This window comes from Clostridium sp. D46t1_190503_E9 (assembly GCF_015555225.1).
Classification (GTDB): domain Bacteria; phylum Bacillota; class Clostridia; order Clostridiales; family Clostridiaceae; genus Clostridium.
Genome location: NZ_JADNKB010000011.1, coordinates 1 through 57,671, shown reverse-complemented (window position 1 = coordinate 57,671; position 57,671 = coordinate 1). Strand labels below are relative to the sequence as shown.

Genomic DNA, 57,671 nt, shown 5'->3' with positions numbered 1-57,671 from the left:
CTAAAATATTTAAAGCATTAGGAGATCCTAATAGGCTAAAAATATTAGATATTTTATCTTGTGGAGAAAAATGTGCTTGTGAGTTGTTAGAAAGTTTTAAGTTTACTCAACCTACATTATCACATCATATAAAGGTTTTAACTGAATGTGGATTAGTATTGTCTAGAAAAGAAGGAATATGGAATTATTATAAATTACATATAGCCAATGCTAACAGATTAATATTAAATTTAATGCAGATTATCACTGATACTGAAGAATGCATTTGCAAAGAAAAAGAAACAAATTGTAAAAATAATAAGTAAAAGGAGAACCTGAAAAATGAAAAAGAAAGTAGCATTTATATGTGTTCATAACTCTTGTAGATCACAAATGGCGGAGGCATTAGGGAAATTATATGGAAGTGAAGTTTTTGAAAGTTATTCAGTTGGAACTGAAACTAAACCACAAATAAATCAAGATGCAGTAAGAATAATTAAGGATTTATATAATGTAGATATGAGCAAAACTCAAAAGTCTAAACTACTTACTGATATACCAGATATGGATATTGTAATAAAAATGGGATGTAATGTTGTATGTCCTAATATATCAGCTAGTTATGTTGAGGATTGGGGATTAGATGATCCTACTGGTAAACCTGATGAAGAATTTATTAAAGTAGCAAAAACTATAGAATCAAAGATAAAGAATTTAACTAAGAAAATTGAAAATAATGAGATATAGAGTTAAATATGTGGGAAGAATAATATTGAATAAATTAATAATAGAAAGGAGGTTATATGTTTTATGAAATGGGAATATAAAGTTGTCGAAATGGGCTCATTGAAAGGGTTAGGAAATCAAGAAGAATTACAAAAAGAACTTAATAATTATGGAAATTTAGGTTGGGAGTTAGTAGGAGGGTTAACAAAACCTCATGAAGGAGTAGGTTGGATTCCAAAGCCTGATGATGGATCAGTAATATTTAAAAGAGAAGTTGTTTAATTACATTAGCAATTGATCAATAAACTATAGTTATGTGATAAAGATGAATATGATTTTAAATATAGAAATAGACAGTATAGAATTAATTTTTAATCTTATAAAACACATAAATTAAATTTTATATACTAATCAATTTGATTATATAATATATAAAAATAGGGTGAAGTGTTATCTTTACTCTATTTTTATATTTATAATTAATAAAAGTTCTATATTAATTACTAGATAGTGTTTAGGATAGATACAATTACTTAAGTAATAATTGAACTTAATTCAATTATTGAGTTAAAAATACTTGGCTGTCTTTTAAATTTGAATAAACATATTTTTAGGATAAGGCATTTTTTTTATATAAATAAGTGTATAATAAATTCTATAAACATTATAAGGAGTTACTAGAAGGGATGAAGGTATTTGGATAAATCAAAATTTTACACTAATAGAATAAATATAATTATAATAGCAGTAATTTGTACATTTTTATGGGGAAGTGCTTTTCCTGCTATCAAAGTAGGATATGAAATTTTTAATATAGCAAGCAGTGATGTAGGTGCAAAACTTATATTTGCTGGATATAGATTTTTCTTGGCTGGAATTATTGTATTAATAATAAAGCTATTGATGAAGCAAAGTATCTTTGATTTAACTTTTAAGGATATGAAGGAAATTACAATATTAGGACTTGGACAAACAACTCTTCAATATATATTTTTCTATTTAGGAATGACATATACTACTGGTGTGAGAGGTTCAATTATAAATGGAACAGGTACATTTTTTAGTATAATATTAGCGCATTTTATTTATAAAAATGATAAGTTAAATTTCAATAAGGTTTTAGGCTGCATAGTAGGATTTGTTGGAGTTATAATTGTAAACCTTGGAGGATCTTCAGTTTTAGAAGGAGGTTTTTCTTTTAAAGGTGAAGGATTTATAATGCTTGCAGCTTTTATGCTTTCAATTTCATCAATATACAGTAAAAAGATAAGCCAAAATAAAGATGCCTATACTATAACTGGTTATCAATTAGCTATAGGAGGACTAGCTTTAATAATAATAGGGTATTTATTAGGAGGGCATCTTACAAACTTTAATGTTAAATCTACTTCCTTATTGTTATATATGGCATTACTATCCTCATTAGCATTTGCATTATGGTCACAACTTTTAAAATACAATAAAGTTGGAGTGATTTCTGTTTTCAACTTTTTAATTCCAGTCTTTGGAACTACACTTTCAGCTATAGTCCTTAAAGAAAATATCTTTGATATAAAGATACTTATAGCTTTAATACTAGTTTGCGCTGGAATTTATTTAGTGTATAAAAGGAAGGAAAGTATAAATTAGATATGTAGTTTATAAATAAAATAACTGTAATAAAGTTTATAGCTTTGTTACAGTTATTTTTTGTATATTAATTGGCTTTGGTATTAAAAACAATTTATTTTTAGGATTGTAGCAATGATAGAAAAAGAAATAGATTAAGTATTAGTATGAAGTTCATTTCCATAGGATCATGTAAATATATAGATTTTCTAATGACTTTAAATTACAAAAATGATATAATTTTAACAAAATAAAAAGATTAGAATCCCTGTTGATAATTAAAAGTAATAAAGTGAGAAAAGTATATTATGAAATTTAATGATTATTTTAATGAAATACCTTACTTAGAAACAGACAAGTTGATTTTACGTGCATTTTGACGTGCGGATATAGAAGAATATTTAAGTTTTATAAATCTCCCCCAGGTACAAAGGTTTTTAGGTGGGGGTCTAAGTATTTTTAATGAAGAACCACATATATCAAATTGGTTGAACAACATTAATGGACGTTTGCTCAAGTCAAAGATAGCATTTACGTGGTGTATAGAGAGTAAAATAGATAATAAAGTTATAGGTCGCATTGATTTAGGTGGATTTTCAAAGAAATCAATAGCAGAGCTATCGTATTATTTTTCGCCAGAGTATTGGGGGAGAGGATTTGCAACGGAGGCAGTAAAAGAGGTAACTAGATTTGGATTTATTGATTTAAAATTGCATAGAATACAAGCTAAGGTTATGCCTACAAACACAGCATCATTAGTAGTATTAAAAAAGGTAGGATATCTTGAAGAAGGTCTTTTAAGAAAATGTTTATTCGGCAAAGAATTTCACGATACTATAGTAATGGCATTGGTTAATGAAGATAATATTAAGAAATAGTACAACAGAGATATCACCAAAGGAGAAGTGAAATTTAATACTGTCAATCTTTTCTGGAGTGAAGAAACTATAATAAAAAAGTTTGGAGAGAACTATGAGAAATAACTATAGTATAATTCTAAACCATACTATAGTTATTATTTATAGGCTCTGTTTTAAACTAATGTTGATTTAGAGTATTATAAAAGTGGATAAAATTAAATTGTCCATTTTTTTAGTTCGTATAAGTTTAAACTTGCGAATCAATTATTTTATTATTAATAGTTATTCTTTAATTGTTAATTTTCATCCATACATATTTTTCATTTGTATTTGAAGATGTTTCAATAAATCCATTTTCAATTACTTCATAACTATTTTTTTCAAGTTCCCACTGACAGTTCTGTGTTGGTGTATTAAATGTGGCTTTTAAATCATTAACTGTCAATTCTCCTCCATAAGTAAAGTTTCTGACTTCACCTTCCTGTGTTATTATTTGACTTAATGTATATACCCCGTCTAAAATTTTAGTTGAATTTTTATTATCTGTCGCACCAATAACAAACGATAAAATTACTATACATATCGTTGGAATTATTATTTTTTTTATGTTTATCATATACTTACCTCCTTTTTACTGAATAACAATATAATAAAATTATTCATTATTATATATTCTTATTATACATTATTTATGGATTATAATTCCAATATTTATATGAAATAGGTAAATTTTATATAAATATTTGTTATCTTGTTTTGAATCACTTCATTCTAATATAACTATATGATATATTGCTATGTACTATCAAATTTTTAGTTATAATACTTTCTTTTTCTGAACTAAAAGTTTCATCCATTTCCTTATTTTTCAATTTTCAGTGACGTATTATAAGTTGGCAAATATAAATAGAGTATGCTTATTTCACAGTCTATTTATATTTGTAAGCTTATATTTCATTACTTTTAACTGTTAAATGAAGAATTAGCCTCATTAATACATATCATTATGTCTAATTCAAAATTATATCTATTCACCAACATGAAAATATGTTGTATCATTATCTTAGATAATAAAAAAAGTTTGGAGAGAACTATGAGAAAAAGTAAAGAACTATTATTAATACGATATATATCATTTATTATTTTAATAGCTCAAATTTTTATTGAAGAAAAAAATACAAGTATTTATAGCATAATGTTTATTTTGTTATTTATAATAAACAATAATCTTAGGGTATTTTACTTTAGAAATGATAAATTAACTATTTTTTCAATGATGGTTGAAATAATAATATCACCAATAGCTTATTTAAACTTTGGTGGAAGCATTTTATTTTATTTAATAGGTATAACTATAGATGCTTTTACACTAAAATATGAAAAAATGAAATATATATTTTTATTTATAATATCTTTAATATCATTATCTAGTAAATTTAATAAAAATATAGAAAGTGGTTTTATCAATTTAGTTATTATGTTTATTTTTATAATTCTTTTAAATTATATATCTAGGCTGTATAATACAAAGAAAGAAGCTCAAAGGTTATACGATAAGCTTAGAATATCGGAAGAACAATTAATTGAAACCAAAAATCATCTTGAAGAATGTCTTACTTCAATAGAGGAATTAACAGTTATTAAGGAAAGAAATAGAATATCAAGAGAAATACATGATAGCGTTGGTCATTCTTTATCAACAGCTATGATTCAGCTATCTGCAATGGAAAGTATAGCTGATAAAGAAGGAAGCATGCTAAAAGATATGGCAAGTAACTTAAGAGATTTTATAAATGAGAGTTTTCAAGATGTTAAAAAGGCTGTAAGTGAACTTAAATCTGATGATTATGATAATTACAGAGGATTAATTAGAATTCAAGAGTTATGTAAGAATTTTGAAAAGATGTCAGGTGTAGAAGTAAATATTATTTTATCAAAAGGTGATTGGACTCTTTCTATTAAACAAAGTACTCACTTATATAGAATAACTCAAGAAGTTTTGTCAAATGCTTTAAGACATGGAAAAGCATCTAAAGTTAAAGTAATTATGAATTTTACAGAAAATGATTTTGTAATATCATTTAAAGATGATGGTATAGGAACTGATATTATAAAAGAAAGTGGTTTTGGACTTAAGAATATAAGAGAAAGAGCTGAAGAAATAGATGGAATAATTGACGTTAGCTCAGAAGTTGGAAAGGGATTTTTTATAAAGCTTGTAATTCCGAGAGATAAGGAGAATTAGGATGGGGAAAATTAAAATATTAATTGTGGATGATGAAAAACTAATTAGAGAAGGCTTAAAAATTATGCTTTCAACTTTTGATGATATAGAAGTTGTTGATACTGCTGAAAATGGATATAAAGCTTTAGAAGTATGTAAAAATAAAGATGTTGATGTAGTACTTATGGATATAAGAATGAAAGATTGTGACGGAGTAATGGGTACTAGGCTTATTAAGGAGCAATTTACTAAGATTAAAGTTATTATATTAACTACATTTAAAGATAAAGAATATATTCAAGATGCATTGAAATATGGAGCTTTTGGATATTTGTTAAAGGATAGTTCTCATCAAGTTATTTATGAAGGAATAAAAACAGCTTATATGGGAAATATGGTTGTTCATCCTGATGTTGCAAATGAAATACTTAGTAATAATAGTCATAACTTAAATAATAAAGAATTAAATAAATATAATTTTTCAGATAAGGAATTACAAATTATCAAATGTATAGCTGAAGGATTAACTAATAAAGAAATTTCAGAAAAGCTTTATTTATCAGAAGGAACTATAAAGAATAATATTACAAATGTTTTATCTAAGTTAAATCTTAGAGATAGAACACAAATTGCAATTTTTGCATTTAAAAATGGAATAGTGACTTAAGTCATTCATCTAGTGACTTGGAGTGATAGCAAGCCCCTTAGCTTTGTCTTATTATATAAGTAAGATAAAGCTAGGGGGTATTTTTAATGAGTATCATAGAAGTAAAAAATGTCACAAAAAGATTCAATGACAAGTTAGTTTTAGATAATGTAAGCTATGAAGTTAATAAGGGAGAAATATTTGGATTTATAGGACCTAATGGAGCAGGAAAATCTACTTTAATAAATATAATGACTAGTCTTTTAACCCCAGATAGTGGAACAGTTAAAATTTGTGGTTATGATATTTTAAAAGAGCCAATAAAAGCTAAAGAATGTATAGGATATGTACCACAAGATATTTCTTTAATAGAAGAGTTAAATGCTTATGACAATTTAGAGTTTTTCGGTGCTTTATATGGATTAAAAGGAAAAGAACTTAAAGAAAGAATAAATGAAGCTTTAGAAGTTACAGGCCTTCAAGATAAGAAAAAAGAAAAAGTTAAGAAGTTTTCAGGTGGAATGAAGAGAAGGCTTAATATTGCAGCAGCTATTATGCATCATCCAAAAGTATTAATAATGGATGAGCCTACTGTTGGAGTTGATCCTCAATCAAGAAATCATATATTCACTTTTACAAAAAATATTTGTAAGGAATGGGGGACAACAGTTATATATACTTCTCATTACATGGAAGAAGTTGAAGAACTATGCAAGCGAGTATTCATTATAGATTTAGGCAAAGAAGTATCTTATGGAACAAAAGAAGAAATAAAATCTTCGGTATTTCCTAATAATAAGGTGATAATAGAAGCTAGTGATATTACAGCGGAAGTTCTTTTAAATATAGAAAAATTAACAGGAGTAATAAAAGTTAAGGAACAAGATGATATTATTTCATTAACTATAGACTCAAATTTTAAACTTCATAATGTACTAAGTATAATAGAACAATATGGAGTTAATGTTAAAAAAATAAGTTATGAAGATGCAAGACTTGAAGATGTTTTCTTAGCTTTAACAGGAAAAATGTTAAGAGATTAGAGGTGAGTTAAATGAAATTGATATATTATACAAAGACAACCTTAAAAGGAATGGTTTCTAATGGAGCTGTAACACTTTTATATTATATACTATTTCCAGTTTTGTTAGCAGCTTTCATGGGCTTTTTCCAAAAAACACTTATGGATAGTCCATTAAAATTAACAACTTTAAAAGTTCAAATAAATGATATGGATAATAGCACTATGTCTAAAAATTTAGTATCATTTTTAGAAAGTAATGATATGAAAGAGCTTGTTGAATTAACTGATAAAAAAGCAAATGTAGAAATTTCAATCCCAAAAGGATATGAAAATAATGTTGTATCTTTAAAAAGAGGAGAGATAAATATAAATAAGCTAGAAGAAGGATATAGTAATTCCACAAACACCTTAAAAACTATTTTAGATAAATATCATGAAAGTCTTTATGTTAATTTATCTGGAGGATCTACTGAAGACTTAGCAAAAGTTTCTGGAGAATCTGTTATTGAAAAAATAGATATAGATTCTAAAAAAACGTCTAGTAGTTATGAAAAAATGGCTGCATCAATGATAGCATTTGTAATAAGTATGTTGATTTTTACTCTTATACAATCCAATTATGCAGAGGTAAGTGTAAATCTTGATAAAAGAGTTGCATCAACACCTGTAACTAGAAAGCAATACTTTTACTATGATTCCTTTGCATTATTTGTATATTCAACTGTTATTATTTCAGGATATGTATTTTTCTTTAGAATTTCAGGAATAAGCTTTACTGGAGGCATTTTTCCTTTATTAATATTAATTTTGACTTCATCTATGCTAGTAGTATCATTAAGTAAGTTTGTTTATACTTTTTTTGGAGCGAAGTACGGTAAGGTTGTGGGAGCATTAATATTTACACTTCCTATAATAGGAATGGAAATGTTCACTGGAGAAGGAAATGCATTAAAAGTTTTATCACCAACACATTATATTTCAAAGTTATTTACTTTATATAATTTAAATGGAAGCTTTAGTGCTAATAATAAGGATTTAATATTAATTCTTTCAATTTCAATAATACTATTTATAATTGCAATATTAAAAATAAGTTTATCTAAGGAGGAAAGAAGATGCGCTTAATAAGATTAACCATAATTAATTTAAGAAGAAGTTTAAAAAATCCAGCAATTTTAATGATGACATTTTTCCTTCCAATGGTAGTTTTATTTGGAGTAGTTGGACCTAGTTCAAAAGAATCATCCTTAGGTAAGATAGGAATATTAGATAAATCTTCTGGTAAATATTCAAAGGATTTAATAAGCGATTTATCAGAAAAGTACTCTATAGAAGAGCTAAAGGGTGAAGCAGAAGATAGCTATAATGATTTAAGAGATAAAAAGCTTGGAGCTATATATGTAATAGACGAGAATTTCGAAAAAGAAATAGATAGTGGTGAAATTCCTAAGGTAAAAAGTTATACTAATGAAGCTGGGATGGGATCTGTTGTTGCAGAAAATATTATAGCTAATTACATTAATAATTTGCTTAAAGAAGGAATAAATGATGGCCTTAGTACTAATACAGTAAAAGCTGTAATAACAGACAAATTTGAAGTAAATAAAGCTGATTATGTTCTTACCGTCCTAATGATATGCTATTTTATGATGATAGGTGGATCTATATTAACTGATGATATAATTAAACTTAAAGCTCAAAAAGTTTTAAGAAGAACAATATCAACTGGAAATTCAGATAAAGTTATTTTAGGTTCTCTATATTTATCAGCATTTATACTTCAAAGTGTAATAAGCTCAATAACATTAATTTTAGCAATTAATATATTTAAAATAGAAAATTATAATTTAGGTGAAGGAATACTAGTTATTATTCTAAGTAGCTTAGTTACAACCTCATTAATTATAGCTGCCACAAGATGGCTTAAAAATCAAACAATATCAAGCTTAGCTATTGTAGTTTTTGGCTTACTGTCATTTGGTGTTGCAATGCTAGGAAGCGGACTTCAAGAATTTGATAATGTACCTCAAATAATAAACAGTTTAAGTATAATCTCACCATTTTCATGGATGGTACAAATTATAAATGAAGGCAAAATAGTAGTGCCGATTATAGTAATAATACTAATGTCAGCAGTATTATTTACGGCAGGAAGCTTTAGACTTAGAGATTATGCGAAGGAGTAAATAGACATCAGGTAAATTATTTGCTAAAATATAGTGAATAAAAGCTGATGGAGGAAAATCAAATGATTTCTAAAAAACAACTTAAAGATGAAATAATAACTTATGACATAATAACTTACAAAGATGAAGATGGAAAGCAAGTGGAATATGTTGAAGTTACTCTTACTGATAGAATTATTGATGTATATATGGACATTAGAGAAGTTAATATAGGGCTTATTGCAAATAAAATAATTGAAGATAATTTATACAAATAAAGGTGGTGAAATTTAATATTTCACCACTTTTAAGTTAATACATTTTATCAATCAGAATAATATAACCTAGATAATATGCTAATAGGGATAAGCCATATAGTATTTTTATATAATCATTAATATTATTTTCAAAATCACTTATGAATTTATTTCTTTTTTACACATATAGACAATAATACTATAGAATATTTGTTTAGTATCATATTATACGTAAATATTATTTTAACAACTTATAGTTTTTAGAACAACTTAAAAAAGATATTTTGAACCATAAGAGTAATTTTAGTATATGTCATGATGAAGTTATTAAAGTAAATATAAAGGTTAGTTGCTAATATTTGAAGAATTTTTACTTATAGTATATTATTGTAAATAGAATTATAAAAGGTGGGGGATTTTTTATGTGTGATATGAAAAGAAAAGATTATATTGATGAGCTAAAGAAAAGCATTGAAGAAAAAATGGAAAAGCTTTTTGAAAAAGCACATAAATATACTGAAAACTTAAGTCATGAAGATATAGTAAGATTACATGAAAATCATGTTAAAGATGTTTTTTATGCTTATATTAATAATATTCCTTCTCTACAAAAGGCAGTATTGGAAATTGGAGAGGAAAAAGTATTAAAGGAGATTAGATCCAAGTTTATGGCGAATTTTCATTTTCATGAAAAGATGTTAAAGTGCGAAGAATTTAGAGATGATAGAAAAACTAGATATACAGAGGAAGAAATTTTAGAAAATAATAAGAAAATATCAAAATATATTCATGAAATAGTAACATCAATTATTCAAGAATGTAGAGATTTGAATACTGAAGAAATAAAAGAAATACATATATTTATATTTAAACTTATATTCCAATCTGATATAGAACATATACCTTGTTTTAAAAGTGCATCTGAAACTATGAATATAGATGTTATAAATAGAATTCACGATAAAAAGATAACAGAAACTATAAGCAAGTATATAGGAATTAGTCAAAAAAATTAGAAATTATAAATTATAACATCAAGATATAAGGAGGGGAAGAGTTATGGCAAATAATACAAAACAGAGAAAAATAATTTTAGATTTAGCAACTACTTTAGATGGTTTTATTGAAGGGAAAAATGGAGAAGTTGATTGGTGTATTATGGACACTGATATGGGATTCACTAATTTCTTAAATGAAATTGACACTATTTTATATGGTAGAAAAAGTTACGATTTATGGGGACAATACATTCCTAAGGACGAAGATTCTGATAATGAAAAAGAAATTTGGGCATTGATTCATAGTAAAGAGAAGTATGTGTTTTCTAGAACAAAAATAGGTACTGGTAATCAAGCAACATTTATAAAGGAAAATATTCTTGAAGAAGTAAAAAAACTGAAGAATAAGCCTGGTAAAGATATTTGGTTATATGGAGGGGCTAGTCTTATTACAACTTTTATAAATTTGGGGCTTATTGATGAATTTAGATTATCTGTTCACCCTGTTATTTTAGGAGAAGGAAAAGCGTTGTTTACTGATATAAAACAAAGATTGAATTTAAAAATGGTTAATGCCAGAGCGTTTTCTTCTGGTGTTGTACAACTAATCTATCATTGGAATGGCAATTAATTTTTAACGAAGGAAAAAGCAAATGTCTTAATGTTAGATAGAATTTATATTAAAGGTGATAATTTAAATAATAAAAAATTATAAAAGAAAATTATTAAGTAAAATAAAGCAAATATTTTTATTACGAATATAAAGGTGAATATAAATGTGAGTATAAATGGATATGTTCTATAAGCTATTTATATTCGCCACTTATATTTATCATTTTAAACTAACAAATGAAGTTTTATTTTCATTAATAATATAAATTAACTTTTTATTTTTTTATATAATTTAGGATATAAGTCTAAATTTAAGCTATCTAAAATGAGTAAATTTTATAAAATAGGTCTTTCTATGTTATTTTTTATTGAAAGAAATATATAGTTATAAATTAACTAGTATTAAATAAAAATTAGCTAGTGCACTTATTATACCAAATCCACAAAGAAATCCAGTAATAACTCGTCTTGTATTATTTGAAGGATATATTTTTTTATGTTGAATAAACCAATCTATAAACATAATTATTGCAAAAATTAAACTTAAACTAATGGAGATTTTAAGATTAAAAAATAAAGCTAGTATACCTAAAAGATATCCTATTAACAAACCTGTACATCTTGCACATATAGGAAACTGATAATTATAAAAGAAAAAGCTTCTTTCAGATTTTTGATGACAAGTTTTAGAAAAAAGCTTCATAAAAAATAACCAAATTTTATCCTTTTTATTCATCTATAAATCTCTTTCCACAATCATTACAAATGCAAGTTGTTTTTTCTTTTTCACCGTCAGCACAACATAGTCCACATAATAATCCAATAGGGCCAAGACATATAGTTCCTATAACTCCACTTGTTATATCAAAGTTCTCATTTTTCTTTTCGATTATGATTTTTATATTTTTACTTTTACAAAAGGGGCACTCAACATTTTCTTTTGAATTATTGGCATCCATTTTTAAATCCTCAAAAAAAAATTACTCAATTATATTTTTACTTATATATCAAATTATACCATTATATAGGTATTTTGTATAATCATTTATTGGCCATGAGATAAAATAATAGAAGTATTAAATAAAGATACTATTTTATAAATATCAATTATACTAATTAGTATTATCTAAATTTATTATTATTCTAACTTAGGCTATTAGAATTAATAAAAATATATTTTAGAAAAATTTAAGAAATATATATAAAGTTCGTAAGAGTTCTATGTTATCATATAATTAGTAAAAATTAACAGGTAATTTGTGAGGAAATATATATGAGTTACTTATTTAAATATTACAGTAAGCAATATGATAAGTTTATGAAAATATTTAATTTAGACAAGAATAAAGAAATTATAAAAGTGATTAAAGAGCTTAACAACTTAGAGATTTTAGATATTGGTGGGGGAACTGGGACTCTTGCAGATGCACTAATAAATTTAGGTGCAAATGTAACTATTCTTGACCCAGAAATTAAAATGACCAATATAGCAAAAGAAAAAAACAATAAAATCAAGATAATTAATGGATATGCAACTAATATAGATTTAAATGATAATTTATTTGATTTAATTATAATGAGAGATTCATTTCATCACATACAAGATAAAGAAAAAACTTTAAAAGAATGTAAAAGATTACTTAACAATAATGGAAAAATTTTAATTTATGAATTTGATAGAACTCATATAATAACTAAGCTTATATATTTTTTTGAAAGAATTTGTTTTGAAAAGGTTAAAATGCTATCTAAAAATGAAATTAAGAAATTAGCTTCACAGTATTTTGATAATGGAGAAATAATTAAAATATCAAGTTATGAATATATATATTTAGGAGAAAATTCAAATTAAAGGAGTTATTAATGAGCATTTTAAAAGGGTTATTTAAAATTATAAAATTATTCCTATCTAAAAAGTACACAAATTTAAATGATATAGCAAATTCTTATACAAGAGTAAGTAAAAGTTATAATGATTTATTCTTAAAAGAAATGCAGAAGTACAACAAAGAAATGTTAGATAAACTAATTATAAGATATATTGATAATAAAGTTAATTCATCTCCTAAAGTTCTAGATATTGCTTGCGGGACAGGCTTTAACAGTAAGTATATAAATTCTAAAATAAATAACTCAAGTTTTACTTTAGTAGATATATCAGAAGGAATGTTAAATGAAGCTAAAAAAAATTTAAGTTTTAATGCTGAATTTATAAAGAATGATATGGTATCTTACTTAAAAAGCTTAAAAACTGATAGTTTTGATATTGTAGTATGTTCATGGGCAATAAAATATCAAAATCCTCATGAAATTATTAAAGAAGTTTCTAGAGTCTTAAAAAAAGGTGGATATTTTGCAGTAATAGTTAATTTAAAATATACATTGCCAGAAGTTAGAAAGATTTATCCAAAGCTTATTTTAAAAAATTATAGTAAGGTAAATAAAATAATGAAAGAGCTTCCTAATCCAATTCATCATAAGACCTTTACAAGATGGTTTGAAAAAGAAAGTTTTTCAAAAATAGAAGTAAAAGATGGCTCTCATGTATTTACTTTTGATGATACACAATCTTTAGTTTCTTTTGTAACATCTACAGGTGCTTTAGCAGGGTTTGATGCCATGATAGATATGACAGATGAAGATGTCAAAAATTCAATGATTAAGTTATTTGATGAAAAAGGAATTAAAACAATTACTCATAAATATGTTTGGGGGATTTTTAAAAATGATAAGTAATACAATGCCAATTATAAAAGCAATGTTAAATAAAGATGTAAGAAATAACTTCTTTTATATACATAGTAGATTTAAGAAAAGTAAAGATTATAAACCTATAAATGTTATAAAATGTGGGATGAATGTCATAAAAAATGATAGATTAGCAGTTCATAATGGTAACTTTATAGTTAATTCATTTTTGCCACCTTTAAATAGCATAGCTTATAAAAGTATCGTAGATGCAGTTCCTGGAGAAAATGCTGAATTCTTTTACAATCATACTACTGGCAAAAGACTAGCTCCAATTTCTACATATATAGCTATCACAGGAAGATGTATGTATAACTGTTGGCATTGCAGTGCTAAAAGGTTTATTAAAAATAAGGACGATAAATCAAAAGAAATGACAACGGATGAAATAAAAAAAATAATAAAATCACTTCAAGATTTAGGAGTTGGAATAATTGGATTTACAGGTGGAGAGCCTCTTCTTAGAAGTGATTTAGAAGAAATAATAAGTAGTATAGATAATAGAAGTATTTCATATTTATTTACGAATGGGTATTCACTAAGCCTTGATAAAGCAAAAAAATTAAAAAGAGCTGGCCTTTTTGGAGTAGGAATAAGTATAGATAGCTTATATAAGGAAAATCATGATAAAAAGAGAGGATATAATGGGGCCTATGAAAACTCGATTTTAGCAATAAGAAATTGCAAAGAAGCAGGCCTTTATACTATGGCTCAAACTGTATGTACAAAAGAAATGCTTAAAAGTGGAGAAATATATAAGATAGGCAAATTCCTAAAAACTTTAGGTGTAGATGAAGTTAGAATACTGGAACCTATCCCATGTGGATCACTTTTAGTAAAGTCAAATGAAATATTCTCAAAAGAAGATAAAGAGGAGCTTATAAATCTCCATATAAAATTTAACAGAGATAAAGCATATCCTAAAACATCAGTATTTCCATATGTTGAATCAAAAGACCAATTTGGATGTGGAGCAGGGGTACAACACTCATATATAGACAATGAAGGAAACTTTTTGCCTTGTGATTTTGTTCCTGAATCCTTTGGAAATGTATTAAATGAAGAAATAAAAGATGTATGGGATAAGATGCATAGTAAATTAGGTAAAGCTAAGACATATTGTTATGCAAAAAAATGCGATAAATGCAGCGAAAATGAGCTACCTAAATACTATAAATTACTTAGTGGGAGATAATTGTGAATTGATAACTACACTTAATGATATGTATTAACTTTCCGTTTTTATATAATATCCCCAACTTAATACATATCATTAATGAGGTTAATTCCACAATTAATAATTTTTTAGTGGAGAAAACATAATCTGGCTACGATAAATAGACTGTGGAATAAGCATATCTATTTATCGTAGCCTTTATATTATCAACTAGTTTCCTACACCAAAATCTGTATTGTTATACAGCACTTCGATATTATCGTAGTCATTTAAATATTTATATTCTTCAATGAACCATTTTACTAATTCTTCGTCTCTTTTTATATCTGTTGTATTATTAACAAAAACATTTAATGTTGCATATTTAAAGTTTTTAAGGACTATATCTATATCTTTATTTATCATTTCTTTAGTTTGGCCTTTTACTCCGATTAGTAAGCAAACTGATTCAAAGTGTGCTTTTACGTCATCTGGAGTTTTGAAGTTTGCATTTTTGTTTAATACTAAATTTCTAAAGTTATTATCAAAGGTTTCCACGCCTATTTTAAATATAATTGGAATACCAAAGAAGTCTCTCATTTCTTGTAATCTATTTTTATAGCACCAATGACTTTCTAGAAATAACTTTTCTATGTTTTTTTCTTGTATTATTTTCTTTATATCATTTAGTGTTTCTTTGGGGATTTCAAAGCAGCTACCTGAATTTATAACTTCTAATACTTTGAATTCTCCAGTGATATTTTTTAATACTTCTTTATTTAGCTTTACTATTTCATCTTCATTTAAGCTATTATCATCTATATAATCACAAAAACTACATTTACCCCAAATACAAGGGAATGATTTTAATAATACAATTTCTCGAATATTTTTGTTAGTTATTTTATTATATCTATCCATTTACACACCTATTATTTATAATTTCTTTCATATTATTTGGCAGGGATTTAATTAGCATTAATACAATAAATATAGTGGAAGCTTTATCTAGTAAATCAAATAATATTTGAGTTGAGAAAACACTAGCTACTATATTTACACCAACATTTTTCAAATACATAACTACAAATGAGGTTCCAGATGATGTTATTCCACTAAAAACATATGCAGAAATAAGTGATGCAACTAGTGAACCTGCAATAGTTGAAATTAAAATCCCTAAAACTATGAATTTGCCCTTAAATAATCCTTTTTTATAGCATAAACCAGCAACTAATCCTATTACTATTTGAACTGGGAAAAAGTACAATGAATATGGATCAAAAGTAAAGCCATTTATTAATGATGTAGCCAAACCAGTTATTGCACCACTTATTGGACCAAATAAAAAAGCAATTAAGAAAGTTCCAATTGTATCTATAAATATTGGAAGCTTAAGAGCAATAGCAATGAATCCTCCAAGAATGTTTATAACAATTGCTACAGACATAAGTGTTATTTTAAAAATATTATTTTTTTTCATATATCCTCCAGTGCTTTAACCTATGTAATATCTTTTGTTATTAAGAATTAACTCTATATCTTTTTTATTGTTTGGGAACAATCTATATAAGAACATCTCCATGAATTTTTTAGAATTAACTTTAGTTAAAACTAATCCATTGTGATCTTTTTTATAAAATTCGCCTACATCAACTAAGGTTTGTCCCATAGCTACTCCATCTGTAACAATGTCTAAGTAAGAAGTAAATCCTTCACAAATACTTCTATCTATAAAATATGCTACAGCTAAAGGATCATTAATAACACATCCAAGAGTTCTTTCTTGATTCCAATGGAAATCAACATAAAATCTTGTTATATCTACAATAAATTTTCCTATTTCATTATTAATTTGCTTTATAACTTCTATAAGGTTAGGAGTTAAAACTATTTCACGAGTAACGTCTAAACCTACCATTGAAAAAGGAACTTTGCTTTTATCAAATACCTTTTTTACACTATGAGGATCAACCCAATAGTTAAATTCTGCAACTTGAGAGCAATTACCATGAGATTTAAAAGCGCCACCCATAGATACTATTTCATTAATCATATTAAATGCATCTTCATCTTTTTCTAAAGCTCTAGATAAGTTAGTTAAAGGTCCTAAGGCAATGATGCTAACATCACCTTGTTTAGCACTATCTAATATAAAATCAACACCATTATGATTAATTTTAACATTAGCTTCTTCATAGTTAGTTTCACCAAGTCCATCTTCCCCGTGAGTATCTTGTGCAGTAACTAAATCTCTAACTAAAGGAGTACTTTCCCCAACATAAACTTTAATATCTTCTCTTTTTAGAAGCTTTAAAACCTTTAAAGCATTTTTAGCACCTTGATTAGCACAAACATTTCCAGATACAATAGTAATTCCTATAACATCTAGTTCCGGTGAATTCAAAGCTAGAAGTAGAGCAAGTGAATCATCAATACCTGGATCACAATCAATTATTACTTTTCTTTTCATTTTCATTTCTCCTTTATTAAATAATATGTAAAATTTATATTCAGAAAAATAAAAAGGAACGAACTATAAAGTTCATTCCATCACAAATAAAAAGTGGACATAAATAAGTTTACTTATTTCATCCTTCATTCAAGTAAACACAAACTTACATATGTCCACTTAAAAATAGAAAGACGTAATTTATAAAAAGATATTAACAGAGTAAACCTATAAAACACTAGAATATAAAAAGAGCTATTAATTACTAATAGCCCTTTACAAAAATCTAGCTTATTATTTTATTGAAATTTAAACAACAAAATTAATCTAATTTAAAATACATTAAATTAGGGTCCTAGTTTTTTATAGAGGGATGGTTACGAACCTCTCTCAGAATTATTCTGAGTATATAAATTTTATGGTAATAGTGTATAACAAAAGATTAGATTTTTCAATTACTAATTACTAAAAAATATCTTTTTAAATTTTGTGAAAATTTTGCTTACATCCATCATTTTTTTTGTGATAAAATAATATTAGTGGCTCTAGTGTGTTTTATTTAATAAAAGGAATAGCAACTAATAAATTCAGGAGTTTTGTAAATGTGCATAAGTAAACGTTTACTAAACTTCTTTTTAACAGGAGGTATTTAAATGTTTAAGAAAGGTGATTTAATTCTATATTCAGTTCATGGTATTTGTAAGGTAGATGATATATGTGAAAAGACAATTTCTCATGTAAAAAAGCAATATTATATCTTACATCCTATGAATGATAAGAATTTGAGTATAAGTACTCCAGTGGATAATGATAAGGTGGCAATGTTAGATCTTCTTACAAAGGAAGAAGCAGAAGAACTTCTAGAATCATTTAAAAAGCCAGGTATAGATTGGATAGAAGTAGATAGAGAAAGAGGAGAAGTATATAGCGAGATTATAAAAAGTGGAAATCGAAAAAAAATCGTAGGGATAGCTACCACTTTAATGAGAACTAAAAGTAATTTAGAAAAGAACGGAAAGAAATTTCATGAAAAGGATAAAAAGATTTTAGCAGATATTCAAAGTATTCTTTTTTCAGAACTAGCATTTTCTCTAGATACTACCCCTGAAGAAATAGCTAAAATAGTAAATAGCTATTTAAAGGAAACAAATTATTTAAATTAGAGGTGAAAAATTTTTGAACATTAATGATGAAAAACTTTTAGTAATAGATTCAGTTATGAAACAAATAGATAAACAATTTGGAAAGGGCTCAGTTATTAAACTTGGGTCTAATCCAACAATGGATATAGAAACTATATCAACAGGATGCTTAGCATTAGATATAGCCTTAGGAGTTGGTGGAGTTCCCCGTGGTAGAATAATAGAAGTATATGGACCTGAAAGTTCAGGTAAAACTACTATTGCTCTTCATATAATAGCAGAGGCACAAAAGATAGGTGGCGTGGCGGCATTTATTGATGCTGAACATGCCTTAGATCCATCTTATGCAAAAAACTTAGGAGTAAATATTGATGACTTAATAGTGAGTCAACCAGATACTGGTGAGCAAGCTTTAGAAATAACAGAAGCCCTTGTAAGATCAAATGCTATGGATGTACTTGTAGTTGACTCTGTAGCAGCACTTGTTCCTAGAGCGGAAATAGAGGGAGAAATGGGAGCTTCACATATAGGTCTTCAAGCAAGATTAATGTCACAAGCATTAAGAAAACTTACAGCATCAATAAATAAATCTAAGTGTATTGTAATATTTATAAATCAATTAAGAGAAAAAATTGGAATTATGTTTGGAAATCCTGAAACAACAACAGGTGGACGAGCACTTAAATTCTATGCATCTATAAGATTAGATATAAGAAAAATTGATACTATAAAGGTAGGAGAAAACATTTTAGGAAGCAGGGCTAGAATAAAAGTAATAAAAAACAAAGTTGCACCACCATTTAAACAAGCAGAATTTGATATTATGTATAATGAAGGTATCTCAAAAGAAGGAAACCTTTTAGATATAGCTGTTAATGAAGATATAATAAACAAAAGTGGTACATGGTTTTCCTATAATGATATAAGATTAGGACAAGGTAGAGAAAACTCAAAGGCATATTTAAAAGAAAATAAAGATTTAGCCCTTGAAGTAGAAAATGCAATAAGAGAAAAGCACAACTTACCATTGGTAAAGACTTCCAAAATGAAAGAAGATGAATCTAGAAAAGATAATAAACTTGAACAAGATGATAGAACAAAGAATGATGCTAAAAATGAAGAGAAATTAGAATTAGAAGAAATAATAAAAGTAAAAAACTTATGGTGAATATATAAAATTATTTGTATAATAAGGATAAAAAAGAATTTATTAGAGGTGCTCAATGAAAACTTATAAAACACAAGGTTGTATAATTGGCAGTTTATTAGGTGCTGTAATAGGAGGAATATTTTTATATTTTAATAAAAATATTCTGGCAGGAATAATATTAATAGTAGGACTAGTTGTAGGAAATATTATTGGAAATTTAATAGAGAAAAAAGAAAATGATTAAGTTTTCTTATGATTATTGGAATATTTAGATTTTATGAGAACAGTGATTAAATATACTAGGATTGTAATGGAAGAACCCGACAATTATGAAACACGTGTAATTATAACGCGCTTGCATTAAAGTAAGCGTGTTTTTTATTTGCGAATAAACAAATATTACCAATTTGAAACAATTATTAATCAGTGACCAATTACAAATTTATTAATTAAAAATTTATGATAATCTAAAAATGATAAATAAATTTGAAGGGAGTGAATATATTTATATCTTTTGTAAACGTAATCAACAAAAGTATTAAATTAACTAAATGTAGGCTAGAAATATACTTTTAAGAAACAAATGAAGATTTATTAATTAAAGTCTATTGAAATTTAAAATGTAAATAAGGGAGGATATTAAAATGAGTAGATTTTTAAGAAAATTTAAAAAGTGTATTATTGCTGGCGCATTAGTATTAGCTCAAACAATTTCATTGACATCAATGATGCAGGTATCAGCATTTGCAGCTACTTCTAATAGTGGGTTTCATGTAAATGGTACTAAACTTTATGATGCAAATGGAAATGAATTTATTATGAGAGGAATAAATCATGCCCATGCATGGTACAAAGGACAAGAATCAATAGCTATACCTGCCATAGCAAAAACTGGTGCAAACACTGTAAGAGTTGCTCTTGGTGATGGCGATCAGTGGGGTTATGATAATATAAATACTGTAAAAAATATAATTTCTTTATGTGAACAAAACAAGCTTGTAGCAGTTTTAGAAGTACATGATGCTACAGGTGCTGATGATGTTTCAAAGTTAAACAATGCAGTTAACTATTGGATAGGGATTAAAGATGCATTGATAGGAAAAGAATCTACTGTAATATTAAATATTGCAAATGAGTGGTATGGAACTTGGGATGGTAAGCAATGGGCAGAAGGATATAAACAAGCAATTCCTAAATTAAGAGCTGCTGGAATCAAAAATACTATTATGGTTGATGCTGCAGGTTGGGGACAATATCCTAAATCTATAGCTGATTATGGAAAAGAAGTGTTTAATTCGGATTCTCAAAAAAATACAATGTTTTCAATACACATGTATGAGTATGCTGGTGGAAATGCAAACATAGTTAAATCTAATATAGATAATGTTATAAATCAAAATTTAGCACTAGTTATAGGTGAATTTGGATTAAGACATACAGATGGTGATGTTGACGAAGATACTATTATGAATTATTCCAAGGAAAAATCAGTAGGATATATAGGCTGGTCTTGGTATGGTAATGGTGATCAATGGAAGTACCTTGATATATCTAATGATTGGTCTGGAACATCTTTTAGTGAGTGGGGGAATATATTATTAAATCATAAAAATGGCATAAAAAATACATCAAAGATTTGTTCAGTATATACAGGATCAAATCCTGGAAATGGAGAAGAACCTGGGGGAACTACTAAGTTTACAATAGAAGCAGAAAATGGAATCAAAAATGGTATTTATAATAGCACTGCACGCTCTGGATACTCAGGAAATGGATACGTAACTGGATTTGATAACAGTAATGATTATATTGAAGTAACTGTTAATGTTCCATCATCAGGTGATTATCACATTAATGTACAATATGCTTCTGAATACGGTGATAAATATACTACACTTTATATAAATAATAACAATCGTGGAGATAAGTTATTAAAACAATCATACAGCTTTACTGATGCTTATCTTGACACAGTATACTTAAATGCTGGTCAAAATAAGATTAAGCTTCAACACAGCTGGGGATATTATGATATTGATGTATTTACAGTTACAAAGAAATAGATTTGTAACCAGAAAATCAATTATTTGAGCAAAATATTTATTAAATTAAAGGGGCGTCGCGTTTCGCGACGTCCTTTTAAGTTGTTGATTTTAGTGTATCCTAAACATTTATAATTAATAATATATTTGTCTATTACCATTTATAGTATCATTAATATTTGTAGTTAAACATTCTATAGCTTTTTTAGCATCCTTCTTTTCTATGTAATCACACAAAATAGATGTATTATTTATTAAGGAATTTATACCATATAATATACAAAAACGTTCCCATAACGATAAAATAGGCGCTTTAAATGAGTGGAAAATTAATGGCAAAAGAGTATTTCCAGAAAGAAAAGCCAATTCATGTTGGAATTGAAATGCTAATTTAGATGCAGCTTCAACAGAATCCGTTTCTTTCATTTTATTAACATATCCTTTTAATATCTCAATTTCATCTTCTTTAATTATTGGAATACATAGTTCTACTGCTAATGTATCTAAGGCTATACGAAGTTCAAGAATAGAACGAATTTCTGCATCTCTTAACCTTCCGCCATTATATTTCATAATAGAAATTAGTGTTTCCATAGTTCCATTTCTACGATAATCAGCTACAAAAGCACCGATCCTTGGTTTTATATTTAAAAATCCTTTCCTAGATAACTCTGAAATTCCAGAGTTAACAACAGCTCTACTTACTTGCATAGACTTAGCAAGTTCTCTTTCCGAAGGAAGCTTTTCACCAATTTGAAGTTTTCCAGATAAAATCATATTTTCTAGTTCTTTAATAAATAAATCTTTTAATGTTGGAGAATTTAATTTTGAAAATTCTATCATAAAATGCACCTCTCTAAGCTGAATCTGGTTCAACCAAATACCGATTATAATTCTATTTCAATATTATTCCAAAATCAATAAAAAGTAAATATCTTAAGATTGTTTCAAACATATATTAGCATTAAAGGAATATATTGACTTTGCATTAATAATCATGTTAAAATTTTATCAAGATTATTAATCTGGTCATACCAGATTAATATGATCTAAAAATTTTTATTAAATAAAGAGTATTTCATAGAATTAATATTAGAAATAAAAAAGAATTTAAGAATACAATTAAAAGTTTAAATTAAATATTCTTTATAATGAAGGAGGATAAGCATATGGAGAATTTTAGAATTCTCGAAATTAAACAAAGTGTTTTTGAAGACAATGACCATCAAGCTAATTTATTAAGAGAAGAACTTAGAAAAAAGAAAATATTTTTACTAAATTTAATGTCATCACCAGGTTCAGGTAAAACATCTACTCTTACAAAAACAATTAATACATTAAAAAATGAAGTAAAAATAGGAGTTATGGAAGCAGATATTGATTCAGATGTTGATGCTCATACTATTTCTAAAACTGGAGCAAAAGTTATTCAATTACATACAGGGGGAATGTGTCATCTTGATGCAGATATGACAAAACAAGGCTTAGAAGGTTTAGAAACAGAAGATATTGATTTTGCTATTTTAGAAAATGTAGGTAATCTGGTATGTCCAGCAGAATTTGATACCGGAGCATCAAAAAATGCCATGATTTTAAGTGTTCCCGAAGGAGATGATAAACCACTAAAATATCCTTTAATGTTTTCAATTGCTGATGTGTTACTAATTAACAAAATGGATGTTATTAATTATTTTGATTTCAACTTGGAAGTTTGCATTGAACGTGTAAAAAAGTTAAATCCTAATATTGAAATTATTCCTATATCTGCAAGAACAGGTGAAGGTATTGATAAATTTGCAGAGTGGCTTAGAAAAGAAATTAAAGAATGGAATGAAAATTAATATTATTAGACTAGGAGGATAGAAATGGTAAAAGAAAAGGTGTTGGATCTTGCTAATCATATTAGTGGGAAAAAACGTGGGTCAAAAAATGAAATAAGGCCAGAAGATCCGGAATATTTAATTTTAGAGCCTGTTGTTACAGAGGAAATGGCAGAAGTAGCACTTTGTATGAAGATACGTAAAAAAGCTACGGCAGAAGAACTTGCTCCTTTATGTTGTAAATCTGTAGATGAAACAGCAAAGTTATTATGGGATTTAGCTGTTGCAGGTATCTGTTTTGTAAATACTATTAACGGGATTGATACCTACTGGTATGACACATGGGTTCCAGGAATTATGGAGATGATGGTTAATAACAAGGAAAACGTTAACAAATATCCTCAAATTGCAGAAGCTTTTGAAGCATATGGAAGAGTAAGAGGACCAAAGACTACAGGTGCTTTCCCAGTAGGCGTAGGTTTAATGCGTGTTATACCTATAGAGCAAGCTATAGATGGAGAAACTAGAAAAGCTTCTTATGAGGAAGTTTCTAAATATCTTAATGAAAACGATATTTTCACAGTATCAGATTGCTCATGCCGTACAGCAAGAAAAGTAATGGGAGAAGGATGCGGTCATTTAGCAGAAGATATGTGTATTCAAATGGGACATGCTGCAGAATATTATATTCGTACAGGAAGGGGACGAGAAATTACTCGTGAGGAAGCTTTTGAAATAATTAAAAAAGCTGAAGAAAATGGTTTAATGCATCAAATACCAAACCTTGATGGTTCAGGAAAGACTCATGCAATTTGCAATTGTTGTGGTTGTTCTTGTCTTTCATTAAGAACTGCTGGAATGTTTAAAAATGTTGATATGGTGCGTTCTAATTATGTTTCAAGTGTAAACAAAGAAAAATGTGTTGCTTGCGGAGAATGTGTTGTAAATTGTCCCGTTAACGCACTACAATTAGGTCAAAAATTATGCTCAATAAAGCCACTTCCTGTTAAAAAAATTGAGACTCCACGAGATACAGAATGGGGAGCAGATAAATGGAATACAGATTATAGAATTAATAGAAAAAATGTTGTGGAAAGTGGAACAAGCCCTTGTAAAACAGAGTGTCCTGCTCATATTGCTATTCAAGGATATATAAAACTAGCTTCCCAAGGAAGATATAAAGAAGCTCTTGAATTAATAAAGCATGAAAATCCATTTCCAGCAGTATGTGGACGTATATGCCCAAGGAAATGTGAATCAGCGTGCACAAGGGGAGATATTGATGATCCAATAGCTATAGATGAAATTAAAAAATTTATTGCAGATCAAGACTTAAATAAAGAAAATCGCTATGTACCTAAAATTAAGCATGACTATAATAAGAAAATAGCTGTAGTAGGAGCAGGACCTGCTGGTCTTTCTTGTGCATTTTTCTTAGCTGTTGAGGGTTATAATGTAACGGTATTTGAAAAACAAAAAGTACTTGGTGGAATGTTAACACTTGGTATCCCATCCTTTAGACTAGAAAAAGATGTAGTTAATGCAGAAATTGATATATTAAAAGAATTAGGTGTTGACTTTAAGAATGGAATTGAAGTTGGAAAAGACATAAGTTTAAAAGAATTGAGAAAGCAAGGGTATGAAGCTTTCTATATTGCAGTTGGAGCTCAGTCAGGTAGAAAAATAGGTGTCGAAGGAGAAAATGCTGATGGAGTAATGGCTGGAGTAGATTTCTTACGCAGTGTTAACTTAGGTGAAGATGTAAAACTAAATGGAAATGTAGTTGTTATAGGTGGTGGTAATGTTGCAATAGATGTTGCAAGAACTGCTGAAAGAGTAGGATCAGAAAAAGTTGATATATTTTGTCTTGAAACAAGAGATGAAATGCCAGCTCTTAATGAGGAAATTGAAGAAACCTTATCAGAAGGAATTAATATAAATAATTCTTGGGGTCCTAAAGGAATTATTACAAAGGATGGGAAAGTTGTTGGTGTAGAATTTAAAAAATGTATATCAGTATTTGATAAAAATAAGAGATTTAATCCAATTTATGATGAAAACGATATATTATTTGTAAAAGCAGATACAGTATTGCTTTCTGTAGGGCAATCAATTGATTTAGGAAATTTACTTTCAGATAGCAATATAGAGATTAATCCTAATAATACAATTAAGGCAGATTCTTTTACCTATCAAACAGGAGAGTCAGATGTATTTGTTGGTGGAGATGCATTTACAGGACCAAGATTCGCTATTGATGCCATTGCAGCAGGTAAAGAAGGAGCTATTTCAATACACCGTTATGTTAATCAAGGTCAAAGTTTAATTATAGGAAGAGATAGAAAAGAATATCGCTCATTAGATAAACAAAATATTGAACTTAAGGGATATAATAATTTTCCAAGACAAAAGGCAAGCCATAGCGATGGAAAAGAATCAAAAGAAACATTTAAGGATTTACGAGGAACTTTTACAGAAGATCAAATAAAGAAAGAAACAGAACGTTGTCTTAGCTGTGGTGCTACTGTTGTAGATGAATTTTTATGTGTAGGCTGTGGAGCATGTGTAACAAGATGTAAGTTTGATGCTATATCACTTGTTAGAAAATATGATGGAGAAGGAGTAGCATATGAAAATTTAAAACCTGTAATTGTTAAGCAAGTTCTTAAACGTAAGGGGAAAATAGCTATTAAAAAAGCTATAAATATATTCAAGTCAAACAAATAATATTATATTTTACTATTTATAAATAGAGGAGAGTCTATATGCATGAAATAGGGGTTTTAATTGAAGTTGTTAAGAGCGTAGAAAAATTTGCAAAAGTCAATAATGTTAAAAAAATAGATACATTAGTTTTGCAAATTGGAGAACTCTCTTCAATGATTCCTAAATATATGAAGAGTTTATATCCTGCTTCAATTGTAGGTACTATATTAGAAGGTTCAGAATTAGAAATTGAAATATTACCAGCTAATGCTTTGTGTAAAAGTTGCAATAATGTATTTAATATAATCTTTGATAAAGGAATATGCCCTAATTGCAAAAGTAAAAACTGTGAAATATTAAGCGGGAAAGAGTTTTATATAAAAGAAATTGTTTGTTATTAAAAATGAATAACTATAATAGGGGGAAAGATTATGTTTAGTTTTAACTATGAAGGAGGAGCATCCTTATTTTCAGTATGGGGTGTTTGGATTGCAGTATTTTTAATTTTATTTATATTAAATGAATTTTCAAGGCGTTCTAAATTTGGGGGTTTTTTATGTTTTGTAGTATTACCAATTGGACTATCTATATTATGGTTTACAGTATTAAAAGATACTACTTATACAGATTGGTTTCATTTGGCTAAGGTGTACTCAGCAGTAGCAGGATGTATTGGGTTTTGGTGCATAAGACATTTACATGGTAAAAGTAAAAGCACAGGGAAAGAGTGGAGATTGGCAGATAATAAGCTAGCATTATGCTTTCCACCGCTAATTCTTGCAATTAATATTTTAGAAGCAGTTACACGTGATATTCAAGTTGGACTTCAATATGCTGGAGGTGGAATTCTTGAAGATGGAAGTATGTATGTCTTAGGTGGTCCTTGGAACTTTATGAATGCAATTGCAGGGATTTTAAATATTATTACAATTACAGGATGGCTTGGTATATGTATTCGTAAAAAAACTAATAAAGATAGAAGTCAGGATATGCTATGGCCCGATATGCTTTGGTTTTGGATAATAGCTTATGATTTATGGAATTTTGCTTATACTTATAATGCTTTACCAGGACATTCATGGTATTGTGGGTTTGCACTATTACTTGCACCAACAGTATGTGCTTTTACTATAGGAAAAGGTGCATGGCTTCAACACCGTGCACAAACATTAGCATTATGGTGTATGTTTGCACAGACATTTCCAGCATTTATTGATAAAGGTAAATTTGCTGTTTCATCTACCTATAATGAAAACTATTTATTTATTTTCAGTTTATTAGCACTTCTTTCTAATATTGGTGTTGCTATATATATGATTTATAAAGCTAAAAAAACAAAGCGTAATCCATATAAGGATGAACTTTATATAGACTTAAAGAAATATAAGGAAGTAAACGTACTGGCAGAATAATTCTTAGTTTAATAAGGATATCAAAATAATTGATATCCTTATTAAATCGAAGTTAATTTTATAAAGAGGAGGTTTATTTATGCATATGGCGGATGCACTTGTTAATCCTACTGTGGCTGGATTAATGTATGGATGTTCTGCAATAGCAGCAGGTTATTCAATAAAAAAGATACGAATAGAAAATGAGCCTAAAAAAATCCCTGTAATGGGAGTTATGGGAGCATTTGTATTTGCAACCCAGATGATTAATTTTACAGTTCCAGGAACAGGCTCTTCTGGACATCTTTGTGGAGGTATTTTACTATCTGCCATATTAGGACCATTTGCAGGATTTATTACAATGATTGGGGTTTTAGCTATACAATGCTTAATGTTTGCTGATGGGGGGATACTGGCATTAGGTTGCAATATATGGAATATAGCATTTTATGGATGTTTTATTGGATGTTTATTAATATGGAAGCCTATTATGAAGAACGGAGCTTCCAAAGGTAAAATTATTTTAGCATCAATAATTGGGTCTATACTTACATTACAAATAGGTGCTTTTTCTGTTGCAATTGAAACACTAGGATCAGGAACTAGTGATTTACCATTTTTAACTTTTATTTCAGTTTTGCAACCAATACACTTAGTAATTGGACTTATAGAAGGGCTCATTACTGCAGCTGTTCTATGTTTTATATATGAAGCTAGACCAGAATTACTATGGAGCATAGATAAATCCTTAAACAAAAAAATAGGAAGAATTTCATTTAGAAAAGTGATGGTTATATTCTCATTACTTACAATTTTAATAGCAGGAGGAGTTTCACTTGTAGCTTCTGAGTATCCAGATGGATTAGAATGGTCTATTGAAAAGATTACAAATTCTACTGAAATAGAAGTATCAGGTGAAGTATATGATAGTTTTGAAAAAGTACAAGAAACTACTTCAGTGTTACCTGATTATAATTTTAAAGATTCTGATTTAGCTATAGGTACATCTTTATCAGGAATTATTGGAGGAGTAGTAGTTGCCTTTATCTGTATAGGTGGATGTTATTTATTTAAATTTTTTAGAAAAGAATTCATAAATTGAATAAATTAAATAAAGCACTTTATGAAATCCAAGGTATAGAGGATTTAGCAAATAGAGATTACTTGGTAAATAAGATTCATCCATCAATTAAATTTATTTTAACAGTTACTTATATTTCTTTAGTTGTATCTATTGATAAATATAACCTAGGTGGAGTTATAGGAATGAGTATTTATCCAATATTCCTTTTAATAACTTGTGATATATCGTTAAAAGATAGCTTAAGGAAATTGAAAATAGTATTATCATTTGTATTCCTTATGGGGATACTCAATCCATTTTTTGATAGTAAAATACTAATTAATATAAATGGTATTAGTATTTCTGGAGGAATAATCTCTATGATTACAATGATAATCAAAGGAATCTTAACTATCTTAGCATCTTATCTATTAATTGCTACAACAACTATTGAAAAAATCTGCTATGCAATGGATAAAATTCATATACCAAAGATATTCATAACTGAAATTTTGTTTATTTATCGATATGTGACAGTATTACTTAAGGAAGCAAATAAAATTACAGAATCATATAGCTTACGTGCCCCTAATCAGAAAGGGATAAATTATAAGGTTTGGGGTTCCCTTATAGGACAACTATTACTTAGAAGTATAGATAAAGCAGAAAATATATACGAAAGTATGTGTTTACGTGGATATTCTGGTAAGTTTTATTATTCTTATAAAATTAGATATAATGAAAAAGATTATATTTATTTTATTATATGGATAGTTATACTTGGTACTATGAGGTTTTTCCCTATATTACAGATAGTAGGAAATATATTTATTTAGGAGGAAGATATGAGCCATATTCATATAAATGTAGAAAATCTATGTTTTTCTTATGAAAAAGAACAACCAATACTTAAGAATATTACCTTTACTGCAAAGGAAAATGACTCTATAGGTATTATTGGATCTAATGGAGTTGGAAAATCAACTTTATTGAAGTTATTAGTAGGATTAAATTTAAATTATGAAGGTAGCATTAGAGTAGAAAATATTCCAGTAGAGAAGAATACTTTAAGTATAATTAGAGAAAGAATAGGATATGTATTTCAAGATTCTGATAATCAACTATTTATGTCTAATGTATATGAAGATATAGCCTTTGCACCACGTAATTATGGACTTTCAGAAGAGGAAGTTAAAAAGAGAGTAGAAAATGCCTTGAATATGGTTCATATTAATAATCTTAAGAATAAAAAGATACATAAACTTTCTGGTGGTGAAAAAAAACTTGTATCTATAGCAACAATATTTTCTATGACACCAGATATTATTTTAATGGATGAACCCTCTATTGCTTTAGATCCTAAGAATAGAAGAAATTTAATTAATATACTAAATGAATTTCAGCACTTAAAGATTATTGCTTCTCACGATTTAGACATGATTTTAGATACCTGCAATCGTACTATTCTTATGTCAGATGGGAAAATTATTAAAGATGGAAATACAAAAGATATTCTTACTGATAAAAAACTTTTAGAAGCTAACAATCTAGAACTTCCATTTTGTTTTCAGGAAAATAATATAAAACATTGACATATGTACATGTAAAGAATAGAGAAATTGTAAAAGGTAAAGATATAGTATAAGTTTCATGGTTTGACAGATTACAAGATATTCAGGAGAAGACTGAAAAAATAATCACCAAATATGTTAATTCAGTAGGATATAAAAAATGTGATATCATCTTTTGTGTTCTAGATAAGAGTGAACACTATTAAAATCGTGAACATTTTTAATTATTATAGGAATAAGTAGATATTATAAAAGTCATGTGTAACAAATTTAGTTTGTGATACGTGACTTTTTGTAATTCTCCTTATACTCTTGATGCTCTGCAAGCAGACATTGTTTCAAATATACTAAGTATAAAGGCTGTAGCTTACTTTCTTTTAAACATTTTAAAACAAATGAATAGGGATTTTACGTATATCAAAATATTAAGAATTCGTAAATTAAGCATATCAGTATGTGAATTAAAAAGCTCAATACATATTCATATTTATGGTAAAATTAAGAAAAAAACGCGAGGATTTGAAATATTATTTGTATTACTATATGAGGAGGGAAAAAGAGTGGATAAAAATATTGACGAAATCTATGAAAAATATTTTAATAGAGTATTTTTCTATGTAAAAAGAATTCTTAAAGATGTTGGAAATAATGAAGATGTTGAAGATTGTGTAAGCGATGTATTTTTAGCCTTATGGAAAGATAGTGATAAATATAATATTTCAAGAGGAAGCTATGATACCTTCGTAAATGTCAAAACAAGATCTATAGCACTTAATTATAGAAAAAAGCTTATAACAAAGCAAATTAAAGTTGAAGATATTGATTATAACTCTATTCCAGAGAAGGATATTTTAATAACTGAAAATTATGTGATTGATAAGTTTGAAAAGCAAAAAATAATACAAGAAATAAAAAAGTTTAAAGAACCTAATAGAAGTTATTTTTATTTAAGATATTTTATGAACTATGAAATTAAGGATATAGCAAAAATATTTAATACAACTGCAAGTGCAGTGGAAAATAAGCTTTATAGATGCAGATTAAAATTAAAGAAGATATTAAAAAAGGAAGTGATTTAATATGGATGATAAGGATATTTTTAATATCGTAGATAATATTAATGATGATGACCTAGAAATATTAATGAATGATTTATATATTGAAAATATTAATGAGGATTTTGTTGATAATGAGATTAAAGAAAAAATAAGAAAGAAGTTAAATATAAAAATTGAAAATGAAGGTAGAAATAATAAAGAAATTAATAATATAAGGAAAAATAGATGGATAAAAGGAGTAAGTGGAATAGTTGCAGCCATATTAATTTTTAGCCTTATAATAAACTTTTTTCCAAGTGTAGCATATGCATTAGAAAAAGTACCTATTATTAATAAATTAGTACAAATCGTTAAGATGGATAAAGCATATAAGTATGATAAAGGTTTTGAAAACTTAATAGAAAATGATAAATATCAAGAAATAAATAAAACTGTAAAATACGGCAATACTGAATTCACAGTAAATGCAATTGTTGCTGATGATTCTAAGATGTGGATATCATATGATGTAAAAGAAGATCCTAATATATTGTGGAATATAGAGTTTTACAATACTAATAATAAACCATTAAATTGGATAGACAATGGCAATAGGGATAAAAGGTATGCAGAAATAGATCTAAATGAAAAATTAGAAGATTTTAAAATGGTAATAACACTTTATAAAAATAATGAAATGTTCCATAAAAGAGGAAATGAAATAACAGAGGAAGACTTTCCAAAGTATTTAGAAGAAATGGATAAAGCTAAGATAACAAGTTTAGATTTATTAGTTGAACTAGATAAAAATATTTTTAATGATTCACTAACTAAAGAGTATAAAGTTGAAAAAAATATTAATTCTGATATTGCTAATATAAAAGTAGAAAAAATAGAAGCTTCTCTTTCAAGAACAAAGGTATATTTAAATGTAGAAAATAATAATAACCTTGCAAAAATATCCTTTAAAAATTTAAGACTTATGGATAATGATAATAATATATACTTTGAAGCATCAGATAAGTCAATTTTCGATGAAGTAATATATAATCTAGAAAATGGAAAAAACACCATTGTAGCAGAGTTATATGGTGGTATATCAAATATTGAAAATATAAAACTAATATGTGATAAAATAAGTTATGTGAAAAATGAAGATAGCTATATAACAGTAGATTTAGTAAATAAATTAGTTGAAGACAATAATTTAGGAATCACATTAAAGAATATAGAAGAAAATACAGTAGTATTAAATGTACCAGAAGGTAATGTTGTTCTTAATGATCATAATATATTATCAGATAATGGAGATATGAAATTTACTAAAGTTATAAGTAAGAATCCAGAAAATGAATATCTATATGAATTGGATAATTTAAATTGTGACAAGTTATATTTTGAAGTGATGAAGGTTAAAGATAATAAAGTGGATGGATTTGATGTTAAATTGTTTGAATAAGAAGAGACTGTAGAACAAAAGAAGCCTTTTGGGTGTTAGTTAAATTTAGATATCCTACACATCAAATAGTTTTTTGTAATGATAAGGCATTAAAGACTTTAAAATTCGAAAGGAGCTATTCATTATGATAAATATATTTTTCGAAGATGAAGAGATTAAAGAAGATGATTTATATTTTATGTGTTATATAATTGAAAAAATAGCTAGAACTTTGCATGTGAGAAACAGAGATGTTATTAATTCTATTGGATATGATGAACTTGTAAAGAAGATAAGTCTTGCAAGCGTGTTGCATTGTGAAAATCCTCTTAAGGTTGTAGATGATTGGATTAATGAATATAATCTTAAAAAGGGTGATTTTGATATATTGGATGTAGATAAAGATTTAGTTGATAAGCCACCAACGGAAATTCAAATGGGAAAGGTATATAAAAGATTAATTCTAAATACCCTAGAACCAAATGAAGATTATATTCAGGGTTTAATACGAGTATATAATAATGAAATTTGTGATATTATTGATGATTATAATTGTAGTGCATATTATGAGCCTTCACCTACACTTGCAAGAGCTTATTATAATTCATCATTTAATTAGATAGACTATAAATTAAAAGTTATGTATAATTATAAGGGTTAAAATATACTATTTTCTAAACTAGCATTTTTATTAAATACTACTTCAGAGGAAATAGAGCAAAAGGTAAGAGATATTTAAATTGCTAAAAAAGAAAATCTCCCTAAAAATTTTAGGAAGATTTTCTTTTTTCTAATAGTTTTTAATTTCTCTATTTAATTCTATAGTTTTATGTTTTTCAATTGGTTTAACATTAAAGTTTGATCTATATTCTGTTTCAGCCCAGAAGATATTTTCTGCAACTAAAGCTTCAGGGTTAAGTTCAACACCATCTAAAATGATTTCTTTAAATTTATGATATCCAGCTCTATCTATTAAGTGTCCTCCATGTAAGTATTCTGGTTTATAATCTAATGCCCAAGCAGAGAATTTTTGCCAGTTTGCAAACATTCCTAATACAACATCTTCAGTAACGAAGTTTAAGAAAGTTTTACCCATTCTAGGAGTTTGCTTACCAGTTCTTCCGCCAATAACAACTCTGTAGAATTTTTTAGGACTTCTTGTCCAAGCGCTTGCAGGACAAGCTAATACACATTCACCACATCCAACACAGCAACAAGGATCTTTATCTACAAGACCATTTTTATTTAAGCTTAGAACTCTAGTTGCGTGGTGCTCGCAAGCTTTTACACATGCCCCACATCCAATACATCTTTCAGGGTGATATTCCATTCTTGATTGAGCAATTACACCAAAGTCTTGGAAATGAGCTTTAGCACAATCATTTGGACATCCTGCAACTGATACTTTAATGTGATAATGTGAAGGGAAAATTAATTTTTCTATTTTATTTGCTAATTCTTTAGTGTTAGCATTTCCCTTTATACAATGAGAGTTACCAATACATGCCATAACATTTCTAGCACCTATAGTTGGATATCCATTTTCATCAACAGTCATATCACAATTACATTCATCAATTTCAACTTCTTTTAGGTAATTAGCAATATACTTATTAACAGAAGGAATATTTTCATATTTAATTCCTGGTATGCAAAACATTTGTCTTGTTCCCATGTGGAAAGTACCATTACCATAAGTTTCTGCAATATATTGAACATCACTTAGATATTTAGCATTAATAAGACCACCTGGTACACGTAATTGAAGCATAAATTCTCCAGGAACTTTTGATTGACGATAACAATTTAATCTAACCTTTTTAATATCTATATCATGATTCATAAAAAATATCCTCCTAGTCTAATAATGATTTAGCCTTAGTATAGTTGAATACAGGTCCTTCTAAACAAACATAAGTTTCATCTATTCTACAATGTCCACATTTACCAACTGCACAGGACATTTTTCTTTCGAAGGATACCCAAATCTTTTCTTCAGGAACTCCAAGCTTAAGCATTTCAAGAGCAGTAAAATGCATCATTATTGGTGGTCCAACTATAACAACTTCATAGTTATCATCGAAAGAATTTAAAGGTAGTTTAGATAGATGTTTTGTTACAAGTCCTTGTTCCCAGCCTTCTTTTTCTTCACTATCTAATGTATATATAGTATTAAATTTATCTTTCCATTTATCTAATTCATTTTTAAATAATATTCCATCTGTATTTTTAAATCCAAATACTAGATTTAAGGATTTTACATAATTATCTTCAGAATAAAATTTGTTAATCATACTTCTTACAGGGGCAACTCCTGTACCACCAGCAACTATAATTAAATTTTTATTTTTAAATTTTTCAACTGGCCAACCTTTACCATAAGCTCCTCTTAAAAAGATACTATCTCCAGGTTTTAATTTAAAAATTTCATCTGTTACTTTTCCTACAGCTCTTATTGTAAAATCCATATAGCCTAATCCAAATCCACTAACAGAAATAGGAGCCTCACCAATCTTAGGAAGTGATAGTTGTAAGAATTGTCCATGCTCTGGAACTATATCTGTTGCAACTCTAAAAGTATATTCTAAATTAGTTTCATGAGTAATACTAATAATTTCATATGACTTAGGTGTTAATATATTGTTTCCCATATTATTTTCCCTCCATAATTTCATTTACTGCATTATTTACTTTATTTATTGTAGCTGTAATTGAAATATGTTCTGGACATCTATCAGTACATCTACCGCAACCAACACACATATGTTCATCTCCAAATTGAGCTTTATAATCATGTATTTTGTGAAGAACTTTATATCTCATTTTATCTGCTTTAGTAGTTCTAAATTTATGACCACCAGCCATTTCATCAAAACCATCTACATGACAAGATGCTTGAACTCTTTTTCTTTCACCAATTTTTCCAGCAGGATCATATACAATATCACGAGTAGTGTAGCAAGAGCATGTACTACAAGCCAATGTACAGCTTCCACAACCAATACATCTTTTATTATATTCTTCCCACATTGGGTGATTCTTAAGTTTTATTAATGTCTCCTTATCATTAATTTCAGGAATTGTTAATTTAGCTTCATTTTCTTCAATAAACTTAAGTTCAAATTTTTCTTCAGTTTTACCTTCAAAATATTTAGTGAATTCAGTATCTTTTACATTGAAAAGTAAAGAGGAGCCATTAAATCTTACAGCTAATGAATAATCATCAGTTTTATTACTATTCATTGATACACAGAAACAAGTATCAAAACCTTCAACACATTCAATGCAAACAAATTTAACTCTGTCTCTTATTCTTTTATAGAAAGTATCTTCAAAGTTACCATTATGTAAATAAATCATATCCTGTCTTCTTTGAGCATTAATATCACAAGGTCTGGCAAAAATTAATATTTTCTTGTTATGACCTACAGAACTTTCTCTAAATTCATTTTCAGTGAAATAATACAGAGTTTGAGTGATAGGAGTTATAACCTCCTTAACTGGATAATCAGATTTTTCTATAAACTCAATTTCTTCTACATTAGAAACTTCACTATATTTAATTATATCTGTATCAGAATATCTACCTTGTTTTTCAAATCTCTTTGGTGCATAAATCTTATATTCTTTCTTTAACTCTTCAAATAAAGCATTTACTTCTTGTAGTGATAGATTATATCCCATAAAATACCTCCAAAATATTGTTTTGTTTTTAACAATCTCTATGCTTAAATTATAGTACTAATTTTTATATAAATGAAATACGAGAATTATATATTAATGATAAGTAAAAACCTATATATAAAAATAAAGAGGCCAAAGCTAATATTATAAAAGCTCTAACGCCTTAGTCTTTTGCTATAATAAATTAAGTTTAATAATAAATTTGGTTATTTCAATCTATAGTATCCTTAATATTTTGTGTTAAATATTAAACATTAAATAGCATTTTTAGTATCGTCCTCCTCTATAAAATTAAGCTTAAATATCGATAAGTCTTACTTAAAAGGAGAACATAAAAAAAGGAGAAGAAGCTTTAATTTTGTATTTTAAAAATAATATCTATATAAAGAAAGTAATTCTATTTAAATCAAGAGCAAAGGGGGTCGCGTTTCGCGAGCCCCTTTTAAGCCATTGATTTTACTGGGATACAGGCTAATTAAATTTGAAATCATACATATTAGTTGCATATTTAGAAGTCTAAAAAATTTTAAAAACTACCAAAGAATCGTTGAATTATAATCGAATGAAAATTAGAAATTGAAGTGCTGAAAATTTATTTAAGAACATTAGAAATTATAATAAATAGAAAACTAGTAAAAAAGTTACATAAAATATATAATGGTAATAAAAGAGGTGATACTTTGAAAGAAAATATATTAATAATTGAAGATGATGAAGATATAAGCCAAATATTAAAGTTTTCATTAACTAAAGAGGGGTACACAGTTAAGATAAATGATAATGGATTAAAAGTAGTAGATGATATACAAAACTTTAGACCAGATTTAATACTTCTGGATATTATGTTAGGTGATATAGATGGATTTTCTATTTGCAAAGAAATTTCAAATTATAAAATACCTATAATTATGCTTACAGCAAGAATTGATATTACAGATAAGATTCTCGGCCTTGAATTAGGTGCTGATGATTATATTACAAAGCCTTTTGATATTAGGGAAGTAATAACAAGGATTAGAGTAGCTTTAAGAAGAAAAAAAGAAGTTGCAAATCAAGAAAAACAAGTTAATACTAAAAAAGATATTTATATCGGCAATATTAATATTTCTGAATACAGTAGAATTGTAAAATGCAATGGCGAAGAAATAAAACTTAAACCAAAAGAATTTGATATTTTATTATTTTTAGTTAAAAACAAAAATAGAGTTTATTCAAGAGATGAGTTATTAAACTTAGTTTGGGGATATGATTTTATTGGAGATACAAGAACTATAGATGTACATATAACAAGATTACGACAAAAGATAAAAAAGGAAGTTAACATAGAAACCATTTTTGGAGTTGGCTATATGTTAAAAGAAAGCAATGCTAACGATAAGGCGTAAATATGGAATAGTACTATCCCTAATTTTTATTGTATTCATAGTTATATCCAATATAATATTAAATAAATTTTTTTATAGAAATTTTAAAGAGTATATTACAAATGATATGGAGAAAAATTATGAGGTTTCATTTAGCAGTTTAAATGATTACTTAGCCATAAATAATATTGATAAAAATGAAATGACAGCAAGTGATTTAAATAATAATGTAATTAACTTTATTTTAAACAGAGTTTATTGTCAAGGAGCATTATATGATTTAAATGGTAACTTATTATTAAAAGGAACGATTGATGAAAACGAGTTAGATTTAAATGTATATGGGATAACAGAAGAAACATTGAATATAGTTAAAGATAATAAGGCTATTATAGATATTGAAAGAAGGTCTAATAGTATTATTGGAAAAGTAAGTTACTTAGTATATGGTAAGAATAAACAAGCTATAGGGGTTATGATGTTAGCCAACAACTATGAAAAGGAGTATATAAGAAATCAAAATATCAATAAGTTAGTTAATTATATTTTTACTGGACTTTTCTTGATTATATTAATTTCTATATATTTTTTATCATCAAAGATGGTTAATCCTTTAATACTTCTTAAAAATAAAGTTTCAGAAGTAGGAAAAGGTAGTTATCCTTCCAAAATTGATATCACTTCAAATGATGAAGTGGGAATTTTAGTAGATGCATTTAATTCAATGAGTGAAAAGCTAAAAAAGAAAGATGAACAAGAAAAAAATATATTTAGAAATATAACTCATGAATTAAAATCACCAATTACTAGTATTTCAGGATATGCACAAATATTAAGTGAAGATAACTTTCAAGATGAGGAATTTAAAGCTCTTGCTATAAAAAGAATTGTTATTGAATGTAAAAGAATCAATGATTTAGTTGGAACACTTTTAGATATTTCAAAACAAATAAGTGATTTAGAAGATTACTCATTTGAAAATGCTAATTTAAAATATATATTAAATGATATAATTCAAGCTAATTTAGTGAATATAAAAGAAAAATCATTAGAAATAATTGATGAAACTAATGATATTAGTATAAAGGGGAATAAACAATATTTATATATATTAGTAAATAACTTAGTAGAAAATGCAATAAAGTATTCAAATGATAATAGTAAAATTGTGATTGAATTAAAGAATCTTAATGAACATACGATTTTTTCAATTTTATCAGAAGGAAAGGTTATTCCAATTGAGAAGAAGGAAAGAATATTTGAGCCCTTTGTTAAAGTTGATGATAGTAGGAAAAACAAAAAAAATTCTCATGGATTAGGCTTATATATTTGCAAAAATATTGCAGAAGCACATAATGCAACAATCGAAGTAGAGATAGATGAAAATAAATCTAAATTCATTGTCAAATTTGAAAATTTTAATACTTTGGAAACATCTTAATATTATTCCAATAACAACTAATTATTATACTAAGTATATTAAGTGATTGGAGGAGTTAATATGAAAAAAAAGTATTTAGCATTATTAATTGTTATATCAACAACAATGGTGCCAGTAGGATGTTCAAAGGTAAGTAGTGAAAATGTAGTACTTGGAACAGAAAAAGTTGTTATTGATGATAACACAAAAGACAAGAAAAATGAAGATTTTCAAATTAAAAAGGTTGCAGAAATAGAGAATCTAGAACCTGGACCTAATAATTCCATGCTTTACGTAAATGAAAATATTATTCAGCTTATTTATCAATATTCAGGTAATGGTATTGGTGAAGTAAGAATTGGTAAATTAGATAGCGATAATAAAATAAATTGGACTAATAAGAATGCTGATTGTGAAATATATAAAAACTTCATTTATAATGGGATTTACCCAACTAAAATAAAAAAAGATAGCAAAGTATACACTGTTAATAAGGAAGGGGATTTAGAAGAATTAGCTGGATATACTAAATTTATTGAAGAACATGGAAATCTGCTTAATTATCATTATTCCTATAGAAATGGTACTATAGATGAAGTATTCTTTGGAAGTGATCAAGATCCCAATTTAGCTATAATAGATAACCAAAATGAAAAATATTATGTTATTCCAAAAGAATTAAAACGTAATGATAAAGAAGGAGCATTAAGTGAAGTCTTAGGGATAGACGGAGATAGAATGTATGTAAGCTATGTGTACGCAGATATAGATAATTCTATAAGTCATGAGGTAAATAAAGGTGATGATGTAGATATAAGTAATGAAGTGAAAATTACTGTTGGATATATCGAAAATAATAAATTCACTAAAATATTATCAGAGGATGATGGTATTAAAATTAATCACGGTGGAGAAATGATTTATGAAAATGGTAGAATATTATTTTCAGGTTTAGCAGAAGGTAAAAATGGAATCTGGAATTATGATATAGATAACAAGAAGCTTACAAAAATTGTTGATGTAGATAGTGGTACATTCTTTGAATTTCATATAAATGAAAATAAAGATAAAGTTGTTATAAGCAGTATGAAAGCAGCTTCAAAAAGTGATGAAAAACAAAATAATACTTTAATTATTGCAAATATTAATGATAAGTTAGAGCTTACAAACATAACTAATATAGTTACTAATACAGAAGAAAGACATTATAAAGGATTTGCTGGCTGGGCAAATGATGGAGAAACGTTTTATATAAAATCAACTATATATGATGGAAATTATAATGGAACACATAATTTAGAGGTTTATAATATAATAGAATAAAAGTAATTGGATACAAACATCTACAATACTAAATAGTATAATTTTTACTTAAATAAAGTGTTATAAAAAATGTGCAAACTAAATAAAATCAAATAAGCTCCTTATTGATAATAATTTATTATATAGATTATTACCAATAAGGAATTTTTCTGTTAAAATATAATATTAATTAATTATTTTAGATAATTTAAATTGATTTAATATATATTTATAAAGTGATTTAATGGGAATAAAAAATAAAATTATAATATATTTAAGCACATTTAATAAAAAAAACTTGTATTTTATTGAAAAAAGTGTAATATATAATGTAGATTTAATATCAACAAAAAAATACTTTTAATTTAGTTCAGAGAGACTAAGAAGGGAGATAATAATATGAAAAAAAATTCTGAAAATGAAGTATTAATGGTAGATGTCAACGAAAAAGTTCCAATGGGGAGGGCAATTCCATTAAGCATACAACATTTATTTGCAATGTTTGGTTCATCTGTTTTAGTTCCTATCTTATTTAAAATTGATCCAACAACAGTATTGTTTTTTAATGGAATAGGCACTTTGCTTTATGCAATAATAACAAAGAAAAGTATACCAGCCTATTTAGGATCAAGTTTTGCCTTTTTAGCACCAACATTTTTATTATTTAGTGAAGGCTATAGCTTTCAAACTGTACAAGGAGGCTTTGTAGCTTCAGGTCTTGTTTTTTCAATAGTAGCAATTATTGTAGGTTATACAGGGACAGGATGGATTAATAAATTATTTCCACCAGCAGCAATGGGAGCAATAGTTACCATTATAGGACTAGAACTTGCTAGTACAGCAGCTGATATGGCAGGTTTTCCAGTTGGAGGTTCAAATTCACCAGAACTTAACACAACTTGGGTTATAGTATCTATGGTTACTCTTGTAACAGTTATATTAAGCAATGTATTATTAAGAGGTTTCTTAAAGGTAATACCGATATTAATAGGAGTAGTTGTTGGTTATATAACAGCTTGCTTTATGGGACTTGTGGATTTTAATTCTATAAGCAATGCAGCTTTCTTTACAGTACCACAATTCAAAATAGCTAAATTTGATATGACAGCTATATTAACTATAGTTCCTGCTACATTTGTAGTAATAGCAGAGCATATAGGACACTTAAAGGTTACTAGTAGCATAGTAGGAAAAGATTTATCAAAAAATCCAGGTCTTCATAGATCACTTTTGGGAGATGGATTATCAACTATGATTTCAGGTATGTTTGGATCAGTTCCAACTACTACTTATGGTGAAAACATAGGAGTTATGGCTTTAACCAAAGTATATAGTGTATATGTAATATGTGGTGCAGGACTAATATCAATTATATTAGGATTTTCAGGTAAGCTTTCAGCTATAATAAACACAATACCAACTCCAGTAGTAGGTGGCGTTAGTCTCTTATTATTTGGATCTATAGCAACATCAGGGCTTAGAACCTTTATAGAAGAGCAAGTAGACTTTTCAAAATCAAGAAATTTAATACTTACATCAGTTATATTTATGATAGGATTAAGTGGCATAAAATTAAGTATAGGTGTAATAGAGTTAAAAGGAATGGGACTAGCAGCAGTAGTTGGAATTGCTTTAAACTTAACATTTTTAATATTTGATAAACTAGGAATTATGAATGAAGAACCTTAAATAGATAGATTTAAAGAAGATTTATATAAATAATAACGAGTTGATTAAGCTATGTGAAACTGTGATGGTTGAGCATAGCTTTTTTTATTATAATTTTCGAATAAAAATGAATGTGGTTAATTAAACAAAATAAACTGTATTAAAGAAATTGAAAATGACTTAACAAAACGCAAAGCCCTTTTAGCCTATAAAGTGATTATAATCATCCTTAGAATTATTTTAGATATTACTAATAAAAATAAACATAGAAAATAAATATAATAGTGTTGACATCGCCACTATTAAGTGTTACTATATAGTAGTAGTAAGTAATACTAAATACAAGTAATACTAGATAGTGAAGAGGTGACCTGTTTGGAAAATATCACGGAAATGTTAAAAGGAGTACTAGAAGGTTGTGTTCTGGAAATTATCAGCCATGAGGAAATATACGGATATGAAATTACTAAAAGGCTTAATACCCTTGGATTTACTGATGTTGTAGATGGAACAGTTTATACAATACTAGTAAGGCTTGAAAAAAATAAATTGGTTGAAAGCACAAAAAGACCATCTGATATGGGACCTCCACGAAAGTTTTTCACTCTTAATGATGCAGGACGTGAGGAACTACAGAGGTTCTGGGAAAAATGGGAATTTGTATCATCAAAAATCAATGAATTAAAGGAGATGAAATTATGAATTTTTGGGAGAAAATTACGGGAAGCGACATGACTAAAGAACTTAAGTCCTTTGAATCACGAGCTCAAAAGCTACCAGCTGATTATCAAGCAGCATGGGAAGAAATTAAGGCTAATCTTTGGCAGTATTCAGATTTTACTGGTCGAAACTTAATACCAATTCTTGATGGTGTACTTGGATTGCTAGAAGAAACAGCTTCTGACGAGCAGAGTGTACAAGAAGCTTTAGGTGAGGATATCAAAGGATTTTGCTCAGCTTTAGTTGGTAAAGAAAATTCAGATTATTATCGAGACAAGTGGAGAAAGCAACTTAATAATAATATAGCTAAAAAATTAGGTAAATAGGAGGATAAAATGAAAATACAAGATATCATTGAAGGTAAAAAAGAATGGCGAGCACACGTAGCTCGTGTTAAATCGCTACCAAAAGATTATCAAATTGTTTATAAAGAAATCCAAAAATATCTTTTTAAGGTAGGTCCTGTTGAACTAACTGAAGGAACAGATTTACTTTCTGGGATTGTTGATCTTTTTGAAGAAGGTGCAGCATTAGGAAAAGGCGTATTAGAAGTAACTGGTAATGACGTAGCAGCTTTCTGTGACGATTTAATCAAAGATTCCAAAACTTATGCTGACATTTATCAAGAATCAGTTGATAAAGAAGTTAGCAAGGCTATGAAAAAAGCTATAGATAAAACAAAGTAAAAGAAAGATATCAAATTTAAAAAGCAATTAAAGCTAAATGTCAACTTATATAATAAAGGTAGAGTATATAAAAGTATCTTAATGGTTGCAGGAATTTAAAAATTATAGTATTGAAAAACATCATAAATTAAGGGGATGATAGAGTGTCTAAATACGAGTGGATATTATGCCCAATCTGTGGCAATAAAACAAGGGTCAAGATAGGTGTTGATACTGTGCTTGAAAACTTCCCATTATTTTGTCCTAAGTGTAAACAAGAAACAATAATAAATGTAAAACAACTAAATATATCAGTTATTAAAGAGCCAGACGCTAAGACGCAGAGCCGATAACATATGAGTAAAATCATAGTTATCGGCTCTTTTTTATTCTAATTACTCAATCACTTTGTAATATAAATCACTTATAAATTACCTTGAAATAGTTAAATTTATAAGGTCAAGCTGTATTCAAAGGATTAGATGTAAATTTAAATTTAAATAAATTTACTATATTGTAGAGGAGGAAATGAAAATGAAAAAAAGTATAATTCAGATTAAAGATATAAAAAAAACTTATAAAAATGTAGAAGTTTTAAAAGGAGTAGATTTTGAAGTAGAAGAGGGAGGTATCTTTGCATTACTAGGTTCAAATGGCGCTGGAAAAACAACTATGATTAAAATCATGGCAACTTTACTTAAAGCAGATGCTGGAAGTGTTGTAATTAATGGTTTTGATATTAAAAAAAATCCAGGAGGTATTAGAGCTTCTATTAGTCTTACTGGGCAGTTTGCTGCCATTGATGAAATTTTGACTGGTCGTGAAAATCTTCAAATGATAGCAAAACTTAGACATCTTAAAAATCCAAATGAAGTAGCAGATGAATTAATTAAGAGATTTGGTATGTCAGAGGCAGCAGATCGCAGAGTTGGTACTTACTCTGGAGGTATGAAAAGAAGAATTGATATTGCAATGAGTTTAGTTGGAAATCCAAAGATTATATTCTTAGATGAGCCAACTACAGGCCTTGATCCAGAAGCACGTTTAGAAGTTTGGAAAATTGTAAAGGAGCTTACAACTTCAGGAACTACAGTATTTTTAACCACTCAATATTTAGAGGAAGCAGAACAACTTGCAGACAAAATTGCTATTCTTCATGGAGGAAAAATCATTGCTTTAGATACACTTGAAGGATTAAAAAAATTATTTCCACCTGCAAAAGTAGAATATGTTGAAAAACAACCTACATTAGAAGAAATATTCCTAACAATTATCGGTAAAAAGGAGGAGAAATAAATGGAGTCTACAAATAAATATTTTTTCAAAGATATGAGTGTTATGTTTGGGCGTTCTATGCGCCATATTTTTAGAAGTATAGATACAATTATTACAGTTTGTATCACACCAATTGCAATGATGTTATTATTTGTTTATGTATTTGGTGGTGCAATTGAGACAGGTACAGAAAATTATGTTAATTACCTACTGCCAGGTATAATGTTAATGGCTGTTGGTAGTGGGATTGCATATGTAGCTTATCGTTTGTTTATAGATAAAGAACGTGGTATCTTTGAACGTTTTCACTCAATGCCTATATCTCGCTCTACAGTGTTATGGGGACATGTATTAACCTCATTAATTTCTAATGGAATTTCTGTAGTAGTAATCATACTTGTTGCATTATTAATGGGCTTTCGTTCTTCAGCAGGAATCTTACAATGGTTAGCTGTATTTGGAATTCTTGGGATATTTACACTTGCTTTAACTTGGATTGCTGTAATTGCAGGACTTGCTGCAAAAACACCAGATGGTGCAGGTGCATTTTCTTACCCAATTATCTTCTTGCCATTTATAAGTTCTGCCTTTGTGCCAACAGACACGATGCCTTCAGTAGTACGTGCCTTTGCAGAAAATCAACCTGTAACTCCTATAGTAGAAGCTATTCGTAATTTACTAGCAAATAATCCAGTAGGAAATGATATTTGGATTGCTCTTGCTTGGTGCATTGCAATAACAGTTGTTGCTTATATATTTGCAATGAGAGTTTATAAAAAGTTATAATCTATATTTATATAGTGATTTATATTATAAATTTAAAGAACAGTAATATTATTAGATAGTATGATTAGTAGGATGGTTTGAATATTTAAGATTACTTATATTCCCTAAGGATAAGACTTGGGGAATATTTGTTTTTTAGATGGAAAAGCTTAAATTAAAAATTAAACAAAAAAGAAATGGAAAATAACTAGTCAACATTTATTTAAGGTTTAATTTTTATGGAATTAAGATACAATTTTAATATATAATAGAAATGCATATTATTACATAATCACAATTTATTGTTTATTAATAGTATTATTATAAAAAGGATGACTTTATGAAAAACAAAGAATTTATAAGATATTATCAAATTATTTTAAAACAGAGCCAAATAAAAAAACAGATTAATTAAATACAGGGTAAGAGAAAATAATTATGAAATTAACAGAATTAATCAACGAAAAGTTATATTGATTAATTATAATTATCAAGTTCCTACACTAATTAATACTTAATGTGATATTATTTTGTAAAATTTCCGATTAAATATTATATTATATTATTAATATTTATATTGATAGGAGTGGTTAAAATGCCAATGTTAAAGTTTAAGGGAATAGAAACAGAAAATCTTTGTGCAATAAGTAAGAATTTAATAAACGAATTACAGGAATTAATTCAATGTCCAAGAGATTATTTTAGTTTGTCAGTTGATAAATCTGTATATATAAAAGATGGAGAAATTGTTAAAGGTGACCCTGTAGTTGAAGTTTCATGGTTTGATAGGGGACAAGAAGTTCAAGATAAAGCTGCAAAAATAATAACTAAATATATACATTTATTAGAGTATCCTAATGTAGATGTAATATTCTTTCCATTAGATGAAAATAAGTATTATGAAAATGGGGAGCATTTTTAGTTATTTAAATTAATATGTTGCTATTAAATATATTTAATGATAGGGATAATATAATACATTATAATATAATACATTGTTTTTTTCCTCTGCTAATATAAAATAAAGTTATATAAATTAAATGGGAGGTTTGAAGCATGAATTATCACGTTAAAAAGACAGGTAGTAATTTAAATTCTGGAACAGAGAAGGAACCTTTTTTGACTATTGGCAAGGCAGCTTATGTTGCAAAACCAGGTGACATTATTACTATCCACGAGGGCATTTATAGGGAATGGGTCAGTCCTAAGAGTGGCGGAACTTCTGCACAGAGAATAATCTATGAGGCAGCTGAAGGTGAAAATGTAATTATTACAGGTGCTGAAGTTATCACTGAATGGGAAAGAGATGGAGAGATATGGAAAACTATTATTGACAACAAGTTTTTTGGGGATTTCAATCCATTTGCTGAAGCTATATTTGGGGACTGGCTATTTAAAACAGATAGAGTTTTTCACTTAGGAGATGTTTATCTTAATGGACACTCTATGTATGAAGCAGCTTCTATGGATGCAGTACGCAATCCCAAAAAGTCAGAAACATCGCTGGAGGCGGAATTTTCGGTATATGCTTGGTATGCTGATGTAGACGACTACAATACAACTATATATGCAAATTTCCAAGGAGAAGATCCAACAAAGGGAAACGTTGAGATAAATGTACGTCGTTTCTGCTTTTGGCCTGAAAATCCAGGACGAAACTACATAACAGTTCGTGGCTTTACAATGAAACAAGCTGCTACTCAATGGGCACCTCCAACTGCTTTACAGGAAGGTCTTATTGGGCCTCACTGGAGTAAGGGCTGGATAATTGAAAATAATATCATCAGTGATTCTCGTTGCAGTGGAATAAGTCTTGGAAAAGAAGAGAGTACTGGCCAAAACGAATGGTCTACTATTCACACTAAAATGGGTCATCAGCGAGAACAGGAAGTTATCTTTAGGGCAGTTAACAATGGTTGGAACAAGGACAATATAGGTAGTCATGTTGTTCGTAATAACCTTATATATAATTGTGGACAGGCGGGTATTGTGGGACATATGGGTTGTGTTTTCAGTCTCATTGAAAACAATCATATCCACCACATAAGACACAAAAGAGAATTTGAAGGTGCAGAGGTTGGAGGAATCAAGCTTCATGCAGCTATTGATACAATTATTAAAAACAATGTTATTCACGATTCATTTAGGGGAGTTTGGCTAGATTGGCAGGCTCAGGGAACTCGTGTTTGCAATAATGTGATGTTTGGAAATGACAGTGAAGATATATTAGTTGAAGTTAGCCATGGGCCAACAATGATAGACCATAATATTCTACTTTCTGGTCATGCCTTCAAAACCCTTAGTCATAGCTGCGCCCTTGTTCATAACCTCCTTGCAGGAACAATATCTATAGGAAATGAATTGAACAGACATACACCTTACCACGTTCCACACAGCACCTCTATTGCTGGTATGACCAGATTTACAGGTGGGGATGACCGTTATTATAATAATATTTTCCTTCGAGAAAAAGATGATAAACGCTCAGATGAGCCTTATCTTGAAGCATTTTTTGGAAACAATATTTTAAAGCCCGAAGAAATAACTCCATTTACTAACCCTGTTTTAACATATCCTGTAGGAACTGCTGTTTATAATAATTGTCCAGGTCCAGACGATGTGAAACCATGGGATAAAATTCAAAGAAGGCTTGCCTCCAGTAGTCAGCCTCCAAAAGCGCAAGAAAAGGAAGATGATAATAAAGAGGAAGAAGGAAAGCCAGCATATGCAAGCCTTTCTAATCCAGACCCACTTGCAGTTTATATTGAAAACAATGTTTACTTCAATAGGGCACTTGCATACAAAAATGAAAAGGGCTCTAAGTTATACGAAAATTCAGGAATTGAATATGAAATTAATAGGGAAGCAAAAATGGTCATTATTGATATAACAAACCCTGAAATGCTTATGGAAAATGCTTCGGATATTATCACCACAAATATACTTGGTTATGGATTCCAGACAGAGCAGTTTTTTGAAAAGCCTGATGGCACACCATATTGTTTTGATACAGACTTCTTTGGAAATTCACGTGGTAAAGAGGCAGTTCCTGGGCCATTTCAAGTAACAGGCAAGCAAAAATTTGAATTTTCCTTTAAATAAATTTTTATAGCTTTCTATAACTATAATTGAATGGTTAAATGCCTTTAAAATAGAAAAATGAAAACTTCAGGCATTTTATACATGTTTGGCAAATCTATTACACAAAAGGAGATTAAAAAAAATGAAAAAGCAAGGTTTTAATCCTTATCTGCCATCATGGGAATATATCCCTGATGGAGAACCATATGTTTTTGATAATAGAGTTTATGTATATGGATCTCATGATCGTTTTAACGGATATGCATATTGTTTAAATGATTATGTGTGCTGGTCTGCACCAGTTAATAATCTTGCAGATTGGCGTTATGAAGGTGTTATCTTAAAAGCTACTGATGTAGAAAATAATGAAGATCGTGATAGCTGTTTATATGCTCCAGATGTTGCAGTAGGAGCAGACGGTAGATACTATTTATATTATGTTGACAGCAAGCGTTCTATTGTTTCTGTTGCAGTATGTGACACACCAGCAGGTAAATATGAATTTTATGGATATGTTCATTACTCTGATGGTACATACCTTGGAAATAGGGAGGGAGACGAACCTCAATTTGACCCAGGAGTACTAAGAGAGGGAGATAGGACTTATTTGTATACTGGCTTTTGCTCAAGAGGTGACAAATCAAGAAGTGGAGCTATGGCCACAGTACTTGGTCCAGATATGTTGACAATCATTGAAGATCCAGTAATTATTGTACCAAGTGATTCTTATAGTAAAGGCTCTGGATTTGAAGGTTTTGAATTTTTCGAAGCGCCTTCAATTAGAAAATATGGAGATACTTATTATTTTATATATTCTTCTATCTCTATGCACGAGTTATGCTATGCTACAAGCAAATATCCAACTAAGGACTTTAAATATGGAGGAGTTATTATAAGTAATAGTGACCTTCATATTAACTCTTACAAGCCTGCTGAAAAACCAATGTTTTATGGTGGCAATAATCATGGAAGCATAGTTGAAATTAATGGACAATGGTATATTTTCTATCATAGACATACTAATGGAACCAATTTTAGCAGACAGGGATGCATGGAGAAAATTGAAATTTTGGCTGACGGAACAATTCAACAGGTAGAAATGACTTCCTGTGGTGCAAATGATGGGCCATTAGAGGGGCGTGGAGAATTTCCTGCTTATTTAACTTGTAATCTATTTTGTAAAGAAGAATCTCTCTATACTGATTTTACGGCTTCATGGATGAATAACCAATTTCCTAAGATAACTCAGGATGGAAAAGATGGTGATGAAGAAATTGGATATATTGCTAATATGAAAGAATCTGCTACAGCTGGTTTTAAGTATTTTAATTGCAATGATATCAAAAAAGTTAAAATTAAAGCCCGCGGATATGCTTCAGGTGACTTTGAAGTAAAAACATCCTGGAATGGTCCAGCCCTTGGAAAAATATCTATTGGTTTTTCAAATGTCTGGAAGGAATATTCATCTGATATTGCAATTCCAGATGGAATTCAAGCATTATATTTCACCTATACAGGTCAGGGGAGTGCAAGTCTTGCATCTTTTACTTTGGAATAGGGGGCTAATACTGATAATCTGAGGAATTTAGAAATATATCAAAGGACATATATTCTCTGTTAAGAGTGTGTATGTTCTTTTTTATTGTAAATAAATTTAAAACTATATTTATTAATAAAAATACTATGATAAGATATTAAATATAAAATAATGAAAAGGATCAAGAAAAGTTTTAAGAAGAAAACAAGAATACTTATAGAAAATTAATTATAAGAGGTAAAAAGGATGAAAATATATAATAAATTAGTTAGAGATAAAATACCAGAAATAATAACATCAGATGGAAAGACATGTGAAATAGAAATAGTTACTGGAATAGAAAAACAAGAACTTTTAGAAAAGAAATTACTAGAAGAAGTAAATGAATATTTAGATGATAAAAATCTAGAAGAACTTGCAGATGTTATGGAAATACTATTTGGGCTTGCAAATCAACTTGGATATAGTGAAGATGATTTAATAAAGAAAAGAAATGAAAAGCTAAAAGAGCGTGGTGGATTTAAAAAAGGAATAGTATTAAAAACAGTAAAATAAAACAACAAGTATTATTTTTATAAATAGCAGCTTATATTATAAGTAGAGAATTTATAAATTACATAATAATATTATATAGGGTTATCCCATAAATGATTTTAAAATAATTTATGGGATAACCATTATATATTTAATCTAAAATAGTAACTCTTCATTATTGTATAAAGTGATAAGAGAGAATTACAATAGAAATAAAATTTTAATTTAAATAAAAACATTTTTTATAAGTATTTAATAAAATAGTGAATAAATATAGGAATTTTAAACGAATATTGAAAAATATTACAGAAATAGGTTATAATATATAATATATACTTATTATAAAAGGGGAAAGCATAATGCAGTTAAATATTGAACAAAAAAAGATAATCAATGGTAAACCAAATGGACATGTTCTTGTTAAAGGGGTAGCTGGTTCAGGTAAAACTACTGTAGCTGTTAATAAAATATCTGTTCTTTTAGATAATTATTGCAACGATAAAGATGATAGAATACTTATGGTTACATATAATAAATCTTTAGTTAAGTACGTTAAATACATATATGATAATATTCAAAAGGAGAAAGAGCTAGAACAACTAACATTTATTGATTCAATTAAAAATGATAAATTAGATATAAAGACCATAGATTCTCTTATGTATAGATATTTTATGATTTATAAGAATAGAGTTAAAAATAAGAATTTAGAAATTGCTAGTCAAGAAGAAGTAAACAATATACTACTTGAATCAATAGCTAGTATTAGCAAAAAATATATAAATGTAAAATTAGTATCACCACAAAACTTATCTTTTATAAGGGAAGAAATAATATGGATAAAATCCTGTGATTATACGGATTTAGAAGTCTATCAGAATATTGATAGATTGGGTAGGATTTCCAAGAAAACATCAGATGCTCCTCAAAAGTTAAGAAAAAATTCGGAACAAAGAGAAGCCATATTTAAAATTTTAGAAATATATAATCAGAAGTTAAAAAGTATAAACAAAATAGATTTTCAAGATATGGCAATAATTGCACTAAATACAGTAAAGCAAGAAAGAACAGCAAAATATACTCATATTTTAATAGATGAAAGTCAAGATTTAACAAGAATACAATTAGAATTTATTAAAGCATTATATAATGAAAAATCATATTCAAGTATAACTTTTGTAGCAGACGTAGCACAAAGTATCTATCCTCAAGCCTGGCTCACAAAAAATAGATCATTTACATCAATTGGATTTGATATGAAAGGAAAATCAACATCTTTGAGTAAGAACTATAGAACTACAACGGAAATTGCACAAGCTGCTTATAGTCTTATTGAAAACGATGTAGAAATTATAGAAGATGATAACTTTGTTAAGCCGTCTCTTATTGATAAAAAAGGGAGTTATCCTGTATGTAGAATATTTAAATCTAAAAAAGAAGAGGCTGAATATATTGCTACAACTATAAATGAAGATTTAATTAAAGAATATAATTTAAAGGATATTGCTATAATAGCAAGAAAGAAAGAGCAACTATTTGAAATTAAATCTTTTCTAGAAAGGTTAAACATAAAATCAACTTTATTTGATACGAAAGATGATTTTGATTTTGAAGAAAACTCAGTTAAATTACTAACAATGCATTCTATTAAAGGATTAGAGTTTAAAGTTGTAATGATAATCGGTTTAAATAATAGGATTATGCCTTTAAATACTATTGCTAATGAAATAGAGGACGAAGATATTATTGAATCAAGAGATAGAAAGTTATTATATGTTGGTATGACAAGAGCAACTGAAAAATTGTTTATAACTTCAGATGGAAAGCCTTCAAAATTTATAGGAGAAATAAGTTATAAATATTTAAAACCTTCTCTAAATACAAGTTTTAGAAGAATTCATAGAATTAATATAGAAGATTATAAATTTAAAGATAAAATATTTGACTTATATTCCGAAGAAGAGAAAGTAAGGCAATGGTTAATTAAGGAATTAATAGATGTATATAAATATAAAGAGGACCTAATAGAGATAGAGAAACCTATTAATATAGGATCTATACCTGGTTTTGTAGATATTGTAGTAAATATATATAGGAATAAAATTAAAGATTCCTATGTAATGATTGAAGTAAAAAGATGGGGAGTAGGAATCGAAAGAGCTCTTACTCAGCTTAAAAGTTATATGGCTACTTCACAAACAGTTCAATACGGCATTGCTACAGATGGAAATGAAATAATTATAATTAATAAACAAGGTGAAATTATAAGTGATATACCAGAGTTTAATTCATCTATGCTCCCTTCGTCTTTAGTATCTTATGAATACATAAACTTAAAATATAATAATAAGATCGAATTTATAAGCGATTCAAATAATCCAAGTGAAATTTATGTGACTAATGAAAATTCAGAGGAAATAGAAGATGATATAAGAAGTGTGCCAATTTATAATGAAATCGCCGCTGGGAAACCTATATTAATAAATGATGTAATAGAAGGTAACTTTTTTATACCAAATTTATGGACTAAATCATTACAAGATATATTTATACTTAAAATTAGAGGCGATAGTATGATAAATAAAAATATCAATAATGGAGACTATATTCTTATTAATAAGCAATCAACTGCAAACATAGGGGATGTAGTAGCTGTTGATATTGATGGAAATACAACATTAAAAACTTATAAAACAATGGGCGGCAAGATATTACTTATTCCAGAAAACGATAATTATGAACCAATGATTTTAGATGAAGATCAGTTAAGGATAATTGGTGTAGCTATAGGAGTTATAAAAAAATAAAAATATATAATTCTTTTTATAATTTTATCTAAAATTATATTAATCTATAGTAGTTGAATATAACTAAAAAGTTGTATCAAATTAATTCTTATCTGATACAACTTTTTAATTTCTTCACCGAAGGGAATCTTCCATATTTTTAATATTATTCCTTATATTTTTATATTATAATAATTTATGTAATTAGTAAGTTTTAATATTAAAACAGATTTAAATGGAGATAGAATCGATGTATATAAATAAAGTACCACATGAATTAAATAAACATACTCATATAGAAGAAAAAGGTATTATCTTAAATAACAATGAAATGATTTTATATAATTTACCTAGTTCTAATAATGTAGATACAAGAATATTTGCTAGATTATTAGAGGATAGCAGAGTAGTAGCAAGTTACAAAATGTATTGGCTATTAGGAATTTTAGAAGAAGTGAGTTTAGGCAATCTTCAAATATCTTTTAAGAGATTAGTTGCACGAATGATAACAGCAGCATGGTACCCAACTATGCAGTACAAATTATATTTTGGACAATTTGATAATTTAAAAAAGTCTATAGATCATATATCAAGTACTTACAAAGTGCTTACTAATATTAATAATAATGAATTATTAGAATTTATTTGTAATCTTGATGATAAGATTTTAAATAAGCAAATGAAGGACTTAACAAATCAAGTTCCTTATATGCTTTTATCTCCTTTTTTTGATAATAAAATAAGAGGAATATCTGGTACAAAAAGAACAAATAAAATAACAGAGTTATCTTTAAGTGAGCCAGGTGGTTTATATAAGATAATTAAAGATGATAATTATATAATTATAGATGAAGAATGGGCAAGCTACATGAGAGGAAATTATAAGATAATAAAATCTTGGATATATTATAAACTAAGTTGTTTCTTACAAAAAAGAAATCCCAATGTACCAGCAATTATATTCAAATTAGATCCACCAATAAGCAGAAATTTATCTAAAGCAACAAGAATATGGACAAGTGTTATTGAAAGCAGAAATATAAAAGATGTTTATACAGGAAGAGAGTTTTCACAGCAAAATTATGATGAATTAGGTGTTTTAAGTATAGATCACTTTATTCCTTGGAGCTTTGTAATGCATGATGAAATGTGGAACTTAGTGCCTACTTTTAAAAATATAAATAGTAAGAAAAATGATAAACTTTTAAGATATGAAAATTATATAAATGATTTTTGTAATATACAGTATGCAGCATTTTCTTTTATGTGTGATAATAACAGAAAGAAAGACTTAGAACAGTATGTAGATATTCTAAGATTAGAAAATCCATTAGATTTTTATAAGCATAAAGGAAAAGAAGGTTTTTCAGAAAAACTAAAATTAAGCATAGCTCCAATATATCAAATAGCTTTAAATCAAGGATTTAGTGTTATTGATAAGTTATAGATTATAAGATTAACATAAAGTAAGAATCAATTAATAATACAAGTTAATGCATAATCAATATATATTTTTAATTATTTTATCTCGAAAACAAGTTAATTTAATATTTTGAGGAAAATATTAAATTGTGATTAATGCTGAAAATATAAGGGCTTAATAGTAAATTGTTAGGTTTATAAAAATGATTATTTTTATAAAGAATCATCAAAGGCTCATCAAACATATAAAAAGCATAAATAAATGATATAAAATAGGAATAATATGTTAAAATAGTGTTGAGTATATTGGACAAGGTTCATACCTTACAAGAGTCAACAAAATTAGAAGAAAATAAGGAGGGATGCCCTGTGATTATAAAGTTCATTAGAAACATAACAAAAGGATTTAGTGGTATTACTTTAAACATTGGACCAGTTGGATTTAATTTTGATAGGAGTGGCTCTTGTCGAGTATATATTGATAGGTTTAATAATTAAAATTTTTAATGTACGGAGGTATTTATGGGAAATTACAGCGATTATTTAAATGAACGATTTAATCAATTAAAGACAAATATGTATGACAGTGGTTGTAGACCAATAATATTTGCAGGCACAGGGATAAGTAGAAGATATATTGAGGCGCCAGATTGGAAAGGATTACTTAATATTTTAATAGGAGAAAATCCCAATATAAAATATCCTTTAGGATATTATAGACAAGACTGTAGCGATTTATCTGAAGTAGCATCTAAGATAATAGATGATTATTTTAATTTGGCATGGGAAAGAAAAGCAGAGGAAATTTATCCAGAGGGCTTGTATGAATATCCAGATAAAAGCATTTTCTTGAAATATACTATTTCAGATATAATAGGTAAGTATATGAGTGACTTTAAAATAGAAGGACACAAATATGAAGAAGAATTAGTTGAGTTAAGTAAATTAACGCCACATGCAATTATAACAACAAATTATGATACTTTATTAGAAACAATATTCAAAGGAAAGTATAAGACAATAATTGGACAGCAAGTTATTAAAAAGTCTGAAGTAAATAAAATAGGGCAGATTTTTAAAATTCATGGATGTGTTTCAAATCCTGAAGAAATTATTATTTCTAAAAATGACTACATAAATTTCAAAAAGAAGCAAAAATATTTATCTGCTAAGTTGCTAACTTATTTTATTGAACATCCAATTATATTTATAGGATATTCATTATCAGATGAAAATATTATTGGAATATTAAATGATATAGCGGATATGATTTCAGTTGAGGATAACTTAGTGGAAAATATTTGGCTAATTGACTGGAATAGTGAGTCAATGGGAGAAGGAGAAAAACCACCTTCTGAAAAGGTTATTAATTTAGGTGAAAGTAAAACTATTAGAATAAATTATATTGCAGTTAACGATTATGTTGAATTATTTAAAACACTCTATCAAGGGTCAAGTGTAGAAATAGATGAATTATTAAGTTTACAAGATACTGTTTACAATATAGTTAAAAGTAAGACTATTACAAATCTTGAGGTTGATGCAATAAGTTTTAAAGAGGCATGGACAGAAAATAACATAATAAATCAATTGGGATTGAAAGATATTATTGAGAAACCAGATTCTACTAATATTGAAGGAAAAAATACATTTATAAATTTAAGTGTAATAAAGGAACCAGAACAATTATTAGCAGAATATCCATATAGAATAAGTGATATTGCAAATAAGATTGGTGACGATCATTGGTATAGGGCGAATAAATTAATAACTGAAATTGAAGAGAAGTCAGGAATTGAAATTAAAGGGACAAATAATTCTTATCATATAGATGTTGGAGTTAATGGAAATAATCATAGATATTCAAATGAATTATTGAATATATTAAAACAATATATAAATGGGAATCAAATTAAACTTATTAATTCAGATATGCAAGAAATTAAAATAGCAAAATAGAACAAGCCACACAATTAATCTTGTGTGGCTTGTCCGTTAAGGCTAGTATCTAATGTATTTAGAGCATTTCTAATCATATTTTTATTCCTATGTTGATAAGTATTTCTAGTGAATATAGGGGTATAGTGTCCAAGTAAATCTGAAACTGTTTTTTCGTCAATACCTAGTAAGTATAATTGTTGCGCACAACAATGACGAGTATCATGAAATCGCATTGTTTTTAAACCTAATCTTTTTAAGGTTCTCTTTAAACTAGATGTAATAGAGGCTGGATTAAATAAATCACCATTATCTTTACAAATGACTAAGTTATATTTGTTTACTAAACCTTTAACTTCTAAAGAGTTTTGATAATCCTTTAACTCTAAAAGCAATTTAAATACTGAATCTGGGATTGGATTTACTCTAATAGACCCTTTTGTCTTAGGTTCTTTAAATAGAGGACCATTTTGTGTTAAGACTAACTGTTTATTTATACTAAGTTCTTGTTCTTCAAAGTTAATACTATCCCAAGTAAGACCAAGAATTTCTCCACGCCTCATACCCATTTGAAATCCTAAAGCAAAAGCAACTTTATGAGTTAAGGTAGGTGTAGAATAAACTGATACCTATGTCAAGGACATTATAAAAAAAGGGTTATGCACAAAGAAGATGATTTCTGTATTGAACAGGGG

General features: G+C 27.7%; 58 protein-coding genes, 1 pseudogene and 1 riboswitch (1 of these 60 running past the window's edge). Of the genes and pseudogenes, 48 read left to right on the top strand and 11 right to left on the bottom strand.

Annotation, left to right across the window (positions count from 1 at the left end):
• The 5 genes from I2E83_RS13265 to I2E83_RS13245 all read left to right on the top strand — a co-directional run.
• A protein-coding gene (locus tag I2E83_RS13265) for a metalloregulator ArsR/SmtB family transcription factor (RefSeq protein WP_195430303.1) crosses the window boundary here: on the top strand, nucleotides 1–305 show its 3' portion. Its footprint begins 25 nt before the window's first position; the window shows 305 of its 330 coding nt (coding positions 26–330); the start codon falls outside the window, past its left edge; its stop codon occupies nucleotides 303–305.
• A gap of 16 nt (nucleotides 306–321) precedes the next feature.
• Complete coding sequence (locus tag I2E83_RS13260; protein WP_195430301.1) at nucleotides 322–726, top strand: arsenate reductase ArsC; 405 nt, start codon at nucleotides 322–324, stop codon at nucleotides 724–726.
• Nucleotides 727–789: 63 nt separating this feature from the next.
• Entirely contained in the window at nucleotides 790–987 is a 198-nt protein-coding gene (locus I2E83_RS13255; RefSeq protein WP_195430296.1) for a DUF4177 domain-containing protein, read from the top strand.
• Nucleotides 988–1,401: 414 nt separating this feature from the next.
• Nucleotides 1,402–2,334, top strand: a complete 933-nt coding sequence (locus I2E83_RS13250) for a DMT family transporter (RefSeq protein ID WP_195430293.1) — start codon at nucleotides 1,402–1,404, stop codon at nucleotides 2,332–2,334.
• 368 nt (nucleotides 2,335–2,702) lie between these two features.
• Nucleotides 2,703–3,191 carry a GNAT family protein gene (locus I2E83_RS13245; protein WP_195430444.1) on the top strand — a complete coding sequence of 163 codons (489 nt, stop codon included), beginning with the start codon at nucleotides 2,703–2,705 and terminating at the stop codon, nucleotides 3,189–3,191.
• A 271-nt stretch (nucleotides 3,192–3,462) separates the two neighbouring features.
• Here the strand turns inward: I2E83_RS13245 and I2E83_RS13240 are convergent, their stop codons facing one another.
• A complete protein-coding gene (locus I2E83_RS13240) occupies nucleotides 3,463–3,789 on the bottom strand; it encodes a hypothetical protein (RefSeq protein WP_195430291.1) in 327 nt (108 codons plus the stop codon).
• 477 nt (nucleotides 3,790–4,266) lie between these two features.
• Between I2E83_RS13240 and I2E83_RS13235 the strand changes: the two genes are divergently transcribed.
• The 8 genes from I2E83_RS13235 (at nucleotide 4,267) to I2E83_RS13200 (ending at nucleotide 11,118) form a co-directional block, all read left to right on the top strand.
• The gene (locus I2E83_RS13235; RefSeq protein WP_195430288.1) at nucleotides 4,267–5,418 is read left to right on the top strand and encodes a sensor histidine kinase; all 1,152 of its coding nucleotides are present in this window, start codon (nucleotides 4,267–4,269) and stop codon (nucleotides 5,416–5,418) included.
• 1 nt (nucleotide 5,419) lies between these two features.
• Complete coding sequence (locus tag I2E83_RS13230; protein ID WP_195265669.1) at nucleotides 5,420–6,064, top strand: response regulator transcription factor; 645 nt, start codon at nucleotides 5,420–5,422, stop codon at nucleotides 6,062–6,064.
• 86 nt (nucleotides 6,065–6,150) lie between these two features.
• Nucleotides 6,151–7,086 (top strand): ABC transporter ATP-binding protein, encoded by a 936-nt coding sequence (locus I2E83_RS13225; protein WP_195265668.1) that lies wholly within the window; start codon nucleotides 6,151–6,153, stop codon nucleotides 7,084–7,086.
• A gap of 11 nt (nucleotides 7,087–7,097) precedes the next feature.
• A complete protein-coding gene (locus I2E83_RS13220) occupies nucleotides 7,098–8,192 on the top strand; it encodes an ABC transporter permease (protein WP_195265667.1) in 1,095 nt (364 codons plus the stop codon).
• Nucleotides 8,183–9,253, top strand: coding sequence for an ABC transporter permease (locus I2E83_RS13215; protein ID WP_195430285.1), 1,071 nt, complete (start codon nucleotides 8,183–8,185; stop codon nucleotides 9,251–9,253). Before I2E83_RS13220 ends, I2E83_RS13215 begins: the two co-directional genes overlap by 10 nt.
• Nucleotides 9,254–9,315: 62 nt before the next feature.
• On the top strand, nucleotides 9,316–9,510 hold the full coding sequence (locus tag I2E83_RS13210; protein WP_097033432.1) for a hypothetical protein: 195 nt from the start codon (nucleotides 9,316–9,318) through the stop codon (nucleotides 9,508–9,510).
• 401 nt (nucleotides 9,511–9,911) lie between these two features.
• Nucleotides 9,912–10,505: a hypothetical protein gene (locus I2E83_RS13205; protein ID WP_195430282.1), complete on the top strand. Its 594-nt coding sequence runs from the start codon at nucleotides 9,912–9,914 to the stop codon at nucleotides 10,503–10,505.
• Between the two features lie 43 nt (nucleotides 10,506–10,548).
• Complete coding sequence (locus I2E83_RS13200; RefSeq protein ID WP_195430279.1) at nucleotides 10,549–11,118, top strand: dihydrofolate reductase family protein; 570 nt, start codon at nucleotides 10,549–10,551, stop codon at nucleotides 11,116–11,118.
• Between the two features lie 366 nt (nucleotides 11,119–11,484).
• Here I2E83_RS13200 and I2E83_RS13195 read toward each other — a convergent pair whose 3' ends face one another.
• Nucleotides 11,485–11,835, bottom strand: a complete 351-nt coding sequence (locus I2E83_RS13195) for a DUF2085 domain-containing protein (protein WP_195430276.1) — start codon at nucleotides 11,833–11,835, stop codon at nucleotides 11,485–11,487.
• Nucleotides 11,828–12,058, bottom strand: coding sequence for a hypothetical protein (locus I2E83_RS13190; protein ID WP_195430274.1), 231 nt, complete (start codon nucleotides 12,056–12,058; stop codon nucleotides 11,828–11,830). The genes I2E83_RS13195 and I2E83_RS13190 overlap by 8 nt, the downstream gene beginning before the upstream one ends.
• A gap of 314 nt (nucleotides 12,059–12,372) precedes the next feature.
• Here I2E83_RS13190 and I2E83_RS13185 point away from each other — a divergent pair, with 314 nt between their 5' ends.
• Genes I2E83_RS13185 through I2E83_RS13175 form a run of 3 tightly spaced genes read left to right on the top strand, consistent with a single transcriptional unit; the run spans nucleotide 12,373 to nucleotide 15,042 of the window.
• Nucleotides 12,373–12,951, top strand: a complete 579-nt coding sequence (locus tag I2E83_RS13185; RefSeq protein ID WP_195430271.1) for a class I SAM-dependent methyltransferase — start codon at nucleotides 12,373–12,375, stop codon at nucleotides 12,949–12,951.
• Nucleotides 12,952–12,962: 11 nt separating this feature from the next.
• The gene (locus tag I2E83_RS13180; RefSeq protein ID WP_195430268.1) at nucleotides 12,963–13,835 is read left to right on the top strand and encodes a class I SAM-dependent methyltransferase; all 873 of its coding nucleotides are present in this window, start codon (nucleotides 12,963–12,965) and stop codon (nucleotides 13,833–13,835) included.
• Nucleotides 13,825–15,042 carry a radical SAM protein gene (locus I2E83_RS13175; protein ID WP_195430265.1) on the top strand — a complete coding sequence of 406 codons (1,218 nt, stop codon included), beginning with the start codon at nucleotides 13,825–13,827 and terminating at the stop codon, nucleotides 15,040–15,042. Before I2E83_RS13180 ends, I2E83_RS13175 begins: the two co-directional genes overlap by 11 nt.
• Before the next feature lie 192 nt (nucleotides 15,043–15,234).
• On the opposite strand, the gene I2E83_RS13170 is transcribed toward I2E83_RS13175, so the two are convergent.
• Genes I2E83_RS13170 through I2E83_RS13160 form a run of 3 tightly spaced genes read right to left on the bottom strand, consistent with a single transcriptional unit; the run spans nucleotide 15,235 to nucleotide 17,476 of the window.
• On the bottom strand, nucleotides 15,235–15,924 hold the full coding sequence (locus tag I2E83_RS13170; protein WP_195430263.1) for a radical SAM protein: 690 nt from the start codon (nucleotides 15,922–15,924) through the stop codon (nucleotides 15,235–15,237).
• Entirely contained in the window at nucleotides 15,917–16,486 is a 570-nt protein-coding gene (locus tag I2E83_RS13165; protein WP_195266441.1) for an ECF transporter S component, read from the bottom strand. The genes I2E83_RS13170 and I2E83_RS13165 overlap by 8 nt, the downstream gene beginning before the upstream one ends.
• A gap of 15 nt (nucleotides 16,487–16,501) precedes the next feature.
• Nucleotides 16,502–17,476, bottom strand: coding sequence for a nucleoside hydrolase (locus tag I2E83_RS13160; RefSeq protein ID WP_195430260.1), 975 nt, complete (start codon nucleotides 17,474–17,476; stop codon nucleotides 16,502–16,504).
• A 328-nt stretch (nucleotides 17,477–17,804) separates the two neighbouring features.
• Nucleotides 17,805–17,849: riboswitch (PreQ1 riboswitch) on the bottom strand.
• Between the two features lie 259 nt (nucleotides 17,850–18,108).
• Here I2E83_RS13160 and I2E83_RS13155 point away from each other — a divergent pair.
• The 4 genes from I2E83_RS13155 (at nucleotide 18,109) to I2E83_RS13140 (ending at nucleotide 21,810) form a co-directional block, all read left to right on the top strand.
• Nucleotides 18,109–18,618, top strand: a complete 510-nt coding sequence (locus I2E83_RS13155) for a CarD family transcriptional regulator (RefSeq protein ID WP_195430257.1) — start codon at nucleotides 18,109–18,111, stop codon at nucleotides 18,616–18,618.
• A gap of 19 nt (nucleotides 18,619–18,637) precedes the next feature.
• Nucleotides 18,638–19,765, top strand: coding sequence for a recombinase RecA (gene recA / locus I2E83_RS13150; RefSeq protein WP_347708067.1), 1,128 nt, complete (start codon nucleotides 18,638–18,640; stop codon nucleotides 19,763–19,765).
• A gap of 55 nt (nucleotides 19,766–19,820) precedes the next feature.
• Nucleotides 19,821–19,991, top strand: coding sequence for a hypothetical protein (locus tag I2E83_RS13145; protein ID WP_195430255.1), 171 nt, complete (start codon nucleotides 19,821–19,823; stop codon nucleotides 19,989–19,991).
• A 400-nt stretch (nucleotides 19,992–20,391) separates the two neighbouring features.
• Nucleotides 20,392–21,810 (top strand): cellulase family glycosylhydrolase, encoded by a 1,419-nt coding sequence (locus tag I2E83_RS13140; protein ID WP_195430253.1) that lies wholly within the window; start codon nucleotides 20,392–20,394, stop codon nucleotides 21,808–21,810.
• A gap of 114 nt (nucleotides 21,811–21,924) precedes the next feature.
• On the opposite strand, the gene I2E83_RS13135 is transcribed toward I2E83_RS13140, so the two are convergent.
• Nucleotides 21,925–22,632, bottom strand: a complete 708-nt coding sequence (locus I2E83_RS13135; RefSeq protein ID WP_207738509.1) for a GntR family transcriptional regulator — start codon at nucleotides 22,630–22,632, stop codon at nucleotides 21,925–21,927.
• Between the two features lie 326 nt (nucleotides 22,633–22,958).
• Between I2E83_RS13135 and hypB the strand changes: the two genes are divergently transcribed.
• The 10 genes from hypB to I2E83_RS13080 all read left to right on the top strand — a co-directional run bounded on the left by hypB (nucleotide 22,959) and on the right by I2E83_RS13080 (nucleotide 33,434).
• Nucleotides 22,959–23,630 carry a hydrogenase nickel incorporation protein HypB gene (hypB, locus tag I2E83_RS13130; RefSeq protein ID WP_195266430.1) on the top strand — a complete coding sequence of 224 codons (672 nt, stop codon included), beginning with the start codon at nucleotides 22,959–22,961 and terminating at the stop codon, nucleotides 23,628–23,630.
• 24 nt (nucleotides 23,631–23,654) lie between these two features.
• A complete protein-coding gene (locus tag I2E83_RS13125) occupies nucleotides 23,655–26,336 on the top strand; it encodes an FAD-dependent oxidoreductase (RefSeq protein WP_195430251.1) in 2,682 nt (893 codons plus the stop codon).
• A gap of 38 nt (nucleotides 26,337–26,374) precedes the next feature.
• Nucleotides 26,375–26,716 (top strand): hydrogenase maturation nickel metallochaperone HypA, encoded by a 342-nt coding sequence (locus I2E83_RS13120; RefSeq protein WP_195266426.1) that lies wholly within the window; start codon nucleotides 26,375–26,377, stop codon nucleotides 26,714–26,716.
• A gap of 30 nt (nucleotides 26,717–26,746) precedes the next feature.
• Nucleotides 26,747–27,727, top strand: coding sequence for a DUF5692 family protein (locus I2E83_RS13115; RefSeq protein ID WP_195430249.1), 981 nt, complete (start codon nucleotides 26,747–26,749; stop codon nucleotides 27,725–27,727).
• 79 nt (nucleotides 27,728–27,806) lie between these two features.
• Nucleotides 27,807–28,808: an energy-coupling factor ABC transporter permease gene (locus I2E83_RS13110; RefSeq protein WP_195430247.1), complete on the top strand. Its 1,002-nt coding sequence runs from the start codon at nucleotides 27,807–27,809 to the stop codon at nucleotides 28,806–28,808.
• Nucleotides 28,805–29,605 carry a cobalt ECF transporter T component CbiQ gene (gene cbiQ, locus I2E83_RS13105; RefSeq protein ID WP_195430246.1) on the top strand — a complete coding sequence of 267 codons (801 nt, stop codon included), beginning with the start codon at nucleotides 28,805–28,807 and terminating at the stop codon, nucleotides 29,603–29,605. The genes I2E83_RS13110 and cbiQ overlap by 4 nt, the downstream gene beginning before the upstream one ends.
• 9 nt (nucleotides 29,606–29,614) lie before the next feature.
• Nucleotides 29,615–30,361 (top strand): ABC transporter ATP-binding protein, encoded by a 747-nt coding sequence (locus I2E83_RS13100; protein WP_195430244.1) that lies wholly within the window; start codon nucleotides 29,615–29,617, stop codon nucleotides 30,359–30,361.
• Nucleotides 30,362–30,900: 539 nt separating this feature from the next.
• Entirely contained in the window at nucleotides 30,901–31,419 is a 519-nt protein-coding gene (locus I2E83_RS13090; protein WP_195430242.1) for a sigma-70 family RNA polymerase sigma factor, read from the top strand.
• A gap of 1 nt (nucleotide 31,420) precedes the next feature.
• Nucleotides 31,421–32,836 carry a DUF4179 domain-containing protein gene (locus tag I2E83_RS13085; protein WP_195430240.1) on the top strand — a complete coding sequence of 472 codons (1,416 nt, stop codon included), beginning with the start codon at nucleotides 31,421–31,423 and terminating at the stop codon, nucleotides 32,834–32,836.
• Between the two features lie 124 nt (nucleotides 32,837–32,960).
• Nucleotides 32,961–33,434: a hypothetical protein gene (locus tag I2E83_RS13080; protein WP_195430237.1), complete on the top strand. Its 474-nt coding sequence runs from the start codon at nucleotides 32,961–32,963 to the stop codon at nucleotides 33,432–33,434.
• A gap of 171 nt (nucleotides 33,435–33,605) precedes the next feature.
• On the opposite strand, the gene asrC is transcribed toward I2E83_RS13080, so the two are convergent.
• The 3 genes from asrC to asrA are packed head-to-tail and all read right to left on the bottom strand — an operon-like array spanning nucleotide 33,606 to nucleotide 36,499.
• Nucleotides 33,606–34,658 (bottom strand): sulfite reductase subunit C, encoded by a 1,053-nt coding sequence (asrC, locus tag I2E83_RS13075; protein ID WP_195266414.1) that lies wholly within the window; start codon nucleotides 34,656–34,658, stop codon nucleotides 33,606–33,608.
• A 13-nt stretch (nucleotides 34,659–34,671) separates the two neighbouring features.
• Nucleotides 34,672–35,466: an anaerobic sulfite reductase subunit AsrB gene (asrB, locus tag I2E83_RS13070; RefSeq protein WP_195430234.1), complete on the bottom strand. Its 795-nt coding sequence runs from the start codon at nucleotides 35,464–35,466 to the stop codon at nucleotides 34,672–34,674.
• Nucleotide 35,467: 1 nt separating this feature from the next.
• Nucleotides 35,468–36,499 (bottom strand): anaerobic sulfite reductase subunit AsrA, encoded by a 1,032-nt coding sequence (gene asrA, locus I2E83_RS13065; protein ID WP_195430231.1) that lies wholly within the window; start codon nucleotides 36,497–36,499, stop codon nucleotides 35,468–35,470.
• A gap of 680 nt (nucleotides 36,500–37,179) precedes the next feature.
• Here asrA and I2E83_RS13060 point away from each other — a divergent pair.
• The 18 genes from I2E83_RS13060 to I2E83_RS12980 all read left to right on the top strand — a co-directional run bounded on the left by I2E83_RS13060 (nucleotide 37,180) and on the right by I2E83_RS12980 (nucleotide 56,997).
• A complete protein-coding gene (locus I2E83_RS13060; protein WP_195430229.1) occupies nucleotides 37,180–37,884 on the top strand; it encodes a response regulator transcription factor in 705 nt (234 codons plus the stop codon).
• 106 nt (nucleotides 37,885–37,990) lie between these two features.
• Nucleotides 37,991–39,304, top strand: coding sequence for a HAMP domain-containing sensor histidine kinase (locus I2E83_RS13055; RefSeq protein ID WP_195430227.1), 1,314 nt, complete (start codon nucleotides 37,991–37,993; stop codon nucleotides 39,302–39,304).
• Nucleotides 39,305–39,364: 60 nt separating this feature from the next.
• A complete protein-coding gene (locus I2E83_RS13050; protein ID WP_195430225.1) occupies nucleotides 39,365–40,606 on the top strand; it encodes a hypothetical protein in 1,242 nt (413 codons plus the stop codon).
• A 378-nt stretch (nucleotides 40,607–40,984) separates the two neighbouring features.
• Nucleotides 40,985–42,274: a uracil permease gene (gene uraA, locus I2E83_RS13045; RefSeq protein ID WP_195430224.1), complete on the top strand. Its 1,290-nt coding sequence runs from the start codon at nucleotides 40,985–40,987 to the stop codon at nucleotides 42,272–42,274.
• A gap of 354 nt (nucleotides 42,275–42,628) precedes the next feature.
• Nucleotides 42,629–42,955 (top strand): PadR family transcriptional regulator, encoded by a 327-nt coding sequence (locus I2E83_RS13040; RefSeq protein WP_195430223.1) that lies wholly within the window; start codon nucleotides 42,629–42,631, stop codon nucleotides 42,953–42,955.
• Nucleotides 42,952–43,299, top strand: coding sequence for a DUF1048 domain-containing protein (locus tag I2E83_RS13035; protein WP_195430222.1), 348 nt, complete (start codon nucleotides 42,952–42,954; stop codon nucleotides 43,297–43,299). The genes I2E83_RS13040 and I2E83_RS13035 overlap by 4 nt, the downstream gene beginning before the upstream one ends.
• 9 nt (nucleotides 43,300–43,308) lie before the next feature.
• A complete protein-coding gene (locus tag I2E83_RS13030; RefSeq protein WP_195266404.1) occupies nucleotides 43,309–43,659 on the top strand; it encodes a DUF1048 domain-containing protein in 351 nt (116 codons plus the stop codon).
• 143 nt (nucleotides 43,660–43,802) lie between these two features.
• The gene (locus I2E83_RS13025) at nucleotides 43,803–43,991 is read left to right on the top strand and encodes a cysteine-rich KTR domain-containing protein (protein WP_195266402.1); all 189 of its coding nucleotides are present in this window, start codon (nucleotides 43,803–43,805) and stop codon (nucleotides 43,989–43,991) included.
• Nucleotides 43,992–44,172: 181 nt separating this feature from the next.
• Nucleotides 44,173–44,934: an ATP-binding cassette domain-containing protein gene (locus I2E83_RS13020; protein ID WP_195430221.1), complete on the top strand. Its 762-nt coding sequence runs from the start codon at nucleotides 44,173–44,175 to the stop codon at nucleotides 44,932–44,934.
• Nucleotides 44,935–45,699 carry an ABC transporter permease gene (locus I2E83_RS13015; protein WP_195430219.1) on the top strand — a complete coding sequence of 255 codons (765 nt, stop codon included), beginning with the start codon at nucleotides 44,935–44,937 and terminating at the stop codon, nucleotides 45,697–45,699.
• 574 nt (nucleotides 45,700–46,273) lie between these two features.
• Nucleotides 46,274–46,600, top strand: coding sequence for a DUF1904 family protein (locus tag I2E83_RS13010; RefSeq protein WP_195430217.1), 327 nt, complete (start codon nucleotides 46,274–46,276; stop codon nucleotides 46,598–46,600).
• A 134-nt stretch (nucleotides 46,601–46,734) separates the two neighbouring features.
• A complete protein-coding gene (locus I2E83_RS13005) occupies nucleotides 46,735–48,780 on the top strand; it encodes a right-handed parallel beta-helix repeat-containing protein (RefSeq protein WP_195430215.1) in 2,046 nt (681 codons plus the stop codon).
• Nucleotides 48,781–48,901: 121 nt separating this feature from the next.
• The gene (locus I2E83_RS13000) at nucleotides 48,902–50,317 is read left to right on the top strand and encodes a family 43 glycosylhydrolase (RefSeq protein ID WP_195430213.1); all 1,416 of its coding nucleotides are present in this window, start codon (nucleotides 48,902–48,904) and stop codon (nucleotides 50,315–50,317) included.
• 225 nt (nucleotides 50,318–50,542) lie between these two features.
• Nucleotides 50,543–50,851 (top strand): nucleoside triphosphate pyrophosphohydrolase, encoded by a 309-nt coding sequence (locus tag I2E83_RS12995; RefSeq protein WP_195430210.1) that lies wholly within the window; start codon nucleotides 50,543–50,545, stop codon nucleotides 50,849–50,851.
• A 338-nt stretch (nucleotides 50,852–51,189) separates the two neighbouring features.
• Nucleotides 51,190–53,637: a transcriptional repressor LexA gene (lexA, locus tag I2E83_RS12990; RefSeq protein WP_195430207.1), complete on the top strand. Its 2,448-nt coding sequence runs from the start codon at nucleotides 51,190–51,192 to the stop codon at nucleotides 53,635–53,637.
• Between the two features lie 229 nt (nucleotides 53,638–53,866).
• Nucleotides 53,867–55,063 (top strand): HNH endonuclease domain-containing protein, encoded by a 1,197-nt coding sequence (locus I2E83_RS12985; protein ID WP_195430203.1) that lies wholly within the window; start codon nucleotides 53,867–53,869, stop codon nucleotides 55,061–55,063.
• Nucleotides 55,064–55,407: 344 nt separating this feature from the next.
• Nucleotides 55,408–55,536 (top strand): hypothetical protein, encoded by a 129-nt coding sequence (locus I2E83_RS18200; protein WP_279325326.1) that lies wholly within the window; start codon nucleotides 55,408–55,410, stop codon nucleotides 55,534–55,536.
• 24 nt (nucleotides 55,537–55,560) lie between these two features.
• On the top strand, nucleotides 55,561–56,997 hold the full coding sequence (locus I2E83_RS12980) for an SIR2 family protein (protein WP_195430200.1): 1,437 nt from the start codon (nucleotides 55,561–55,563) through the stop codon (nucleotides 56,995–56,997).
• Between the two features lie 14 nt (nucleotides 56,998–57,011).
• On the opposite strand, the pseudogene I2E83_RS12975 reads toward I2E83_RS12980, so the two are convergent.
• Nucleotides 57,012–57,569, bottom strand: a pseudogene (locus I2E83_RS12975) (site-specific integrase); the annotation flags it as partial.
• Nucleotides 57,570–57,671 lie beyond the last annotated feature (102 nt).

Coding starts and splice junctions, on each gene's coding strand:
- I2E83_RS13260 (WP_195430301.1), top strand. CDS start 322: ATGAAAAAGAAAGTAGCATTTATATGTGTTCATAACTCTTGTAGATCA.
- I2E83_RS13255 (WP_195430296.1), top strand. CDS start 790: ATGAAATGGGAATATAAAGTTGTCGAAATGGGCTCATTGAAAGGGTTA.
- I2E83_RS13240 (WP_195430291.1), bottom strand. CDS start 3,789: ATGATAAACATAAAAAAAATAATAATTCCAACGATATGTATAGTAATT.
- I2E83_RS13235 (WP_195430288.1), top strand. CDS start 4,267: ATGAGAAAAAGTAAAGAACTATTATTAATACGATATATATCATTTATT.
- I2E83_RS13230 (WP_195265669.1), top strand. CDS start 5,420: ATGGGGAAAATTAAAATATTAATTGTGGATGATGAAAAACTAATTAGA.
- I2E83_RS13225 (WP_195265668.1), top strand. CDS start 6,151: ATGAGTATCATAGAAGTAAAAAATGTCACAAAAAGATTCAATGACAAG.
- I2E83_RS13220 (WP_195265667.1), top strand. CDS start 7,098: ATGAAATTGATATATTATACAAAGACAACCTTAAAAGGAATGGTTTCT.
- I2E83_RS13215 (WP_195430285.1), top strand. CDS start 8,183: ATGCGCTTAATAAGATTAACCATAATTAATTTAAGAAGAAGTTTAAAA.
- I2E83_RS13210 (WP_097033432.1), top strand. CDS start 9,316: ATGATTTCTAAAAAACAACTTAAAGATGAAATAATAACTTATGACATA.
- I2E83_RS13205 (WP_195430282.1), top strand. CDS start 9,912: ATGTGTGATATGAAAAGAAAAGATTATATTGATGAGCTAAAGAAAAGC.
- I2E83_RS13200 (WP_195430279.1), top strand. CDS start 10,549: ATGGCAAATAATACAAAACAGAGAAAAATAATTTTAGATTTAGCAACT.
- I2E83_RS13195 (WP_195430276.1), bottom strand. CDS start 11,835: ATGAATAAAAAGGATAAAATTTGGTTATTTTTTATGAAGCTTTTTTCT.
- I2E83_RS13190 (WP_195430274.1), bottom strand. CDS start 12,058: ATGGATGCCAATAATTCAAAAGAAAATGTTGAGTGCCCCTTTTGTAAA.
- I2E83_RS13185 (WP_195430271.1), top strand. CDS start 12,373: ATGAGTTACTTATTTAAATATTACAGTAAGCAATATGATAAGTTTATG.
- I2E83_RS13180 (WP_195430268.1), top strand. CDS start 12,963: ATGAGCATTTTAAAAGGGTTATTTAAAATTATAAAATTATTCCTATCT.
- I2E83_RS13175 (WP_195430265.1), top strand. CDS start 13,825: ATGATAAGTAATACAATGCCAATTATAAAAGCAATGTTAAATAAAGAT.
- I2E83_RS13170 (WP_195430263.1), bottom strand. CDS start 15,924: ATGGATAGATATAATAAAATAACTAACAAAAATATTCGAGAAATTGTA.
- I2E83_RS13165 (WP_195266441.1), bottom strand. CDS start 16,486: ATGAAAAAAAATAATATTTTTAAAATAACACTTATGTCTGTAGCAATT.
- I2E83_RS13160 (WP_195430260.1), bottom strand. CDS start 17,476: ATGAAAAGAAAAGTAATAATTGATTGTGATCCAGGTATTGATGATTCA.
- I2E83_RS13155 (WP_195430257.1), top strand. CDS start 18,109: ATGTTTAAGAAAGGTGATTTAATTCTATATTCAGTTCATGGTATTTGT.
- I2E83_RS13145 (WP_195430255.1), top strand. CDS start 19,821: ATGAAAACTTATAAAACACAAGGTTGTATAATTGGCAGTTTATTAGGT.
- I2E83_RS13140 (WP_195430253.1), top strand. CDS start 20,392: ATGAGTAGATTTTTAAGAAAATTTAAAAAGTGTATTATTGCTGGCGCA.
- I2E83_RS13135 (WP_207738509.1), bottom strand. CDS start 22,632: ATGATAGAATTTTCAAAATTAAATTCTCCAACATTAAAAGATTTATTT.
- hypB (WP_195266430.1), top strand. CDS start 22,959: ATGGAGAATTTTAGAATTCTCGAAATTAAACAAAGTGTTTTTGAAGAC.
- I2E83_RS13125 (WP_195430251.1), top strand. CDS start 23,655: ATGGTAAAAGAAAAGGTGTTGGATCTTGCTAATCATATTAGTGGGAAA.
- I2E83_RS13120 (WP_195266426.1), top strand. CDS start 26,375: ATGCATGAAATAGGGGTTTTAATTGAAGTTGTTAAGAGCGTAGAAAAA.
- I2E83_RS13115 (WP_195430249.1), top strand. CDS start 26,747: ATGTTTAGTTTTAACTATGAAGGAGGAGCATCCTTATTTTCAGTATGG.
- I2E83_RS13110 (WP_195430247.1), top strand. CDS start 27,807: ATGCATATGGCGGATGCACTTGTTAATCCTACTGTGGCTGGATTAATG.
- I2E83_RS13100 (WP_195430244.1), top strand. CDS start 29,615: ATGAGCCATATTCATATAAATGTAGAAAATCTATGTTTTTCTTATGAA.
- I2E83_RS13085 (WP_195430240.1), top strand. CDS start 31,421: ATGGATGATAAGGATATTTTTAATATCGTAGATAATATTAATGATGAT.
- I2E83_RS13080 (WP_195430237.1), top strand. CDS start 32,961: ATGATAAATATATTTTTCGAAGATGAAGAGATTAAAGAAGATGATTTA.
- asrC (WP_195266414.1), bottom strand. CDS start 34,658: ATGAATCATGATATAGATATTAAAAAGGTTAGATTAAATTGTTATCGT.
- asrB (WP_195430234.1), bottom strand. CDS start 35,466: ATGGGAAACAATATATTAACACCTAAGTCATATGAAATTATTAGTATT.
- asrA (WP_195430231.1), bottom strand. CDS start 36,499: ATGGGATATAATCTATCACTACAAGAAGTAAATGCTTTATTTGAAGAG.
- I2E83_RS13055 (WP_195430227.1), top strand. CDS start 37,991: ATGGAGAAAAATTATGAGGTTTCATTTAGCAGTTTAAATGATTACTTA.
- I2E83_RS13050 (WP_195430225.1), top strand. CDS start 39,365: ATGAAAAAAAAGTATTTAGCATTATTAATTGTTATATCAACAACAATG.
- uraA (WP_195430224.1), top strand. CDS start 40,985: ATGAAAAAAAATTCTGAAAATGAAGTATTAATGGTAGATGTCAACGAA.
- I2E83_RS13035 (WP_195430222.1), top strand. CDS start 42,952: ATGAATTTTTGGGAGAAAATTACGGGAAGCGACATGACTAAAGAACTT.
- I2E83_RS13030 (WP_195266404.1), top strand. CDS start 43,309: ATGAAAATACAAGATATCATTGAAGGTAAAAAAGAATGGCGAGCACAC.
- I2E83_RS13020 (WP_195430221.1), top strand. CDS start 44,173: ATGAAAAAAAGTATAATTCAGATTAAAGATATAAAAAAAACTTATAAA.
- I2E83_RS13015 (WP_195430219.1), top strand. CDS start 44,935: ATGGAGTCTACAAATAAATATTTTTTCAAAGATATGAGTGTTATGTTT.
- I2E83_RS13010 (WP_195430217.1), top strand. CDS start 46,274: ATGCCAATGTTAAAGTTTAAGGGAATAGAAACAGAAAATCTTTGTGCA.
- I2E83_RS13005 (WP_195430215.1), top strand. CDS start 46,735: ATGAATTATCACGTTAAAAAGACAGGTAGTAATTTAAATTCTGGAACA.
- I2E83_RS13000 (WP_195430213.1), top strand. CDS start 48,902: ATGAAAAAGCAAGGTTTTAATCCTTATCTGCCATCATGGGAATATATC.
- I2E83_RS12995 (WP_195430210.1), top strand. CDS start 50,543: ATGAAAATATATAATAAATTAGTTAGAGATAAAATACCAGAAATAATA.
- lexA (WP_195430207.1), top strand. CDS start 51,190: ATGCAGTTAAATATTGAACAAAAAAAGATAATCAATGGTAAACCAAAT.
- I2E83_RS12985 (WP_195430203.1), top strand. CDS start 53,867: ATGTATATAAATAAAGTACCACATGAATTAAATAAACATACTCATATA.
- I2E83_RS12980 (WP_195430200.1), top strand. CDS start 55,561: ATGGGAAATTACAGCGATTATTTAAATGAACGATTTAATCAATTAAAG.